Origin of the sequence: Fibrobacter sp. UWR2 (genome assembly GCF_002210285.1) — a bacterium.
Classification (GTDB): Bacteria; Fibrobacterota; Fibrobacteria; order Fibrobacterales; family Fibrobacteraceae; genus Fibrobacter.
This window is the reverse complement of the sequence record NZ_MWQE01000003.1, coordinates 1-57,671: the sequence shown is the minus strand read 5'-3', so window position 1 is coordinate 57,671 and position 57,671 is coordinate 1. Positions and strand designations below refer to the sequence as shown.

General features: G+C 57.0%; 46 protein-coding genes (1 of these 46 running past the window's edge). 7 read left to right on the top strand and 39 right to left on the bottom strand.

Translation table 11 applies throughout. The features are described 5' to 3' along the window. On the top strand, nucleotides 1-393 hold the 3' end of the coding sequence (locus tag B7994_RS06155; RefSeq protein ID WP_088637601.1) for a GSCFA domain-containing protein. The gene continues 597 nt to the left of window position 1, outside the view; only the last 393 of its 990 coding nucleotides appear in the window; its start codon lies off the left edge, out of view; it ends in the stop codon at nucleotides 391-393. Here the strand turns inward: B7994_RS06155 and B7994_RS06150 are convergent. The 15 genes from B7994_RS06150 to B7994_RS06080 all read right to left on the bottom strand — a co-directional run bounded on the left by B7994_RS06150 (nucleotide 380) and on the right by B7994_RS06080 (nucleotide 16,975). Then, entirely contained in the window at nucleotides 380-2,347 is a 1,968-nt protein-coding gene (locus tag B7994_RS06150) for a GTP-binding protein (RefSeq protein WP_088637600.1), read from the bottom strand. The two genes, B7994_RS06155 and B7994_RS06150, sit on opposite strands and share 14 nt — an antisense overlap. Nucleotides 2,348-2,414: 67 nt before the next feature. After that, nucleotides 2,415-3,362, bottom strand: coding sequence for a hypothetical protein (locus tag B7994_RS06145; RefSeq protein ID WP_144063773.1), 948 nt, complete (start codon nucleotides 3,360-3,362; stop codon nucleotides 2,415-2,417). A gap of 109 nt (nucleotides 3,363-3,471) precedes the next feature. Then, the gene (locus tag B7994_RS06140) at nucleotides 3,472-4,128 is read right to left on the bottom strand and encodes a fibrobacter succinogenes major paralogous domain-containing protein (protein WP_158213092.1); all 657 of its coding nucleotides are present in this window, start codon (nucleotides 4,126-4,128) and stop codon (nucleotides 3,472-3,474) included. A 26-nt stretch (nucleotides 4,129-4,154) separates the two neighbouring features. Beyond that, nucleotides 4,155-4,814: a TatD family nuclease-associated radical SAM protein gene (locus B7994_RS06135; protein ID WP_088637597.1), complete on the bottom strand. Its 660-nt coding sequence runs from the start codon at nucleotides 4,812-4,814 to the stop codon at nucleotides 4,155-4,157. Nucleotides 4,815-4,823: 9 nt separating this feature from the next. After that, entirely contained in the window at nucleotides 4,824-5,654 is an 831-nt protein-coding gene (locus tag B7994_RS06130) for a pyridoxamine kinase (protein ID WP_088637596.1), read from the bottom strand. Between the two features lie 23 nt (nucleotides 5,655-5,677). Next, the gene (locus B7994_RS06125) at nucleotides 5,678-6,886 is read right to left on the bottom strand and encodes a cytosine permease (RefSeq protein ID WP_088637595.1); all 1,209 of its coding nucleotides are present in this window, start codon (nucleotides 6,884-6,886) and stop codon (nucleotides 5,678-5,680) included. 138 nt (nucleotides 6,887-7,024) lie between these two features. After that, the gene (locus B7994_RS06120; protein WP_088637594.1) at nucleotides 7,025-7,246 is read right to left on the bottom strand and encodes a hypothetical protein; all 222 of its coding nucleotides are present in this window, start codon (nucleotides 7,244-7,246) and stop codon (nucleotides 7,025-7,027) included. Continuing rightward, nucleotides 7,239-8,624, bottom strand: a complete 1,386-nt coding sequence (locus tag B7994_RS06115) for a DNA methylase (protein ID WP_088637593.1) — start codon at nucleotides 8,622-8,624, stop codon at nucleotides 7,239-7,241. Before B7994_RS06115 ends, B7994_RS06120 begins: the two co-directional genes overlap by 8 nt. Before the next feature lie 22 nt (nucleotides 8,625-8,646). After that, nucleotides 8,647-10,452 (bottom strand): AAA family ATPase, encoded by a 1,806-nt coding sequence (locus tag B7994_RS06110; RefSeq protein WP_158213091.1) that lies wholly within the window; start codon nucleotides 10,450-10,452, stop codon nucleotides 8,647-8,649. Nucleotides 10,453-10,475: 23 nt separating this feature from the next. Continuing rightward, nucleotides 10,476-11,537: a hypothetical protein gene (locus tag B7994_RS06105; RefSeq protein ID WP_233143082.1), complete on the bottom strand. Its 1,062-nt coding sequence runs from the start codon at nucleotides 11,535-11,537 to the stop codon at nucleotides 10,476-10,478. Between the two features lie 68 nt (nucleotides 11,538-11,605). Continuing rightward, the gene (locus tag B7994_RS06100; protein WP_088637591.1) at nucleotides 11,606-12,271 is read right to left on the bottom strand and encodes a hypothetical protein; all 666 of its coding nucleotides are present in this window, start codon (nucleotides 12,269-12,271) and stop codon (nucleotides 11,606-11,608) included. Continuing rightward, nucleotides 12,271-12,963: a tetratricopeptide repeat protein gene (locus B7994_RS06095; RefSeq protein WP_233143080.1), complete on the bottom strand. Its 693-nt coding sequence runs from the start codon at nucleotides 12,961-12,963 to the stop codon at nucleotides 12,271-12,273. The genes B7994_RS06100 and B7994_RS06095 overlap by 1 nt, the downstream gene beginning before the upstream one ends. Nucleotides 12,964-13,052: 89 nt before the next feature. After that, nucleotides 13,053-14,810: a glycosyltransferase family 39 protein gene (locus B7994_RS06090; protein ID WP_088637590.1), complete on the bottom strand. Its 1,758-nt coding sequence runs from the start codon at nucleotides 14,808-14,810 to the stop codon at nucleotides 13,053-13,055. A gap of 16 nt (nucleotides 14,811-14,826) precedes the next feature. After that, nucleotides 14,827-16,473, bottom strand: a complete 1,647-nt coding sequence (locus B7994_RS06085; protein ID WP_088637589.1) for an NAD(P)/FAD-dependent oxidoreductase — start codon at nucleotides 16,471-16,473, stop codon at nucleotides 14,827-14,829. A gap of 40 nt (nucleotides 16,474-16,513) precedes the next feature. Further along, entirely contained in the window at nucleotides 16,514-16,975 is a 462-nt protein-coding gene (locus tag B7994_RS06080) for a GtrA family protein (protein ID WP_088637795.1), read from the bottom strand. Between the two features lie 54 nt (nucleotides 16,976-17,029). Between B7994_RS06080 and B7994_RS06075 the strand changes: the two genes are divergently transcribed. After that, nucleotides 17,030-18,067: an NAD(P)-dependent oxidoreductase gene (locus B7994_RS06075; RefSeq protein ID WP_088637588.1), complete on the top strand. Its 1,038-nt coding sequence runs from the start codon at nucleotides 17,030-17,032 to the stop codon at nucleotides 18,065-18,067. Nucleotides 18,068-18,076: 9 nt separating this feature from the next. Here B7994_RS06075 and B7994_RS06070 read toward each other — a convergent pair whose 3' ends face one another. Further along, nucleotides 18,077-19,276: a M18 family aminopeptidase gene (locus B7994_RS06070; protein WP_088637587.1), complete on the bottom strand. Its 1,200-nt coding sequence runs from the start codon at nucleotides 19,274-19,276 to the stop codon at nucleotides 18,077-18,079. An 82-nt stretch (nucleotides 19,277-19,358) separates the two neighbouring features. On the opposite strand from B7994_RS06070, the gene B7994_RS06065 reads away from it, so the two are divergent. The 3 genes from B7994_RS06065 to B7994_RS06055 all read left to right on the top strand — a co-directional run bounded on the left by B7994_RS06065 (nucleotide 19,359) and on the right by B7994_RS06055 (nucleotide 24,129). Further along, nucleotides 19,359-20,366, top strand: coding sequence for an MlaD family protein (locus B7994_RS06065; RefSeq protein WP_088637586.1), 1,008 nt, complete (start codon nucleotides 19,359-19,361; stop codon nucleotides 20,364-20,366). After that, entirely contained in the window at nucleotides 20,360-21,130 is a 771-nt protein-coding gene (locus B7994_RS06060) for a hypothetical protein (RefSeq protein WP_088637585.1), read from the top strand. Before B7994_RS06065 ends, B7994_RS06060 begins: the two co-directional genes overlap by 7 nt. Before the next feature lie 155 nt (nucleotides 21,131-21,285). Continuing rightward, on the top strand, nucleotides 21,286-24,129 hold the full coding sequence (locus B7994_RS06055) for a T9SS type A sorting domain-containing protein (RefSeq protein ID WP_088637584.1): 2,844 nt from the start codon (nucleotides 21,286-21,288) through the stop codon (nucleotides 24,127-24,129). A 3-nt stretch (nucleotides 24,130-24,132) separates the two neighbouring features. Here B7994_RS06055 and B7994_RS06050 read toward each other — a convergent pair whose 3' ends face one another. The 10 genes from B7994_RS06050 to B7994_RS06005 form a co-directional block, all read right to left on the bottom strand. Next, complete coding sequence (locus B7994_RS06050) at nucleotides 24,133-25,005, bottom strand: hypothetical protein (protein WP_088637583.1); 873 nt, start codon at nucleotides 25,003-25,005, stop codon at nucleotides 24,133-24,135. A gap of 12 nt (nucleotides 25,006-25,017) precedes the next feature. Beyond that, entirely contained in the window at nucleotides 25,018-25,905 is an 888-nt protein-coding gene (gene pyrF / locus B7994_RS06045; RefSeq protein ID WP_088637582.1) for an orotidine-5'-phosphate decarboxylase, read from the bottom strand. Further along, a complete protein-coding gene (locus B7994_RS06040; RefSeq protein ID WP_088637581.1) occupies nucleotides 25,905-27,155 on the bottom strand; it encodes an RNA methyltransferase in 1,251 nt (416 codons plus the stop codon). The genes pyrF and B7994_RS06040 overlap by 1 nt, the downstream gene beginning before the upstream one ends. Further along, nucleotides 27,152-29,023 (bottom strand): 1-deoxy-D-xylulose-5-phosphate synthase, encoded by a 1,872-nt coding sequence (gene dxs, locus B7994_RS06035; RefSeq protein ID WP_088637580.1) that lies wholly within the window; start codon nucleotides 29,021-29,023, stop codon nucleotides 27,152-27,154. The genes B7994_RS06040 and dxs overlap by 4 nt, the downstream gene beginning before the upstream one ends. Beyond that, nucleotides 29,023-29,910 carry a polyprenyl synthetase family protein gene (locus tag B7994_RS06030; RefSeq protein ID WP_088637794.1) on the bottom strand — a complete coding sequence of 296 codons (888 nt, stop codon included), beginning with the start codon at nucleotides 29,908-29,910 and terminating at the stop codon, nucleotides 29,023-29,025. Before B7994_RS06030 ends, dxs begins: the two co-directional genes overlap by 1 nt. 103 nt (nucleotides 29,911-30,013) lie before the next feature. Continuing rightward, nucleotides 30,014-31,672: a hypothetical protein gene (locus B7994_RS06025; protein ID WP_088637579.1), complete on the bottom strand. Its 1,659-nt coding sequence runs from the start codon at nucleotides 31,670-31,672 to the stop codon at nucleotides 30,014-30,016. Continuing rightward, nucleotides 31,669-32,505 (bottom strand): TIGR02147 family protein, encoded by an 837-nt coding sequence (locus B7994_RS06020; RefSeq protein ID WP_088637578.1) that lies wholly within the window; start codon nucleotides 32,503-32,505, stop codon nucleotides 31,669-31,671. The genes B7994_RS06025 and B7994_RS06020 overlap by 4 nt, the downstream gene beginning before the upstream one ends. Before the next feature lie 102 nt (nucleotides 32,506-32,607). After that, complete coding sequence (locus tag B7994_RS06015) at nucleotides 32,608-32,973, bottom strand: hypothetical protein (RefSeq protein WP_144063772.1); 366 nt, start codon at nucleotides 32,971-32,973, stop codon at nucleotides 32,608-32,610. 3 nt (nucleotides 32,974-32,976) lie between these two features. Then, nucleotides 32,977-34,293, bottom strand: a complete 1,317-nt coding sequence (locus tag B7994_RS06010; protein WP_233143079.1) for a GGDEF domain-containing protein — start codon at nucleotides 34,291-34,293, stop codon at nucleotides 32,977-32,979. 67 nt (nucleotides 34,294-34,360) lie between these two features. Beyond that, nucleotides 34,361-35,362 carry a GDSL-type esterase/lipase family protein gene (locus B7994_RS06005; RefSeq protein ID WP_233143078.1) on the bottom strand — a complete coding sequence of 334 codons (1,002 nt, stop codon included), beginning with the start codon at nucleotides 35,360-35,362 and terminating at the stop codon, nucleotides 34,361-34,363. Between the two features lie 153 nt (nucleotides 35,363-35,515). On the opposite strand from B7994_RS06005, the gene B7994_RS06000 reads away from it, so the two are divergent. After that, nucleotides 35,516-36,016 carry a cytochrome c gene (locus tag B7994_RS06000; protein WP_088637574.1) on the top strand — a complete coding sequence of 167 codons (501 nt, stop codon included), beginning with the start codon at nucleotides 35,516-35,518 and terminating at the stop codon, nucleotides 36,014-36,016. A 3-nt stretch (nucleotides 36,017-36,019) separates the two neighbouring features. Here the strand turns inward: B7994_RS06000 and B7994_RS05995 are convergent, their stop codons facing one another. The 13 genes from B7994_RS05995 to B7994_RS05935 all read right to left on the bottom strand — a co-directional run bounded on the left by B7994_RS05995 (nucleotide 36,020) and on the right by B7994_RS05935 (nucleotide 55,230). Beyond that, nucleotides 36,020-37,870, bottom strand: coding sequence for a hypothetical protein (locus B7994_RS05995; protein ID WP_233143076.1), 1,851 nt, complete (start codon nucleotides 37,868-37,870; stop codon nucleotides 36,020-36,022). Between the two features lie 86 nt (nucleotides 37,871-37,956). After that, nucleotides 37,957-40,689, bottom strand: coding sequence for a helicase C-terminal domain-containing protein (locus B7994_RS05990; protein ID WP_088637793.1), 2,733 nt, complete (start codon nucleotides 40,687-40,689; stop codon nucleotides 37,957-37,959). 17 nt (nucleotides 40,690-40,706) lie between these two features. After that, the gene (locus B7994_RS05985; protein ID WP_233143074.1) at nucleotides 40,707-42,491 is read right to left on the bottom strand and encodes an Ig-like domain-containing domain; all 1,785 of its coding nucleotides are present in this window, start codon (nucleotides 42,489-42,491) and stop codon (nucleotides 40,707-40,709) included. 13 nt (nucleotides 42,492-42,504) lie between these two features. Beyond that, nucleotides 42,505-43,905 (bottom strand): signal peptidase I, encoded by a 1,401-nt coding sequence (gene lepB, locus B7994_RS05980; RefSeq protein WP_088637572.1) that lies wholly within the window; start codon nucleotides 43,903-43,905, stop codon nucleotides 42,505-42,507. 13 nt (nucleotides 43,906-43,918) lie between these two features. Further along, complete coding sequence (locus tag B7994_RS05975; protein ID WP_088637571.1) at nucleotides 43,919-44,689, bottom strand: LytTR family DNA-binding domain-containing protein; 771 nt, start codon at nucleotides 44,687-44,689, stop codon at nucleotides 43,919-43,921. Next, nucleotides 44,689-45,144, bottom strand: coding sequence for a copper resistance protein NlpE N-terminal domain-containing protein (locus tag B7994_RS05970; protein WP_088637570.1), 456 nt, complete (start codon nucleotides 45,142-45,144; stop codon nucleotides 44,689-44,691). The genes B7994_RS05975 and B7994_RS05970 overlap by 1 nt, the downstream gene beginning before the upstream one ends. Before the next feature lie 34 nt (nucleotides 45,145-45,178). Continuing rightward, the gene (locus B7994_RS05965; RefSeq protein ID WP_088637569.1) at nucleotides 45,179-46,135 is read right to left on the bottom strand and encodes an SUMF1/EgtB/PvdO family nonheme iron enzyme; all 957 of its coding nucleotides are present in this window, start codon (nucleotides 46,133-46,135) and stop codon (nucleotides 45,179-45,181) included. Then, nucleotides 46,132-49,590, bottom strand: a complete 3,459-nt coding sequence (locus B7994_RS05960; protein WP_088637568.1) for a hypothetical protein — start codon at nucleotides 49,588-49,590, stop codon at nucleotides 46,132-46,134. The genes B7994_RS05965 and B7994_RS05960 overlap by 4 nt, the downstream gene beginning before the upstream one ends. A gap of 20 nt (nucleotides 49,591-49,610) precedes the next feature. Next, a complete protein-coding gene (locus B7994_RS05955) occupies nucleotides 49,611-50,441 on the bottom strand; it encodes a hypothetical protein (protein ID WP_088637567.1) in 831 nt (276 codons plus the stop codon). Nucleotides 50,442-50,447: 6 nt separating this feature from the next. Then, nucleotides 50,448-52,409, bottom strand: coding sequence for a tetratricopeptide repeat protein (locus B7994_RS05950; protein ID WP_088637566.1), 1,962 nt, complete (start codon nucleotides 52,407-52,409; stop codon nucleotides 50,448-50,450). A gap of 4 nt (nucleotides 52,410-52,413) precedes the next feature. Further along, the gene (locus B7994_RS05945) at nucleotides 52,414-53,187 is read right to left on the bottom strand and encodes a PASTA domain-containing protein (protein ID WP_088637565.1); all 774 of its coding nucleotides are present in this window, start codon (nucleotides 53,185-53,187) and stop codon (nucleotides 52,414-52,416) included. A 3-nt stretch (nucleotides 53,188-53,190) separates the two neighbouring features. Next, nucleotides 53,191-53,904: a Crp/Fnr family transcriptional regulator gene (locus B7994_RS05940; protein ID WP_233143073.1), complete on the bottom strand. Its 714-nt coding sequence runs from the start codon at nucleotides 53,902-53,904 to the stop codon at nucleotides 53,191-53,193. 21 nt (nucleotides 53,905-53,925) lie between these two features. Further along, nucleotides 53,926-55,230: an adenylosuccinate synthase gene (locus tag B7994_RS05935; protein WP_088637564.1), complete on the bottom strand. Its 1,305-nt coding sequence runs from the start codon at nucleotides 55,228-55,230 to the stop codon at nucleotides 53,926-53,928. Nucleotides 55,231-56,379: 1,149 nt separating this feature from the next. Between B7994_RS05935 and B7994_RS05925 the strand changes: the two genes are divergently transcribed. Then, on the top strand, nucleotides 56,380-57,240 hold the full coding sequence (locus B7994_RS05925) for a hypothetical protein (RefSeq protein WP_088637562.1): 861 nt from the start codon (nucleotides 56,380-56,382) through the stop codon (nucleotides 57,238-57,240). Nucleotides 57,241-57,671 lie beyond the last annotated feature (431 nt).

The window sequence follows — 57,671 nt, the reverse complement described above, 5'->3', positions numbered from 1 at the left end:
GGGGCGCACAACAACACGCTATCCAAGGCGACTCTGCAACTCGCCGTGAACGAAATCGTAAAACGCGGGTTTGGGACCGCCGTAATTCCGGCAACATACTTCCCGAGTTACGAAATCGTGATGGACGAACTGCGCGACTACCGCTTCTACGATAGCGACATGGTTCACCTGTCCAAGACCGCAGAGGAATACATCTTCGAGCGCATGGTCGATACCTACTGCAACGAAAAGACCCGCGGAAACATCGCGCGCGTTGAAAAGTTTATGAAGATGGCAGGCCACCGGATTGTGGATATGGGCTCCCCTGCAGCAGAAAATTTTTTGCAGAAGATCCACAGCGAGGCAAGTGTCCTGGAATCACAAATTCCCGGACTGGACCTTAAACTGCCGTAGGGCGGTATCCCAGTAGTTTCATGCTATAAAGCGCGGTACCCTTGCTGATGCTACGCACACCCGTCGCGTAGCCGAATATCTTGCGCAGGGGGACATCCGCCTTCAGGAAGTGCGTCTTGCCGTCGCCCGCGATTTCTTTAACCTTGCCATCGCGGGACTGGATATCGCCCGTCACGAGGCCCGCAAAATTCACGGGGCATTCCACCGAAAGTTCCATGACGGGTTCGTGCAGTTGTACATCTGCAGGCTTCACGAGCTTGATAACGGCATCGCTACACGCCTTCTTGATCATGGGGGGTAGCGCCCCTTCGGTCCACGTGAATTCATGGACTTCGAAGCAAACGCCGACAAGCGCGCCCTTACCCAGGACACCTACCTCGGTAGATTCCAGGAGGGCGGAACGCACGCCCGCGAGGATTTCGCGCGGAGCCGTCTCGAGGAATTCGGCAGAAAGCCGGATGTCGTGCGCATCGCCTTCGAGCGGCGTTGCAGACAACTTAATTGAAATCTTATGAGGGCCAAGCTGGAAGGTATTCTCGACGGGCCCTACCGCATGGCAAAGGCGTTCTTGCCAGCGCACCTCAGGGCTGCCGGCCCGCACTTCGCACCCGAATTCGCGCTTGAGGCGCGCGAGCAGCACATCCAGCTGCACCTCCCCTACGGTATGCAGGTACCAGAAACCGCCATCCAGGTCGTGCTGCACACGGAATGACGGGTCCATGCGGGAAAGCGTATTCAGGCTCTTTTCGACATGCGCGTAGTCTTCGGCACCGATGCATTCCACGCGGGTCTGCAGCAAAGGCTTGTAATTATTGCGAATAGACGGTTGGGCATTGTCGCTGGGCGACTCTTCGGCCTGCAACGACGGCGAAGTTCCATCCGTATAAATCACCTGGCCGAGTTCCGTCTCGAACGGAGTACGCATCGCGTAGATGTCACCCGAACGGATTTCGTCGACAGGTTGCAACAGGTTCGCCTTGAGACGCGAGAACTCGAAACCCGCAGGCCAAGCCTTGCGTTCCATGTCGGTATGGCTACGGAAAAGCGAGATTTCGCCCACGCCCTTGAAATGCCGCAGGCGTATCACCTGGCCAAGTTCACCTTCCGCAAACTGGGGCGGTTCGGGCAAGAAGAACGTGAGCGCTGTAATCAGGCTGCGCACGCCGTAGCCTTCCATCGCGGATCCCGCATAGCAAAGCGCATAATCGTCACTCTTCACCAGTTTGCGCAGCCCGCGCAAAAGCATCTTCGGCGGGACCTTTTTGCCTTCCATCGCCAGCTGCAAAATCTCGTCATCAAAACTGCTCGCAAATTCAACAGCCTCGGCATAATGCTTCTTGAGTTCGCGGGAATTGTCCCAGCCGTCTTCTACGTTCCAGACGTCGTCAATTTCTTCGGCTCCCGATTCCGAATGCACGAGCCTGCTCTGGCTCAGCACATCGAGCACGCCCGTCATGCGCCCATCCTGGTATTCAGGGAGCGTCATCAGCACCGGACGCACGCCCAGGACCTCTTCTATGTTGATGAGGGTCTCGTCGAGCGAATAGTCGGGATTGTCGAGCTTGTTCACATACAGGATGGTACGCACACCCGCTTCGCGGAGCTTCTTGTAGGCCGCAATCGTCTGCGTCTCGACACCGCTTGCTGCACTCACCACAAGCACTGCGCCCTCAACCGCCGTAAGCGCCATATCCACTTCGGCACCGAAATCCACGTGCCCCGGCGTATCGATAAAGTTGAACCAGGTGTTCTTCCACTCGAAATGCGCGACACCGCTTTCAATCGTAATGCCACGTTCCTTTTCTTCGGGCATATAGTCCATCGTGGCGAGGCCCTCTTCGACCTTCCCCGGCCTGCGGACTTCGCCCGCCGCAAACAAGATGCGTTCGGAAAGGGTCGTCTTTCCGGCATCGACGTGCGCGAGAATCGCTATGTTGCGGACAGATTGCGGCATACCCTCAAATCTAACAAAAAAGGAATTCCCTTTTGAGGAATTCCCTTTTAAACGTTGTCGTCCGAAATTACTTGCGGATCTTCTTGGACATGCTGGCGAGGAGCTTGGCCATATCCCTGCCGGTCTTCTTTTTCTTTACGCTCTGGCTCTTGTAAAGCGGAGCATTCATGTAGAATTCGTCCATAAGGTCGTCGATACATGCAATGTCGCTCGTGCTGAGGGCATAGCTGTAGTCTTCCATCTTAAACGTGAGGGCCGGATCCTTTTCGGCATCAATCGTGAAGTCGTCATAGGCGGCCTTGCAATCGTCTTCGTAGTAGGCGAAGCGGAGTTTTTCGGTCACGTCGCACTTGATGCCTTCGTAGGAGAGATTGTACGAAACAGACGTGGGCTGGTTGGAGACGAGGGTGATATTGACACCGGCAGCATTGACAGAGTTGCAGCCGTAGGTAACACGATCCCTTTCGTTGATTTCGAGGAAGTTGAGGATCTCGTCGGCAAAGTCGAGGTCGTCGACAAGGCAGTCCGTATTGATGAAGCCGACATTGGTGTAGGTATTTTCACCAACAACAAAGCCGTTGATGCTGTACTTATCAGCCTGGTCAGCCTGGTAGAGCAAGCCGGCCGGATACGGAAGATCCGGATCGGCATCGTAGAACATCTCGATACCGAGGCTATTCACGTACATGTAAACAGAATCGCGTTCATAATAATCGTAGAATGTGAGCGTATATTTGAACTCATAGTCGGGCTTCCAGACCAACTTGAAGTTTTGTTCTTCACAAACAGAAGAATAGACCTTAGCCTGTTCCGAAGAGCTGTTCCAAGTGTATGCCATCACGTCCTTGATGTAGTATTCAGTCGGAAGGTGACGAGTCTTCTGGACATCGCCGACATGGAAATCACTTTCGACTCTGTTTGCTCCACCATTATCGGAAGTCGTATCAGTCACTGTCACTTCGCAAGCGGAGAACATCAAAAGGCTGATACCGAGGATTAAAAGTTTATTTTTCATAAAATCTCCTTATAATATTTGAGGCACAAAATAGAAATTAACGGACTAAAGCGGTTGTCCGCCGCAAAAAAACGTTGTAAAAAACAGCAACTGCCCCCTCCCGTCAGCCCTACTTCACGCAGCGTACCGAAAATCCGAAATTTTTCGCCTTCGAGGTATAACCGAAGGCCATCGACTTGTTCGTCAGGTACCACACGCGGGCTTCACCCTGCCCGATATCTTCCAGCGCGTCATCGGCGCTCCAGAAGAAGGCGAATTTGGCGAGATTGCCATAGGTGGCGTCGTCGAAACGGTTGCCGGCAGGCATGGCACCAAACTTAAGCGTATCGTTGCCGTTGGTATCGCCCTTCCAGCCGTAAGTCGTCTTGAGCAGGTAGCCCGCATTGTAGTCGGCACCGGCGGCATTCCAGAGGTTCTCGAAATCTTCGTGCTTCGGCAGGCGGAAACCGGAGGGGCATGCACTGCGGGCGGCATCCCACGAATAAAGGCGGCCATAGGCCATGCAGTTGTTCTCGTCGTCATCGAGGCAATAGCTACCTTCGGACTTGAAATTCAGGTTGTCGCCGAACCAGGTGCGCTCCCCGATTTTCACAAGGCGGTAAGTCTGCTTATCACGCGGGTCCTTGAACTCGAGATTTTTGGACTTGGCGGACTTAGTTTTTGCGGGCGAAGCCTTCGCCGGTTTAGATTTTGCGCCGGACTTCGCCGCAAACGAGTTCGTGCAGGCAAGCGCCACCGCCAAGCACATCACAATCAAACGCAGCATCGTCATTCTCCGCGCCAGGTTAACATTTAAGATTCAAACGGACGCACTCGTAACGTGACTCCGAGTTCTTCGCACAGCTTGCGACAGATTTCGATTTTTTCTTCGGGCATCACCTTCTCGACGACAGTCATGACCACGTTCTTCACATGAGCCTTCGCAAGCACGGCGAATTCCTTGAGCGCATCGTAAGACTTGATGCCGAACTTGGAACGCGTGAGCGCCAAAAATTCCTCGGCGTCAGGGGCATTCAACGAAATCGAGACGGTATCGAAGCGGCCTTCGAGTTCGGGCGTGATATCCTTGCCGTGAATCAGGTTCGCAAGGCCGTTCGTGTTGAGGCGCACCTTCAAGTTCGGGTACTTCGCCTTGAGCTTGTCAATCACGCTGCACACGTCGTAAAGGCGTTCAAGCGGTTCGCCGTATCCGCAGAAAATCAGTTCGTTGATGACGTTGAGGTCGTACGCGTCAAAAATTTCCATCACCTGGTCGACACTCGGGTCACCGCCCTTGAGCCAAAGCGTATTGCCTTCCATCATCTTCTTCGTCTGGCGCAGGCAAAAAACGCAGTTGCACGGGCAACGGTTCGTCATGTTCACGTAGATGTTCTTGCCGGTAATGTCGCCACTGTTGGCGATATCCAAATAGCCCGCCTGCCCGACGGTCCCAGTTACAGTATAAACTATCATTAGGCCCCCTTAGTCTTCGATGAGGTCGCGAAGGTACATTTCGACGCTCAGGCCCCAGTGATCGGGAACGTTGTTGTCTTCGCAGTAGCGGATGCACTTGGATGCGAATTCGGCGGCCTTCTTTACCGACTCGTAGAAGTCGTGGCCGTTCAGGTACATGCCGGCGATTACCGCGCTAATCACATCGCCCGTTCCGCTGCGGTCGCCACCGATGCGGTCGGCCATCACGATTTTCGCTTCCTCATCCTTGCTATAAACGTAATTCATAATCTGCGTTTTGCTGTAATGGATTCCCGTAACCACAATGTGCTTGGGCCCCTGTCCAGCAAGCGTCTTGCACATGTTCTCGATTTCGGAGAGGGAGAGATTCCCGTCGCGGTAGTCGCAACCTGTGAGCGAGCAGAGTTCGGTGAGGTTCGGCGTCAAGAGGTCGGCGTAATGCACGAGCGCGCGCATCTTTTCGCAAAGTTCCGGCGTATAGGTGGTATAGAGCCTGCCGTAGTCGCCCATCACCGGGTCGACCAGCGTGAACACGCCATTTTTCTTGAACGTCTTGATAAAGTCGATAACGATGTCCACCTGTTCTTCGGAGCCGAGGAACCCCGTGGCGATGGCGTCGAAACTCATGTCCAGATCTTTGTACGTCTGGATGTAGTCGCGCATCTTGGGTGTGTAATCGTCAAAGAAATACTTGGGGAACTGCGTATGCGTGGAAAGTATTGCCGTAGGCACCGCGACCGCCTGGATTTTCATGGCCGAGATGACGGGTGCCATGACGGCGACCGAGCAGCGGCCGAATCCGGTAATGTCGTTGATAAGCGCAATCTTCTTCTGTGGCATAGCAGTCTAAATCTAGAAATTAATTACGAGTTGCGGCTCGACAAGACGAGCACACGGCCATAAGCAAAAGCAACAGACACGATAACGGCAAGGAGCGTGGGCCCGAAGAAAACGGATTCCTGGTGCGCGGCCACCTGATACACAATAAAGCCTGCAAGCCAAGAGAAAAGGTTCCAGAGCCAGAATCCGAAAGATCCGCTGCGTGTATCCGCATCACCCTTCCCGAAGTAGAACGAGACGAGCAATACAGCAGCCATGGGCGCAAATACCGAGGCAATCAAGTACAGGAAACTAATGTAGTGGTCCATGATTCCCGAGATAGCGAGAGCCGCACTCAAAAGGGCTACGACGACGCCCGCAACCTTCGGGTTGATTTTGCCGTAAATCGCCTTCGAGGATTCGCCTGCAGAATTTGCCGCAAGGAAGTTCGTCGTGACGGTAGAGAGCACCACGATGATAATGCCCGGAATCCCGAGGCCTGCAAGGAGGATGGCCTGCGCGATGTTGTTGCCGGCGCCAATGCCAGCAATCTCGATACCGAGAATGTACATCCAGAGGCTCGCGAACGTGTAGGCCGCCGCAGAAACCGCCGTTGCCTTCACCGGATTTTCAACGTCCTTCGTGTAGTCCGAAATCACCGGGAGCCAGGAGATGGGCATGGCGATGGAAATCTCGAAGATGTTCCAGAAACCGAGCAGTGCGGCAGAAGTTGCAGCCCCTGCAGTAAGCGCGCCAGATGCACCGACACCGAACAACTTAACTGTAAGTACGGCAAGCAATATGGCGAGGGCGGCCATCACGACCGTGGTCACGGTCGCGGAGCGCCTGAGCCCCACAAAAACCCAGATGGCAATCAGCACGGCGAGAATCACGCAAGTAATCGGGAAGGAGATGGGCAGGCTCAGGCCCGCTAGTGCTGAAGCGCCCTGCGCATTCAGCACGGCCACCCACGCGAGCAGCTGGAAAACGTTCAGCGCGGCAAAGAACTTAGAGCCGTACTTGCCAAACGAAGAAGCCGTAGTCTCCATCGCGTTCACGCGGACGCGGGCACCGATAAGACCCACGAAGAACAGCAAGATGCCACCCAGCACGTGCCCGAGGATTAGCGGAAGCCAGAGAGATCCCGGCGCAGACGCCGCACCGATTTCGATACCCGCCTCGATTTCGGAAACCGAGATGGCGACACCGAACCAGATAATTCCATTCGAAAAGAGACCTGTACGTTTTTCCATGATGCACCTCCATGAGGTTCTAAAGACGGCGCAAAAATAGAAATGCGGTCCCTGCATTACAAGGCCAGCAACAATACTACTTTCTTATACAGGGTTATAGATTCTGCCTATAACAGTACATTTTCGTCATTTGCAAAATCACGCGCCAAAATCCTGATCGTCAAGAGTAAACTCGTTCTCGACCGCATCCTGCTTGCGTTCCGCGGTCGCATCAAGCGCCTCCGCATGTCCGCGCAACGCAGCGAACGGATGGAAAATCTTTGCACGGTCCGCCACGCTCATGCGCGGATGTTTCATGAGGAAGTTCCAGTCATTCCGCGGGTACGGCAAGTCGATGATGTCCCTGTAGTCGTCACGCACGGTGACCTCCGATTTGCCCGTTACGCTCGATGGTAGTTGCCCCCTCCTGCAAGTCCATGCCCTTCACGATGGCATTCTTGCCAAAACGTTTCTTGATAAGGAGTTCGGCCTTCAGGCGTTTCTTTTCGCGCTGCTGTTTCTGCACATCGGTAAACAGGTCGTACTGCTCGTAACTCGCGTCCACGATGTCCGCCGCCACCAGGTTCAGGCGGCGCACCGTCAGTTCCGGGTTCACGATGCGGTCAAAAAGTTTCATCACGGCTTCCGCCATCACAGCCTGCGAACTCGTATAGTAGCCGATGTTCGCTGTCCCGTGAGCAGGCTTCGGAATTGTCCGTCCATAAAAATCCACCACGGTCTCGCCATGGTAAATTCCCTTATCCACGTTCTCGCGGTCATAACCCACCGTAAGCACCAACGCATTCGTCACCAGGTCATGCGATACCAGCGTCATCGAGACGGTATCTACCATCTCGCGTACCACAAGGCGTGCCTTCTCGAAGCTGTACGGATCCTGCAGAACCTGGCCCTCGCCCGTACTCTGGCTGCGCGGCTTCGCCTTCTTGATGTCGGCAATCGTGCAGGGCTCGTAACCCCAGGCATGGTCAATCAAAATCTCCGCATTCACGCCGAACATCTTGTACAACGCTTCGGGACTTTTGACACTGGCGCGCGCAAGGTCGCCCATCGTGCGGATTCCACGCCCACCATTCAAGTAGCACTTTTCCAAGCGCGCCGCAATCCCGCGCCCCACCTGCCAAAAACTCGTTATCGGCTGGTGCGACCACAGCTGCCTGCGGTAGCTCATCTCGTCAAGTTCCGCGATGCGCACGCCATCTTCGTCGGCATCCACATGCTTCGCCATGATATCCATCGCAATCTTGCACAGGTAAAGGTTCGTGCCGATTCCGCCCGTCGCCGTAATCCCCGTAGTCGTAAAAACATCCTGGATAATCGTCTTTACCAGTTCCCTTGCCGATTTTTTGTACAACTTAAGGTAACGCGTCAAATCCAAGAAGCACTCGTCGATGGAATAGGCATGGATATCCTCGGCGCTCACGTACTTCAGATAAACGTTGTAAACCTTCGTGGAATACTCCACGTACTTCGCCATCTGCGGCTTGGCAATCAGGAATTCGACCTTCTCGCCCGTACGGCGTTCCACCTCGCGCACCTTCTGGTTCACCTCGAAAAGGCGGGCACGTCCCGGAATCCCGTAGGCCTTGAGCGCAGGCGTCACCGCAAGGCAAATCGTCTTCTCGGTGCGGCTTTCGTCGGCCACCACGAGCTTCGCCTTCAGCGGATCCAGGCCCCGGAGGATACATTCCACCGAGGCGAAAAAAGACTTGAGGTCTATGGCAGCATACGTGCGGGCCATACGCGTCCTTGAATTCTCAGGGCTAATGCCGTGGAATAACCTGTTCGAAATCCTGCACAGTAAGGTAGCTCACATCGGCCCTGCTCAAGTCCGGCGAGGCGGCAAGGCGATTCGCCTGCTTCTCGATAACCTTCTCGAACAGGTTGCGTACAAAGCGTCCGTTGCCGAACCGGCTGTCCTTCTCACGCACCGCATCGGCAATACAGCGCTTCATGGTGGCAGAGGCAGCTTCGCCCATCTTGTAATCGTATTTCGAAAGGAACGACCTGAAGATCTGCGCAAGTTCGTCTTCTGTGTAATCGGGGAAGTTAATATACCTGTTGAATCGCGAAGAGAGACCCGGGTTCGAGTTCACGAAGCGCTTGATTTCCTCGGTGTAACCGGCGATGATGACCACCAGTCTCTCGCGGTCGTCTTCCATGCGCTTCAGGAGCGTATCTATCGCTTCTTGACCGTAGTCGTTCTCGGCGCTCCTTGCAAGCGTATAGGCCTCGTCGATAAACAATACGCCGTCCAGGGCCTCGTCGATTACCTTATTCGTCTTGATGGCGGTCTGCCCCATGTAACCGGCAACCAGATCCGCGCGCGTCGCCTCGACCAGGTGGCCCTTCGCGAGCACGCCCAGGTCCTTGAAAATCTCGGCCATGATACGCGCAATCGTCGTCTTGCCCGTTCCGGGATTCCCGGAAAATACCAAGTGGTACGAAGTCGGAGGGACAGAAAGGCCCTTCTTCTTGCGTTCATTCTGTACGCGGATGAAGTTGTAGAACGTGACAACTTCCTTCTTCACCGTCGAAAGTCCAATAAGCGAATCAAGCTTTTTCACCGCCTCGCCATTCGGGACATGATCCTCTTTCCTGGGACGCATGTTCCGGGCGACAGCCTCCTTCAGAGGAGTATTCTTGTAGTTCACCGTGCGCGTAGAGCACTTCACGAACCCCGTACGGCGCGCAGCCGAGCGGTTGTTCCCGATATAGCGTTCCAAATACTGCAACCATTGCACCTCGTCGGGAGTGAGCGCACCGTCGATGTTCGCGAGCGCCGCAGAATAGTCGTACATGAGACGCATGTACTTACGCACCGCATCCGGAGAGTATCCTCCGAAGATGGCAGCAAACAAGAAAAGTTCACCCGTAGATTCGAGCTGAGCATGGTTCATCTCTAGACTCTGGACCAAGGGACCCATCTCGATTTCCTTATCGACAAACGACTGGAGTACAAGGCGGTTCCAGTCCGTAGAAGCCGGAGCATTCGTACGCAGGCGCAACAGCAGCGAAACAAAACCGCACGACTCGAACTCGTCGAGGCTCATCTCGTGCCCGAGTTTTTCAGAAAGGTAGACGACATCCGAAAGGAAAATGGTCGAAAGTTCCTGGAACGTGTCGTTGCCCTCGCCCAATTCAAAATGCTTGCGCAGGATTTCGGCCACACCATCGTAGTGGATGAAGTCCTTGAAGAATGTCGAGATGGCATTCACCGTCGGTGCGAACCTCGTCATGTACTTCGTGAGTTTCGGGTTTATCGTGCCATCCTGCCTCACGGCGACGGCATACTGCGTATCGCCCGCCAGGGAATGTTCCAGCGGAGAAGTCAGCGCCTCTTTCATCAGGTCGGCAACCTGCTGCGCCGTCTCGTTCGAGCGGAAGCGGGTCCATATGTGAAATCCGATGAGTACGACAACAAGGAAAAGCGCGATAAAGAGGAAATACGATGTAGGGCCCAAAACGGCGGTAAGCTTGATGATTGCCATCGAGCCGACCAACATGACAATCATCATGGCGGCGGTTAGTCCCGAAAGCATCGCGCGGTTAGTCTTCTTTCTCGGCATATCTTTTCCAAATGTATAAAAACCTATTCCCGATGTTCGTACAGATACAGGTTCGCCTCGGGTACAGCGAGTTCGGAGCCCTTGATATGCCATTCGTCGTCGTTGCCGGTGCGATACTTCACCACGACGCGGTAGCGGTTGTCCGTCTGCAAGACTCCCTGCGGAACCGTCCAGAAGTTTTCTGTGCCGACGACCATTTCAAGTTCATAAAAATCGTTCGTATCGACCCCGTAAATCGTGATGGACTTGACCATGTCCTTCGGGTTACGCACCTGGACAATGCTCCAGAAAGTGCTTGCGCCTTCCTTGACCCAGAGCGACGTAGAATCGCCCCACACGCCATCGACGCCTTCGCAACTCACGAACTCCCATTCGCCATAGTAACGGCCCACGCGGTCGCCCATGATATCGGCAGCAGGAGCTCCGCCCAGGTCGACACCGCAATTCGCGTCGGGACAGCGGTCGGTAATGCGTACCGTCACACGCTTCCAGCCATCGGGAGTCTTCGCCTTCACGCGAACGCAGCCACCGCAGGCCGCACCGCCATCCCACGGGCCCTTGTCATCACCCGAAGAAACATTCACATGGATAGCCGCGTAATACTGGATATTCGTTTGTCCATAGTTGCAGGCACCACCGAGGCTCGTTTCTTTTGCGGTAATGCTCCCGTAGGTAGTCACGGAACCCTTGCCGCCGTTTTCAGTGAGTTCCGGGTCGGCTGCCGTATAGCTATCGCAGTCGGTGCACTTGCCATCGTCGCCGTCATCTTCGGAAGATTCCGGAGCAGTTTCGCTGCTGCTAGATTCGGGCCCCGTTTCGCTGGAACTGGAAACGTCGCCGGAACTGGATTCGGGAGTATCGCTCGATGCCGGCGTCTCCGAACTCGACGACTCGACCTCGGCGGAACTCGATACCGGTGCGACACTCGAAGACGAACGTTCAGGCGACAGCGCGGAACTCGACAGAGCCTGCTCCGATGAACTTTCCGTAACTGAGGCATCCGTACCGGAACTGGAATCGTCACCGCAGGCGACAAACGCCGCAGTCAAAAGCGCACATAAAAAAACAAGGACATAAAGTCTCATGTAATACAATATAAAAAAGATCCCCGACCAGGTCGGGGATGACATACTGAGGTCGATTTCGGTTGACCTTACCAGTCTTTTGCAGGTCTGGCCTGGCCGCGGACGGGTTTCCACGGCTTGCGTTCACCGTTCTGTTCGTCGAAATCCTTCAGGAGCTGGGCCGCCTCTTCGGGGCTCATCTCGCCCATCTGCACGGGCTGTTCCTGCTCGTCTTCGCCACCATTGCTTTCGCTGGAATTCTCTTCAGGCTGTTGCGGCTCGGGCTGCTGCCCGCCATTGCTGTCGGAACTTTCACCGCCCTGGCTGCTGCTGGACTGGCCGCCGCCCTGCTGGTCTTGATTCTGGTCATCGCCCTGGCTCGAAGAACTCTCGGACCCGCTGGAATTGCCATCGCCGTTCTGGTCCTGGTTCTGCTGGTCCTTATTTTGGTCCTGATTCTGATCTTGGTTCTGATCCTGATTCTGGTCCTGGTTGTTATCCTGGTTCTTGTCGTTCTTCTTGTTCTCGTTCTTCTGTTCGTCCTTGGCCTCTTTAATACGGTCAAGGAGCATTTGCAGCTTCTGGTCGTTCGGGTAGTATTGCAGGCCTTCGTTGCAAGTAATCTCGGCAGAGGGCAAACGGTTTTCGATATACTGGAAGGCGGCATCGCTGTAGTAGGCGCTCGCACTCTTCGGGGCGGCAAACGCTGCGGCAGCAAGAGAAAGCACCGCGACTATAGGCATCATCTTTTTCATCAGATTACCTCCAGGTCGTTGTCGGTGTTGCTAGCGTCAATCTTCGCCTTGGGCTTGCGGCCCGCCTTGATCTCGATGACGTCATCGATACGCTGCACGTGGCCGCTGAGCTGGCCCGCAGTCTCGTCCTCGGCAATCAGGTTCTCGAGCATCTCCTTCGCCTCGGCGTACTTGCCGTCCTTGCAAAGCTGGAGTGCACGCGCCAGGACTTCCTTCGCCTTCTCGGAAAGCGGCGGCTGTTTCTGGTTGTTGTCCTGATCCTGATTCTGGTCCTTGTTCTCTTTCTGCTTGTCGAGTTCTTCCTTCAGCTTGCGCTGGACAATTTCCACGTTCTTCTTCGCATTCTCGAAATTGTTGTCGAGGTCGATGGCCTTCTTCAAGTAAGCAACCGACTCGCGCCACGCGGCAATGCGTTCGCTGCCTTCGGCGGCCTTCTCGCCCATACGGAAATGCGTATTCGCGAGGTTGTAGGCGGCCTTCGCGGCCATCTTCTTATCCGGCATGCGCACGGCGCTCTCGAGTTCCTTCTTGGCTTCGTCGTAGTTGCCGAGCCTGTACTGGCACGTACCGATGTTGTAGAACAGGAGCGGGTTAGCGGGTTCGGCCTCGCGGGCCTTCATATACTTTTCCAGGGCGCCGGCATAGTCGCCCTTGGCAAACAGTTTGTTGCCGTCATTAATCGGGCGCGCCAATAGGGCCGCCGACAATACACATACTAGTAATACAAATAATCGCATATCCAAATCTCTGAACTGAGTATAGAATATACAAAATTGGTTTTCTAGAAACTACCCATCACAAAGAACATCGTCACCACCGAACTAACGGCGAAAACGACGGCTGCCGTGATGCCCAGGACCCTGGATTTTGTCGAAGAACCGGGAGCGGAAATGCCCATAGTCATGAACGGGATAACCGACAGGAGCACGGGTTCGATAAAGCGGAAGTCGTTGCTGCACGAATACGGGTACTTGAAGCGGAGGAAAGCGACCGCGAGCACAAACGCCACAATCTGAGCCGTGAACAGCAGGCTCGTGCGCGAGACCTTCTTTACCCAGAAACCGCGGATTGCGTATGCAAGCAGCACAAAGAAAGACACATTCGTCGCCTGCGCGAACGTGACTCCGGCACCCTGCTTGAACAGCACGAACTCACCGAAAAGCGAAGTCTTCATCAGGTAATTCAGGAAGTACTGCCGTCCAAGTTCGTCGTCCCAGGCATTCGTAAACGGATGACCGATCATCTGCTGCCAGTCGATATAAAGGAAATTCACGATGTTCTTGCCGACGGTAAGCCCGTGGTTAAGGGAATTGGCGTTCCCGACCAGGCCGCCATCACTCATGAGCGTATGGACAAGGTAACCGCCGACAGTCAGAACCATCACGGCAATCGCCGCAAGTTCCGTCTTCTTGAGCCTGAGCCAGCCAACCGGCCCGAAATACCCGAACAGGAGAGCAAGCATGCACACGCCCACAGAAATCGCGCCCGTGCTCTTTGTCCAGATGGCAAGCAGGCTCGCCACCGCGGCCACCAGCAGGCTCCTGCCGTCGCGTTCCTTCACATACTTCACGCTGCCCCAGAGGCACACGATATGGAATACATAGAAGAGCTGGTCGTTCCCGATTCGCGAGCACGAGATAATCATCACCGGCCAGAAGGTCCACAGCAGCGTGGCAATATTCAGGGGAGTCCCGCACAGCCATTTCTGCAGCACGAAGAATCCCATAATCAGTATGATGAACGAGAAGAACAGGCTCACCATCTGGAGCGCCTCATCGCCCGTCATGTTGAGCAGGCCCGCGAATCTCCATGCCGGGGAGACACTCGCGAAGTAGACCGGCGGATGGTAGCATGTCCAGCAGTCGTCGGCATCGGGAATCGACCCTTTCTCCACGATATACTGCACGTAGGCGACATGCCCGTCCACATCGTGTCCGAACTTGCTCGGCGACGGGAGCGATTCCGTAAAGGCGATTCGCAGGGCGATACCGCAAATCAGTATAACCAGGGGTACCGCCGGAACGCGGAGTCTGCGCAGGATGCAGAAGCAAAGCCCGCAGAACACAACCCAGAAAATCACGCTGTACGCAGAATTGGAACTGACAAGCGGATGGCTTATCTCGACATTCAGGCCGCCCGGACCGCCCGTGTTCCTAAGGTCCAGTTCGAAATGGTCCCTGCCGGTACCGTCAAAGAGTTCGTGTCTCAGGAAAAATCCGTTCGAATAGTTGCAGAGGCCATCGATCCCGCCGAGCGGGACTTCCACGCCGTTCACGACAATCTGGCGCACGCAGTCATCGGGAATAATGTGCAGGTCGTAATCGCCATCCGCCGCACGGACATCGAACGCGACCAGGAAGTTCTCCCCCTTCGCCATCTTTTCCATTATCGGGAAGGCGGTCTGCCTTGTCTCCCCACCCTTGGTAATCGTAATATTCTTCCCCACGACGTTATCGGAGGCCGCAAGGAGGCCGAAAACGACCAGGAGTATGCCCAAATACAGTTCCGGAATACGGATTAACTTTCTCAACTTCTTCATCTATGATTCTGTCTGCTTATTTCTGCTTCTTGCCCTCGTGGTATTCCTCTTCGGAATTCACGCTCCAGAGGGCAGTCTTATCGGTAGAATTCTCGCGGATACACTTCACGACTTCCATGGCGGCGAGCATGCTGTGGTCCATATTGTTGTACTTGTGCATGCCGTTGCGGCCCATGAGGAAGAGGTTCTCGACCGGATCCACATATTCGCGGATCTTGTCAAACTCGCCGTAAGTACCGAAGTAGGCGGGATACGCCTTCTTGATGTGGAACACCACGGAATCGCGCACGTCTTCTGGCCTTGCCACGTCAATCTTGTCGAGTTCCTCTATCGCGAACTTGATGAAGTCCTTGTCGGGCATGCGCCACATGTCGTCGCCCTCGGTAGCGAAGTACTCTAGGCCAATCCACACCTTCTCGGGGTCGGCCACCAGGTAGGGGCTCCAGTTGTTAAAGATCTGGATGCGGCCGAGCTTCACGTCGGATTCCTGCACGTAGATCCAGTTGTCGGCCACGAACTTGAGTTTGCTTTCGGGAGTGCCGGGCTTCGCCGGATTCTTGATGAGCAGCTTGTCCAGGAGCAGGCCCACGGTGATGAAGTCACGGTACACGAGGCCATCGGCGACGCGCTTGACCTCGGCGGGCACGGGAGTCTTCTCGTTGTCCATCGCAGAGATCAGTTCCTTGACCGGCATGGTGCTGAGGAAGTAGTCGCAGGGGACCTTTTCGCGCAAGACAACGCCCGTAGAATCCATGCTCTCAACGACAGCGCTCTCGATGCGCATGCCATCGGCAGAACGGTTCACGCCCACGACCTTCGCATTCATGTTGATTTCACCGCCAAGTTCCTGCACCTTCTCGGCGACAGTTTCCCAGAGCTGGCCCGGGCCGAATTTCGGGTAGAGGAACTGCCCGATAAGGCTCGTCTCGGTATCCTTCTGGCGGATGTCCGCACCGTTCGCGGCACCAGCCTCGGCCTTCTTCTTGCCTGCAAAAATCTGCTTGAGCGCATGGATCACCGTCTTGGTAATCGACAATCCCTTGATGCGCTGTCCGCCCCAGTCGGGGCTGATCTTGCTGCACGGCACTCCCCACACCTTCTCGGTATAGTCGCGGAAGAACGTGCGGTAGAGTTCCACGCCGAAGCGGTTGATCATGAAGTCTTCGAGACTCTTTTCCTTGCGGGCAGGCAACAGCTGCACCTTGATGTAGCTCATGCCTATCTTGAACATGCGCCACAGCCCGAGATTGCGGATGGTATCCCCATTCAGCGTGACCGGGTAATCGAAAAGCTTGCGGAGGAAAAGGATGCGGCTGAGGCGGCTACGGCAAAGCATCACGTAGTCCGTCTTCTCGGGGTCGGGGCCGCCGGCCACCAGCGGCACGCTGCGCCCGATGGCGATATCGTCCTTGCTCGCGGAACCCTGCAGCGGGAGAATCCCCTGCCACCAGTCCATCACGGTATCGCTCTTGCTGAAGAACCGGTGCCCGCCGATATCCATGCGGTTGCCGTTATAGCGCGCCGTGCGGGAAATTCCCCCTATGACATCTTCTGCTTCGAATATGACCGGCTTTACGCCTGTCGTACGTAACAATTCCAATGCAGCCGTAAGACCTGCAGGGCCTGCGCCCGCGATTACGGCTATTTTCTGTTTCTCTTCCATATTGATGGAATATAGAAAGATTTTTTCGGGAAAGCCGGATTTAGGCCGTTTTCTTGCCGGACTTGAACAGGATAAACTTTCTCGCGAGGAAATTGTACAGGAGCACGATTATAGCGGCCACCACCTTGGACACCATCTCCTGAATGGCAAGCAGCCCGACGAACACATACATCAGGAATTCGTTGAGTCCCATGCCGACAAGGCTGATCGTCACGAACACCACGACTTCGAGGACGACGTGCTTTTCCATCTTGCGCTTCTCGGTACTGAACACCCAGCCCACGGTCAACAGGTAGTTGACCACGTTGCCCGCCATGAGCCCGATCAGGTTCGAAATCAGGTAGTGGATATCAAAATAGTAGAGCGCGAGCGCGAAGGCACCAAAGTCAACGACAAAAGCAAGGCCACCCGTCACGAAGTAGCGCAGGAACTGGCCCAGCACATTCTGCCTGCCGGGAATCAGCTTTTTTATCTTGCAAACAATGGAATTTTCAGAATCCATGGCGGGAAAGTTAGTAAATTTCATATCAGAATAATTTATCATAGGATTTTAGCAATGTCTTGTTTCTTGATTACTGGCGGCGCCGGATTCTTCGGTTCCATTCTTAAGAAAGAGCTCCTTGAAAAAGGCCACAAGTGCGTAAGTATCGACCTCTGCCCGGACCCCGACAAGCACGAGAATCTCGTGAGCATCCTCGGCGACATCCGCGACAAGGAACAGGTCGAAAAGATTTTCAGCGAGAACCAGTTCGATGCAGTGTTCCACCTGGCTGCCATGCTCGCCCACGACCGCAAGCGCATCAACAACCTCTGGACATCGAACGTCGACGGCACCGAGATTATCGCCGACGCCTGCATCCGCCACAATGTGAACAAGCTCGTATTCACATCGTCGAACTGCCTGTGGGCTAAGAACTTCGATGACCCCGTCACCGAAGACGAGGAACCGAACCCCATCGAGATCTACGGCAAGTCCAAGCTGGAAGGCGAAAAGATCCTCTTCACCCGCAAGGACAAGCTCAACTCCGTCATCTTCCGTTGCCCCACCATCATGGACGAAGGCCGCCTCGGCCTGCTTTCCATCCTGTTCGAGTTCATCGACGAGAACCGTAAACTCTGGATGGTCGGCGACGGCAACAACCGCTACCAGTTCATCTACGCGAAGGACCTCGCAAACGCCTGCGAACTCGCGCTGAACTACCAGGGAACCACGGTCTTCAATATCGGTTCGGACAACGTAAAGACATTCAACGAGGTCTACAGCTACGTCATCAAGCATGGCGAATCGAAATCCAGGCTTGCGCATTTCCCCAAGTGGTTCATTATCCCCTGCATGAAACTCGCAAGCAAGCTCGGCATCTCGCCGCTTGGCCCCTACCAGTACAAGATGATTGCGAGCACGTTCGTGTTCGACACGTCAAAAATCAAGAAGGAACTCGGATTCCAGCCGACAAAGACAAACGAGGAGATGCTCCTGCGCGCCTACGAGTTCTACCACCAGAACCGCAAGGCCATCGAGCACCGCACCAACGTCTCGGCCCACAACGAGTGCGCCAAGATGGGAGTCATTCGCCTGCTCAAGTGGCTCTCGTAGTCAAGAACCTTACGCAAAGAACGTAGACACCAGGGCGATCATGCCTTGGTGGTCTTTTTTTGCAGTCATCTCGCGGATACTGTGCATGCTGAGCATGGGTTCGCCGATGTCGACCGTCGGGATTCCGAGCGCGGCAGAGACGGCGGGGCCCACGGTCGAGCCGCAGGGCATGTCGTTTCGCATCACGAAGGTCTGGTACGCGACACCCGCCCGCCTGCAGAGCAACTTGAACTGGGCATTCGAGAACACGTCGCTCGCATAGCGCTTCTGCGAGTTTGTCTTCAACACGATTCCGCCACCAAGAACCGGAGCATGGTTCTGGTCGTGTTTCTGCACAAAGTTCGGGTGTTCGGCATGCGCCATGTCGATAGAAAGGGCCAAACTGGACGAGAGCGCATCCGCAAGTTCGGCACAGCCAAGAGACGATACCGATTCCAGCACGCTCTTCAGGAAGTTGCCGGCAGCACCTTCACGGGTTTCGGAGCCGATCTCCTCGTTGTTGAAGAAGGCCGCCACCAGGCAATCCTTCTCGGGAACAGGAGCCGCCGTGAGCGCAGTCGCAATCGCATGGCAGCTCGAGAGGTTGTCGAGGCGGCCCGAGAAAATCCATTCGTCATCGAGCCCGCCCACCTGCGCCGGCTGCGCATCGAACAACTGGACGTCGAAATCGAGCAGTTCCGCCCCTTCCGGCAACTCCTTCTTCAGCGCGTCCACGAACTTCACGCCCTCGCGGGCCGTCCAGAGCGCATTCAGGTCCGTCTGCGGGTTCACCTTCAGGCCGTCCTGGTTCACACCGCGGTTCAGGTGGACCGCCAGCTGGGGAATGCGGACAACTTTGTCCGAACGGAACACCTTCGTCTCGACCCTGCCGTCAGCCTCGTACGCCAAAATCCCGGCATATCCCAGGTCACGATCCAGCCAGCTCGTGTAAATCGGGCTACCATATATCTCGGGGTGCAGCGTCTGGATTCCCGCCGCACGGCAGTCCGGATTCGGCGTAATCTTGAGCGCCGGGAAGTCGGTATGGGCAAGCGCAATCCTGAACTTGAAGTCCGCGCAGGCGTTCTTCGGCATACGGACCGCGATGAGCGCACCCCCGCGTTCCCATACCTTCAATCCACCAGCCTTCGACTGCGAGAGCAGCGCCTTTATACCCTCCACCGTGTGGTAAGGCGTCACCGAAAAGTTCAGAAAATCCAAAAAGTCCATAAAAACCTCTCTTTTCAATGCAAAATAAAAAAGACAAAATCGCTTTTGCACATTGAAAATAAATATTTATATATTTCTTAACATGATAATAAAGCCGGTAAAACAGATAAACTGGATGGAAGTTTCAGGCCTCCTGGTCGGCGTGTTCTTCACTATCGCCGTCGTGATTTTCGGCTTTGTCCTCTATACCAAGTTGTTCACCAGCGGCATTATTGGCGTCGAAGAATATAAGCTCCACAGTAACTTTGAAAAAGCGCTCGGTCTGCGCCCGGGTACCCGCGTACAGATCAGCGGCGTAGACGTTGGCCAGATTTCGGACATGGAAATCGAGGCGAACGGCGTTCATATCGAGTTTACCATCCGCAAGCAGTTCCAGAACTGGATTACCGACAGCGCACAGGTTTTCGCCATCCGCGACCAGAACCTGATTTCGGCACGCGTCATCAACATCGACGTGAACCGCGGCAAGGGCCGCGTGCTTGAAGACGGCGACTACCTCCCGCCCGGCAGGGCACAGGACATCGAGACCGTGCTCGAGACCGCCAACGAGCTCCTCGGGCGCGTGAACCTCCTTATCGATGCAGCCGACACGCTCGTAGCGATGACGATGGATACCGGAACCACGGTGGGCGCCCTGTTCGGGTCGCGCGGACTATACGACAACCTGAACCGCCAGCTTATGCGCCTCGACGACATTACCTATGCGGGCAAGTCGGCCATCCACAAGACATCGAACCTACTCGACACGCTGCAGAACAACGTGCCCGGGCTGTTGCGGAAAGTCGACGGCATCACCGACGATGTATCGGGCATGATGACCGAACTCAAGCCGCTACCGGGCAAGGTCGACAAGATCATGGGCAATGTCGACGGCATGATGAGCAACATCGACACGACTATCGGCAAGGTCGACGGGCTCCTGAAGGAAGTGAGCCAGGTTACCTCGGGCCTTACGGACTTCATGGAAACCACGGAACAGACATTGCAGAACGCCGACGACCTCATGACGGGCATTTCCAACGTGTGGATTATCCGCAGAAACATGCCTAACAAGGATTCCGTGCCGTTCATGGTGGAGACGCTATGGTAGTGCGCAAGTTCGGCATAGCAGTTCTGCTCTCGCTTGCAACCGTTGCAAGCGCATCCGAGTCGGGAATACTTTCGTCCCGCGCCCAGCGTTCGCTCGACGCGGGCAAGTTCGCCAAAAGTTACAGCCAGCTGGAACGCGCACTGCTCGCCAGCCGCAAGGAAGCGGACCTGCGCTCCGAAGGCCGCGTGCTCATGGCAATGGCGCAAGTCCGCACGATGAGCCTGGACTTCGAACTCGCCGAGACGCTACTCTCGCAGGTGCGCCCGGAAATCCTGGACAAGAACACCAACCTGATGCTCCTCCGGGGCAAGGCCGCCCTCGCGAATGCGCAAGGCAAATACGACGAGGCATACAAGGTCTGCAGTTCCGCAGACCCCGATTCCGTAGGCAAGTCCGACAAGCCGCTGCAGGCCTCGTTCTACTCCGAGTGCGCCATCGCGCAGACCGCCAAGGGCAGGCACGAAGACGCCGAGGAATCGCTCAAGATGGTCGGTAAGCGCGCAAGCAAGAAGGGCGGGTTCTACGCCTGGACAGCAGCCCGCATGGCAGACCTGCAAGGCAAAGGCGAAGCCGATTCACTCTATCGCGCCGCCGAGGAACTTTCCATCAAGAACAACGTCCCGTACATGACGGCGACAATCCTCTACCAGAGGGCTCAACTGAAAAGCACAAAGGCCGACGAAGCGGCCGACCTGAAGCTCCGTTGCAAGAACGCTTTTGAACTGATGGGACTCCCGAACAACGCGAAGCGCTGCGGGGAATGATTGCGACCCCCGGGATGCTTATTTCGGGGTGTTTCGTATCGTAGAAAACCGCACAACGGCTTTTTCGTGGAAGCTCGCGCGGGCGATACGGTTCCAGGAGACATAATATATATTCCTCATTACGGGGCTTTCCGTCCCGGTTATGTGAGGTGATTATGGGTAACTTTTTCAAACCCGCAGGCGCATTTCTCGCCATCGCGGGTGCATCTATCGCCGTCCACGCAGCGACCGGCGAGGGCGATTTCAGCTGGAGCAACGTGAGCATGGGCGGTGGCGGGTTCGTTAGCGCCGTCATCGCCTCGCCCGTCGAAAAGAACGTGTTCTACGCGCGCACCGACGTGGGCGGCGCATACCGCTGGAACGAAGAAACCAAGCGATGGGAATCCATGATGGACTGGGTCGACGTGAGCGAACTCGGCCTGCTCGGGATCGAGGCCATCGCAGTAGACCCGAAGGACGAAGGCAAGGTGTACATGATGGCGGGCACGAGCTACTTCAGCAACGCCCGCAGCGCTCTCCTGCGTTCTACGGACTACGGCAAGAGCTGGGAAGTGCACTACACCTGGGATTCCACGGGCGCGAAGGGCGGCGTGGTGATGGATTTCGGCGTTCACGGCAACGGCATGGGCCGCGGGAACGGCGAAGCGCTCGCCATCGACCCGAACAATACCGACATCATGTTCTACGGTTCGAGAAGGTCCGGACTCTGGAAATCAAGCGACAACGGTTCCACCTGGAGCCACGTGGATTCCTGGACCGCGGCCGCCGGGAGCGATACCACCTGGAACGGCTCCGGGTTCAGCTTCGTGCAGTTCGCGCCGGGCAGTTCCAGCACGCTCTATGCCGGATTCCTGCGCGAAGGGAGCACGGCAAAATCCACGTTCGAGAACGTGTTCACCTCGACAGACGCGGGCAAGACATGGAAACCGCTCCCGATTCCCGACGCGCTCCGCACAACCGCAGGTGGCGCGAAGGTACGCCTGATGCCGCAGCGCGCGGTCGTCTCGAAGGACGGCGGCACGCTCACCGTCACGTTCGCCGACGGCGCGGGCCCGCATTCCATGGGCTGGGACGAGGGCTGGGGCATGATATACGACGGGTTCGGCCGCGGTGCGGTACTGCAGTGCGATATCGCGACGCTCACCTGGACCGACGTATCGCCGGAAGACTACATCGACGACGGCAACACGGGCGCATCGGAATACGACAACGCCGACTACGCCGACATGGAAAACTACACCTACATTGCACCCTACGGTGGCATATCCATCAATCCGGAAGACCCGAACGAGATGGTCGTCACCACGGAAGGCTACCGCGGCCCGCAATTCTGGTACATCGCTACCGACGGCGAAAACGGCAAGTGGAGCGACCAGTGGGGTTCCAACATCTTCCGCACCACGGACGGCGGCAAGACATGGGTCGCAAGCTTCAAGTACTACTGGATGGAAGGCGGCTACTACCCCACCGTCAAGCAGATGGACGAGAACGGAATCGGCTGGATGCAGGGAGGATCCATCCACTGGTCGGGCAGTGCGGCAATCGACCCGTTCAACCCCAAGCGCGTATTCGTGAGTTCCGGCAACGGCATCTTCCGCTGCGACAACATGGACGACTACGAGGTGATACCTGCGGGAACGTTCGATTCCACGACAAACTACTACTATTCGAGCGACGAGGCGGTCCAGGGCCAGGTATGGCACTTCAACGCACACGGCATCGAGGAGACCGTCCCCTACGAGGTGGTGAGCATTCCCGGAGGCCCGCTAGTTTCCGTCATCGCCGACTATGACGGATTCAGGCACGAGGACATCTCGAAGTTCCCCGCCCACAGGCACCTCACCTCCGTCTCGGGCACCAACACCTCCCTCGGTTCCACGTGGGCACTCGCCTACGCCCCGAAATCGGGAACGCTCGTGAAGGTGAGCGCCACCCGCGCCTACGAAGGGCAGTACAACGACGTGCCCATCGACCCGGTGCAGGTCTCGAAGGATTCCGGGCGCACATGGAGCGTAGCCACCTACGGGAGCCTCGACAAGAACTACAAGGAAGGCACGGTCGCAATTTCTACCGACGGGAGCATCATCGTCTGGGTACCGGGTAACGGAACCACCACCGTTTACCGCCAGGTAAATTCCGGATGGGAAACCGTATCGGGAATCGACAACGCGTCATTCGTCGTGGGCGACCCCGAAAACGCAAACGTGTTCTATGCATACAACCGAACAACGGGAGAATTCTTCAGGAGCGAAGACAAGGGCGGCTCGTTCACGAAGGTGAGCGAACCCGGCAAGAGCAACGACAAGAAATTCCGCGCCATCCCGGGATACGAAGGCGACCTCTGGCTCCCTATCGCCGAAAGGAACGAGACCGGCGACCCCGTGACAGGCAAGCTGCTCCACTCCACCGACGGCGGCAAGAGCTGGACACCCGCAGAGGGCATAGGCTACTGCGAGGCCGTAGGCTACGGGAAGTCTAAGACTGCAGGCGGCTATCCCGTGATCTATGCGTTCGGCAAGGTGGGTGAAACCGTAGGCGTGTTCGGAAGCGACGACGCAGGCAAGACATGGACCCGCGTGAACGACGACGGGCACGAATACGGCGGGCTCGCGAACGGCGAGTTCGTGATGGGCGACATGAATACCTACGGAGTCGTCTACATGAGCACAGCGGGCAGGGGAATCGCGGCACGCGTCCCGAGCGACTGGAACATGGGCTCGAGCGAATCTAGCGGAACGACTGCGATTGCCCGGAAGGCAAAACCCGAAGGATTCGGGAGCGTGAACTACAGGAACGGCAACCTGGAATTCGTGCTGAGCAACGCAAGCATGCGCCTGACCGTATTCGACATGCGCGGGAAAAACGTGTACGACAACACCTTCGCAAAGTCGGGCAGCGTACCCGTAAGGAGCCTCGCGAAATCGAAGGGCACGTACTACGTGAGGGCGACAAGCAACGGCAAGATGCTGTTCAGCACCCGCATTGCAATAACACGGTAAAGATTAATTGGCGGGAGTTTCCGCTGCATTACCCGTGGCACCGTCCACGGGTTTTTCTGTTGTTTCAGCCGCGGGTTCTACTGCGGCGGTTTCTTCTTCCTTCTTCTCCACCTTCTTCAGCGCAAGCAGGTGCGAGTAGGCGTACATCGGCGGTACCTTGCCATCGACAAAGGCCTCGATAGTTTTCTCAATTTCTTTATAGACGGTGGAATCAGGCCCGCTCACAGACCCGTAACCGCCGTACCCGAGAGCGCGGAAAGCCTTGTTGCTGAAACTCTTGCGGAATTTTTTGAACCGCGGCTGCATCACATCGTTCAGAATCATCTCGATAGCCGTTTCCGTCTGCTCCATGTCCAGTTCGAACGAGCGGTACATCATGCGGATATGTTCCGGCATGGTCGTGTCCGTGCTGTTAAAGTAGGGGCGCATCACATCGGCAGCCGCCTGCTTGTCGGGGTAAGGCCCCTTTGCAAGCCGTAGCGCAAGGCTTACGGCAACGCGCCACTTTTCGGGGTACACGCGAACAGCCCTGCGAAGCACCACCAGGTCGGAGGTATCCGGAGCGTCGATGGGCGTAACCCCGCTGATAAAGTAATACGGCGTGTAGAACAGGCTATCAAGTTCCGTACAAAGGTTCGCCACATGCCCGAGGTACGCATACTCCTTGCCGGTAAGGTAGCTCTCGCCCAGTTCGGTAAGTCCCTTGATCCAGAAAAGTCCGGCTACAGAGGCATCGTGCCCGGCGGCGACGTACTTAACCGACGAAGCCTTCGGCAAGAAGGATTCGTCGAAGTTCGTACTGGGTAGCGGCTTTGCGAGGTTAAACGCAAGCGCAATAACCGCAACGGCAAGAACTATGGGAACAAGGAACCGCATCGGCGCCCTTCCTTATACCGCGCAAGCCTCGGCAAGGCGTTCCAGCGCGTCGATACAATCGTTCGCGAAGTTCGCCGGAGTGTTATTGCGCTGCCAGGCAAAGTTAAGCCCGCTGCTGCTATTGAGCACGTGGAACTTGCGCTTGCCACCACCGTTCGCGATAGCGCGGAGAACGGTGGCTGCGTCGCCGCCCTGACCGCCGGGAACGCCCGGAATCGAGACGCCCGGAATGAGGAACGGGATTTCGTGCTTCTTCGCCACCGTGTAGGCGGTAATCTGCTCGAGTTCTTCGGGGTGCGTCGCACCGACGACAGCGCCGAGGTAACCGAGGCTACCGTCCCATTCGATAATCTTGTCGGCAACGGAATAGAATGCCTGCGCATTGTCACGCGGGTCGTCACTGCGGACAACGTTCATGTCCTGGAAATCGTGTGCACCCTTGTTGCTCGTACGGAGCAGCACATATGCACCGTTTTCGGAATTCTCGCGGATGAACGGGCCAACGGAATCAGAACCCATCCAGGGGGAAACCGTCACCGCATCGGCCTTGTACACGTCGTAGGCGGCGTTCGCATACGCGGCACTCGACTTGCCGATATCGCCGCGCTTCGCATCGAGAATCACCGGAATACCGGCACTCCTGTAGGCGGCAATGAGTTCCTGCAACACGAGCATCGCCTGCACGCTCACGCATTCGTAGTAAGCGCTGTTCGGCTTCACCACCGCGGGCGTCACGTTGCGCTTCAGGGCGCATTCCAGAATGTCGAGGTAGAAGCGCTTGATTTTCTCTTCGGCACTGCCTTCGAGCGGAATCAGTTTGAGTACCGGGTCCATACCCAGGCACACCGGGTTCCCGCAGGCAGCGATACGCTGTTCAAGACGCTCGTGAAAGTTCGCCATTACTTGAGTTCCTCCTGAATCTGGGCGGCTTCGTAGCTCAAGATGCCGTGCGCCACAGAAACATTGAGAGATTCGAGTTCACTGCTCATCGGGATCTTCACCGTCTCGTCGGCAAGTTCAATGAAGTACGGGTTCGTGCCTGCACCCTCGTTACCCACGAGGAACGCCATCTTGCGGAGCTTGTGCTTCGGGATGTCGCGCAGCGTCTGCTTTGCATGCAAATCGGTAGCGATGATGGTGTAGCCCTTGCTGCGCAAGAAGTTGATGTGGTCGACCATGTCGATGTCGAATTCAAAAGGCACGCGGAGGAACGTACCCGAGGAACCGCGCACGACCTTCGGGTTGAACGGGCTCACCGTACCGCGGCCGAGCACCATGCCGTTAGAACCAAAGCCGAGGCTCGTGCGGAAAAGCGTACCGAGGTTGCCCGGATCCTGCACGGCATCCACGAGCGTAATCACGCTGCGGCTGGATTCGTACACCGGCTTCGTGTTGGCGATGCGGCAGTGTGCGATAATGCCCTGCGTGGTAACCGTCGAGGAGAGTTGCTTCATCTGGTCTTCGGTGAGCACGTGGATAGTCACGTCGGCCTCGTTGATCTTCTCGATGAGGGCCTCGTTCTCGAAACCTTCTACGATATAGACGGCGATAACGATTTCGCGGTGCTTGGTGATAAGCTCGTCCACCACATGGACGCCTTCACCGAGGAAGCGGCCTTCGCGGTCGCGACCCTTCTCGGTCGTGACGGCGAGGAGTTTCTTGAACCAGGGCGGATTGGCGACGCTGTCTTCGGACTTCTCGACCATGGCGGCGCGAGCTTCGAGCGCGGCCTCGTCAATGTTTTCGTCAACGCGTTCGGACTTCTGTTCCGGGCGCTGGCGGTAGACCGGAGCGCTGTTCTCGGAAGCACCGTCAAAGGCGCGGAACGGACGGTCACCGCGCTTGCCAAAGCGGTCGCCGAAACGGCCACCTTCGCGACGGCCAAACGGGCGGTCGCCAAAGCGGCGCGGGCGGCGTTCGCGGTCAAAGCGGCCTTCGGAATCCTCGTTGCGGCTGCCATCTTCGCGCAAGCCACGCGGGCGGCCATCACGGAAGCGTTCGCCATCGCGACGTCCACCGAACACCGGGCGGTCGCCGAACTTCTTGCCTTCGCCGTCATCCCTACGCGGGCGGCGTTCGTCTTTCTTTTCGCTCACCCCGAACTTGCGGGTAAGAGTGCTTCTCACTGTGCGCTTGTTTTCTTCGCTCATAGTCTTTCCATCAATTGTTTGGCGACAGACTCGCCGTCTATTTTCAAGAGTTTGTACAGATTCTGGATTTCACCCTGTTCCACGAAATGGTCAGGCAGACCAAACCGGAAGAACTTCTTTCCCGTAATCCCCAGGTCGGCCATGAGTTCCATGACCGCAGAGCCATAGCCGCCAATGCGCGTGTTGTCTTCGAGCGTGACGATGACCTTGTGGCTTTCCAAAAGCCCGCGGTAGCATTCCTCGTCAAGCGGCTTGATGATGCGCGCGTCTACAAGCGTAGGGCTGTAGCCGTTCGCCTTCAGGATTTCCGCCGTCTTTTTCAGTTCGTTTGTCATGAACCCGGCACCGAGCAACAAGATATCCTTGCCCTGCTCGATGACCTTCGGAAGTTTCGCATCAAAGGGAGCGTCGCTTGCGGGCGCGAGCGATTCGGCGAGCGCCGTACCGCGCGGGTAACGGATGGCGACGGCCCCCTCCATGTCGATGGAGGCGGTAATCATGTCCCTGAGTTCGTTCTCGTTGCTAGGCGCAAGCACAGTCATGCCCGGCACCGTACGCAAGAACGAAAGGTCGAATGCACCGTGGTGCGTGGGGCCGTCGGCACCGACAAGTCCCGCGCGGTCAAGAACAAAGACCACGTGCAGGTTCTGTAGCGCGACATCGTGCATAATCTGGTCGTAAGCGCGCTGCATGAAGCTTGAATAAATGGCGACCACCGGAACCACGCCGTCGCAGGCAAGGCCCGCAGCAAATGTCACGGCATGTTCTTCCGCAATGCCCACGTCTATCACGCGGTCGGGCAGTTCCTTCGCAACAATATCGAGACCGCAGCCCGTGGGCATGGCGGCCGTGATTCCCATGATACGGTTGTCCTTCTTCGCAAGTTCGAGCAAAGTCTTGCCGAATACACTCGTGAGCGAAGGGTTCGGCTTGCCGGGGGCGAGCGGGAGCCCGCTTTCCGGGTCGAACGGTCCGCATCCATGGAACTTCGAGGGGTTCTTCTCCGCGGCATCGAGCCCGCGGCCCTTCTCGGTCAGCACGTGCACAATGCACGGGCCGGGCTGCGACTTCACGCGTTCGAGAATCATGATAAGTTCATTGATGTCGTGACCGTCGATGGGGCCAAAGTAACGAATGCCCATGTCTTCGAAGAAGGCGCCAGGCTTCACCGCATTCTTCGCGGCGGCTTCCACCTGCAAGAACAAGTCACGGAAACGGCTCCCGAGAATACCGGGCACACGTTTCATCAGGCGGTCCAGGTCCGAACGCATCTTGTTGTAGACCGGGTCCGAAATCACTCGGTTCAGGTACTTGCTGAACCCGCCCACATTGGGCGCAATGCTCATCTTGTTATCGTTCAAGATGATGGTCATGTTCTGCTTCGAGATGCCCGCATTGTTCAGGGCCTCGAAAGCCATACCGCCAGTCATGGAACCGTCACCGATGACGGCCACCACGTTATTCTTGCGGTCGAAATGGTTGCGCGCCACGGCAAAGCCGAGCGCCGCCGAAATAGACGTGGTCGCATGGCCTGCGCCAAAGCAGTCGTACTCGCTCTCGTTCCTCTTGAGGAACCCGGAAATACCGCCCTGCTGGCGAAGTGTACCGAACCGGTCGTAGCGCCCGGTCAAAAGCTTGTGCACATAAGCCTGGTGGCCAACGTCCCACACAATCTTGTCATCGGGGGCATTGTACACATAGTGGAGTGCAAGCGTAAGTTCTACGACACCCAGGCTAGAAGCCAAGTGGCCGCCGTGCTTGGAGACCTGGCCAATGATTGTCTCGCGCACCTGCGAGGCAAGCCGGTTCAGTTCCTGCACGGAACAGTGCTTGATATCCTTTGGAGACTTTACGTCTTTTAAATCCATTACTTAACCCGGGTAATGATAAATGCGGCGATAGCGCGCAGGATAGACGTATCGTACTTGAGGCCGTCGATAGCCTTCAGGGATTCGTCGTAGAGTTCCTTCGCCTTCACGCGTGAATTTTCGAGCCCGACGATAGAGGGGTAAGTCGCCTTGCCCTTCTCGATATCGGAACCGGCGTCCTTGCCCAGTTCCTCGGTCGTGGAGACAATGTCCAGGATGTCGTCGACAATCTGGAACGCAAGCCCGATGGAGCGCCCGTAGTTGCGGATAGCCTCGATGGACTTCTCCTCGGCGCCCGCAAGCATCGCACCCACCTGGAGGGAGGCCTCGATGAGCGCCGCCGTCTTGTGGTAATGGATGTAGTCGACAATCTCGAGATCGACCTTCTTGCCTTCGCACTCGATATCGGTCATCTCGCCGCCGATCATGCCGTAGGTACCCAGCAGGTGGGCAAGAACCTCGATGGCACGCGCGTCGCCCGCACGGCCCATCAGCTCAAAGGCCTGCACGCAGAGTGCATCGCCCGCCATCACGGCAGTCGCCTCGCCAAACTTCTTGTGGCTCGTGAGCTTGCCCCTGCGGTAATCGTCGTTGTCGACACAGGGCAGGTCGTCGTGGATAAGGCTAAAGGTATGGAGCATCTCGAGGGCACTCGTGGCAAGCCAAATCTTGTCGCCCTTTCCACCGAACATGTCGAAGGCGGCCTTCGCAAGGCCGGGACGCAGGCGCTTTCCGCCCGCAAACATGGAATAACGCATGGCTTCGTGCAGGCGACACGGACGGTCGCTTACCGGGGGCAGATGTTCATCAAATTTCGCTTCGGCTTCTTTCGCAATGCGCGCAAGATATTCCTGCGCGACGGCAGATTCTTTTTCAAGATTTTCCATAACCCAAAGATACTTAAATTCGGGTTTACAAACAATGGTGGCGCCGTTCAAATAACAATTAAAAAAGCCCCCGGCGGGGGCTTTTCTGTCTTTTTCGTGTGCTCTAGAACAACGCGCCGTAGAGCGTCACGTCGTCGACATAGAACTCGGAGCCGCCTTCCACGAATATGTGGAACTGCTTGACGCCGCCCTTGACCGCGCTCCATGTGGCAAAGCAAGTCTCCTCGTTGGCGCTGCCCACGCAGAGTTCTGCCGGGTTCACGCTGACGCGCTTCCACTTGGACGAAAGCGAAATCCAGTCAGTAGCCGCCTTCAGGTTTATCGTGGGCGAAACCCAGTTCTCGAGCGAAAGCCTGATGCTGCCATCGCCCTTCGCGTAGAACACGATGGAATCGATTGCGGCGAAGTTCATGTAATGTTCGAACGATGTTCCAATAAGCGCCCAGGCGTAATCGTCGTTGGCCAGCTTGTACTTGCCATGGAACACGTTCGAGCCACGGGAAGAATCATTCTCGATGCCAGCCACCACATTTGCCGTCTTGAACTCGGTGCCCTTCTTGAGGGAATCGATATTCAGGTACCAGCCGTCAGCATCGCCTTCGAAATCCTGCAGGACCATCACGGGGCTCAGGAACTGCGTGCTGTTAGGTTCAGCGGCAGTCTTCCATTCGGCATAGAGCTCTTCCTTCGCGGAATCCGCAGTCACAAAGTAAATGGAGAGCGAATCGCCGGCAGGGACACCCGGCAGCACGTACTCGCCGACATTGTTCGTTTTCACGAGCAGGTCAAGCCCGTAGACGCCGACCCATGCGAAATCGTTACTGCTCAGGAGTGTTACTTTACTCGAAACGGCGGCAGTCGGCACGAGGCGCAAGGTATCCAGGGCAGGCAGCTCGGCGGCAGCGAACACCTTCGAGAAGGCGAAACCTTCCGAGACAACCGTCAGGCGGAAATCGCCCTTCGTGGGCCATTCCATGGCGAACTTGCCCTGGTCATCGGTGCGGATATCGGAATCGACCATCTTGTTCTGCACCGCGTACTTCTCCACCATCGCGCCGGCAGCACGGAGAGCCACAGTCGCGTAGGCAGCGGGAGTGCCGTCTTCCTGGAGCACGACAACCTTGCCGTCATCAGGCGCACGGTAATCCTTCAGCACGGATTCCATGGGTTCGACATACAGGGTCTGCTCACCCAAGTTCGTCTTGTAAGTCTCGTCAACAAAGTAGAGCTGCAGGGAATCCTTCGCGGGGACAGCCGGGAGAGCGAACCAGCCGTTCGCATCCGTCTTCACGAGCACATCGGTTCCGAGCACGCCGACCCACACGGTAGAGGAACCCTCGGGCACATCCACGACACCGGCCACCAGGCCAGTCGCCACGAGGTTCACCGTATCGGGAGCAGTCGCCTTGCCCGGTTCGGCAAAGTCACTGCGGGAAACAATCTTCGTAAACGCCACGCCATCGTGCGCCACCGTGAGGCGGTACTTGCCGTCGGCAGGGATCTTCACGTCGAAGCGGCCCTGTTCGTCGGCATAGGTGTCGGCCACGACAATGGCGTTCTCCTCGACAGCCTTGTCCGCCCTGGAGTCGGCCTTGCGCAAAGCAACAGTCGCATAGGAGGCAGGCCTGCCATCGACAAGGGCAAGTCCATTCGTCGTCTCGCTTCCGGGTCCGCCCACAAGGTCCAACGGGTACTCGTTGGTAGGCGAAGAACAGAACCAGGCCGCAAGCGCAACCGGTATTAGGAGAAGGAACTTTTTCATTTTGCCTTCTCCTGTAGTTTCTTCGCAAAACCAATCGGGAACAGCTGCACGTTCAGCTGGAACACGGTATCGTCGCCGTTGCCTTCCTGCGACATACGCAGGAGTTCGCTACGGAATTCCTTGATCTTCTCGCGGATGAGCGCGATGTCGTCCATATTGAAGGTCATCGTCACGGTGCTGATATCGCGCAGAGGAGGCGCATGGCGCTCCAGCGATTCGCCCGCGAGTCGGATAGTTTCCTTCTGGAATGTACGCACGGCCTCGGAGCGCCAGTTTCCACCAGTGCTCACGAAGGTGTCGTTCACCTTCCAGTACCCGTCCCGATCCTTCGAAATCATGTTTAAATCATACAAAAGTTTTACGGCACTCTTCGCCTCTTCTACCGTAATAGGGGGCGTACAGCTCTCCGCAAGGCCCTCGTAGTCGTCCTTGAACCTGCAAATGCCGATAATCGAGCGTATCGAGTTGCAGTACCAGTGCCTGTAGAACTCCAGTTCCTTCTTCGCAAGCCTCTTGAGGGGGATTCCCTTCAAGATCTGCATCTTCTCGTAATGGTTCAGGGCCTCGGCGTCGGTCTTCGCGCGCCCGAAGCACACGAGCTCCGTCCAGTAGGCCGTCTCCTTCTCGTCGAGTTCGAAGAACTCGGCCATGGGCTTCACGAGCGAAAGCGTCAGGTGGATCTTCCCTTGGGATACGCGGAGCAGGTTACCCGGATCCGCACCGAGCTTCATAGCCATGTATCGCCAAGAAATGACCGTCTTACGCTGTTTGAAGTCATCAAAAGCGTCCCTAATCCATTCGCGATAGTCTGTATATTCAAAGATCGGCTTCACAGATAAAATCCTTATATTTCAACCCGTAAGAACACCCGCAAAGTATTGTGGGCTAACAGATTAAAAATAGAACTCTAACCCCCGAAAAGGTACTGTCGCCAACTAGTCTCCGTTGTGAAATTTTACAACGACTTTTTCTACGTCGGCACAGAGCGCCGTCCAGTGGCACTCGACCGAGTCCTTATATCCCGGATTTTCGCAATTTCCTTGAAATTCAAGGCTTTCGCCCTTGACGTCGTACCTCACCACGTAGTCGAGCGACTCGATTTTCGAGCCCGTGACATGCTTGTCGCGCATCAGGAACGACGTGATTGCAATCACGCAGGCATCCTTCTGCGGGTGGTTTTCCGCCGCCTCGGAGAGGGCGGACCACCCCAACTGGATGGGCTTGAAATCGACCTCGGGCTCCTTGCGGGCACACGACACGAGCAGCATCGCCACCAGGAGTAAAAGAACGAAGGGTTTCATGGCTTAGCGCTGGCGCCGGTAGGTCGCGCTCGTCACGCGGTTGCGCCCGCCTTCCTTGGAGGCATACAGCGCCTTGTCCGCACGCTCGAACAGGCGCTTGGGGTCTTCGCCCTGCACCATCTCGGAAATACCGAAGGAGCAGGTAATCTGCTGCTGCGGAATCAGCTGGGTCTTCTCGATTGCCACGCGAAGCTTCTCGGCCAGGAACTGTGCGTTCTGGATAGGAGTCTCGCCGCAAAGGATAACGAATTCTTCGCCACCCCAGCGCACCAGACTGTCGCTGTTACGGATCTTGCCCTGGATAAGCTTGGTGAGGTTCACGAGCACCTCGTCGCCCACATTGTGGCCGTAGGTGTCGTTCACATACTTGAAATGGTCGATATCGAGCAGCACGAACGAGACCGGACTGCCATTCTTGGTCAGGTTCTCCTGTTCGCGCAGGAGCACGCTACCGAAGCCGGCACGGTTGAGACAACCCGTAAGCGGGTCGGTACGGCTGGACTTCTCGTATTCGCTCTTCTCGATCTCGAGGGCCTCGAGGTACTTCTCGAGTTCCTCCTGCTTCTTGCGGTTGGCGGCGCGTTCGCGGTTGTAGTCGAAGAAGCGGATTACGAGAATAATGAGGAACGTCACGAACCAGAGAGCGACCAGGATGGTCACGAGGTCCAGTTTCGCAATCTTCTTGCCCTTGAAGCAGAACCCGCGGATTTCGAGGGTACCGTAACCAAGCGGAGCATTCGTGCCCGTTTGGATTTCAATGAGCGGGATGTTCGAAAGGTCTACGCGGGCCTTGTGCACGCTAATCTCGTTCTGGGCAACCCACCAGCTGGCCACGCGGAATTCCTGCGGGACGAACACAGCCGGGTAAGTCTCCTCGAGCGGGAAGAACTCGACTTCGTTAAACTTGAGCGAGCCCTCGTCGCCGTCGCGGTAGAACGCCGGGTCGTAGGCGCGGAAGTAGATACGCACCGTACCCTCGCCGCGCGGCTTGACCCACACAAAGATGCTGTCGTACTTCGAGAAGTCACGCCCCTTGATCTTACCGTCCCCCAGCAAAATCTTGACACCGGCATACGGGTAGGCATAGCCTTCCTTGAGTTCGTAGTCGACAATGATAGAGGAATCGGTACGCGTGATGGCCACAGCAGAAGAACCGCCGTCAGCGCTGTCAGTCTCGGCAATTACATACGGGTAATCGGAAAGATTCAAGAAGACAATATCGTCCAATCCGTTCTGGTATGCAAAAAGGGCTATAACCGTCGCAGCCAGCAACACGAATATCAGGATATTCATCCTGAAGAGAGCGTATATTTTTTCCATAATCCTGGACATAAAAAATCTTTTCCTTCCTAATCACCCGAATAAAAAATAACTTATTACGGATAATCTAGCGGGAAAGCCAGCCTCCAAGACGGCCTACAAGGGGCCTTAAAGTGTTCGCAAGCTCCTTTTGGGACATTTCGCTCGGGTGTCCGTGCAGTGCGGTATTCTCAGTGTAAACAAGTTTATACAAAAGGTCGGTATGTCCGGCGGCCACCTGCTCCTTGTAGATCTCCTCGACCACGGGCGTAAGTGCGTCATTCGGCCATGTCTTGGTAGACACGAGCAGGAACTTTACGCCCGGATGGAGCGAACGCAGCCTATCCAGGAGCTTTGCGTAGGCGGCCTTGTACTGCGCGGCATCCGCATACGGGGGTTCGCCCTGGAAATCATTGATCCCCACGAACACGACCACGACCTGCGGGTGGAACTTGTCGAAATCCCAGCGTTCGGTAGCAGGGTCCTGTTCGGGCACACCCATCATCGTGTAGTCGTACAAGGTCTCGAGCGTCCATTCCGGCACGATGTTCGCGTAGTTGCGCACGAGCCCGCGGCCGCTCACCGCATTCACCTGGTAGTCGGCCTTGAACCCTTCGGCCAGCAGGAAGGCATAGCTCTTGGAAGCATTCGTCTTCTCGAACGGGGTGCCGTCCTCGGGGCCTTTCGCCTCGACGCCGTAACCCACCGTAAAGGAATCCCCTATAAACTCGATGCGGCGGTTAGACGATTTCGGCTTCTCAGCAAAGGAGCCCTTCTTGCCGAGGTCGATATCGTAGATGCAGAACTTGCCCGGGTTAGATTCGCTCACCTTGATGAGGCGGTAGGCGTGCGGCTTGTTATCCTTCGGGGTCGCAAGCTTCTGCTTCTTGCGGGCATTCACCGTAAAGTACTTCGACGGCTTGCCGTCTACCTCGAAAAGGAAGCGCGCCTCGCCTTCTATGTCGAAAGTGACCTCGCCGGTAACAGCCTTGAACGCAACCGACACAGCGGGGGCGCTTGCACACAGGCAGGAATCCTGCACAGACCAGCGGCCGTTCAAGTAAAGGGACTCGAGATCACTAGAAAGCATGGGGGTTCCTCCAAATACGGTGGCAGCCAATGCAAGGACAGCCGAAAATAAAATGCTTGTTCTCATAGGCAACAAGGTAGAAAGTTCTGGTGCAGGCTCGTCGACATACGGGGACACAGGCCGTTCAGACCGCACGTTTTTTATATTCTGACCATGCAGGTGCGCAAAACGACGCTTATCGCAGGGATCCTCGCCGCCCTCTACGGGGCGGCTATCGGTATTGCCGCAGATACTCCCCCGACAGGGAAGGTCGCGCGCCCGGCTAAAGACTCTACTAAAGATGCCGCGCAGGCAGTAGATGCGCCGGAACCGGGGTCGCCGGGAGATACGCTCACCCGCGAAGACAAGCGCATGGCCTACCTTGTGTACAAGCTGCTCGACAAGAACGGCAAAATCAAGGGAGCAAACCTCAAGCGCGGTGCAAAACTCTTTTACCAGAACTGCAGGCCGTGCCATGGCGAAGACGGCCACCGCATAAACTTCAACCCTATGGGCAACCCCGCCTTTATCGGGCAGCGGGCGCGCGAAGACATGCCCACGTTCTGGTACCAGATGAACTTCGGCGACGAAGACCGCCGCATGGAATCCTATTACGACGAGATTACGCTCGACGAGATGAAGGACATCGCGGGCTACGCGCAGACGTTGCCTTAAAAACTACGCTTCCTTGCGGAGCACCTTGATTTCCTGGATAAACGAAAGCTGCAGCGGGGCAACCCCTTCGCAGTCCTTCTCCTGGATATCCACGTTGAGCGGCGCCTTGGCCAAGTGCAGCGCATGCACGGAGAACATGATCTCGCGTTCCTTCTCGGCGCGCTTCGCCGGGTCCCTGACCTTTGCGGCAAGGTACACGCCCGTAGTCTTCGCGTAGCGCAGCACATACACCAGGTCCGACGTATCGAGTTTCTGGTACACATCGCTGTACTTCGTAGACTTGAGCGCCGACTGGAGCGTCGCCTCGTCCACTTCGTTCTTCAGTTCGTAATCCGGAGAACCTGCCTCGGGCCATGCGATGGTGAAATCCTTGCGCCATTCGTCGGTCGGGGCCTTGTCGCGAATTTTCGCAGAGCGGTCCACGAACGGGCAGTAGCCGAAGCTCTCGAGAATTTCAAAGGCCAGATGTTCCTTCTCGGGCACGAGCACAAAGCCATACCCCGGGATATATTCCTCGGTGCATTCCGTGAACTGCGAAAAGCGGGAAAGTTCCGTCAAAATCTTCAGGTCGTCAATTTTTAACAAACGAACAGTACGCACCTTCGCCCCGTAGAACGAGGAATTCCATTCGCGGAAGGTCGAAAGCACATTCTCGGGCGGTTTGATCCAGCCGAACACCTGTTCCATCTCGGATTCGGGAATGCCGCTCTTGAGGCCGGCCAGGTAGGTATCCTTGTCGAAGTTGAAGCACAGGAACGTCTCGTCGTTCTTGACGCGTGCAAGGCAGGCGACGGTAAACAGGAGCTGCGGCGAAGTGGAGGCCGATACCACGAGGTCGAAGTTCGGCAGCATGGATACCTGGCCCTCGTACTGCGGGAACACAGAAGTAGTCGTCCATTCACGGCCGGCATCGCTCAGCATCACGGCAGAAACCTTGCCGGACTGGAACTGGAACTTCACGAGCCCGAGCAGCCACAGTTCGCGCAGCGGGCGCGGCAGGTATTCCCAGGCCAGGTGGCGGTTCGATTCCAGAATGCGGTAAGACGGGTCCATCACCCAGAACATGTAGGCGGCATCGGACACGCCGCGGGCATCGGTGATGCACTTGAGCATTTGTCTGCAATGCGCGCTGTCGTTGCGGAAGCGTTCCTCGACCCACCATGTCAAAACGTACTGGTGCAGGCGGAACGCGCTCGTCTTCAGGAACTCGTACGCCTTCTCGGAGGGGTACAGGAGAGAATTTTCCTGTTCGAGCCAGCCCTTCTGCGTAAGGAAACTGAAAATCAGCGAGAGCTCGTTCTCGGCGGCCTTTGCAGAGATCTTGGATGCCGTCACGAAGGCGGCCGTGCAGATCTGGTAGCTGCGGCGGTGGAGCGTACCGTTCGTATTGATGCGCAGTTCACCGCGCTTGGCCAGCGAGAGCACGAGGCACACATGCCAGTCCAGCAGGCAGCCGTATTCCGTAAACGTCTTGGACGCATCGACGGATTCCTGCGGTTCGATTTCAAAGCAGTGCGCGAAGTCGGCAAAGCCGAGGTAGACGGCAGTACCGGACGCCTGCGAACGCCACAGCAAAAATTCGCGGCACATCTCAAGCAAGAAGGACCTAAGTTCCTTGTTCTTGCTCACGGGTACGGTAAGGCGCAGTTCGTTGTACGTGAGTCCACGCGAACCGCTATGGTACAAAAGGTTCATGCAGCGGCGCTGCCACGGTTCCATCTTTTCGAAACGGGATACGGCGCGGGCCTTGTCCGAGAAAAAGGACATCACTTCGGATTGGATCAAGGCATTGTTCAGGAGGCCTTTCTTGCCGTACGCCTTCGCATGCACATCGCGAAGGAGGGGCTTAGACATGCCATCAAAAAAACTGAATAAATCTAACATCGTCCACCTAGTAAATTGGACGGGCAAATATAGAAATTTTTTCCGATGTGTCGCTGCTACACGAACTTCTTCACGTCGTCGACGGTGTTGGCGACAACCTGCTTCATGTTCCAGATGCGGGAGAACGTCTTGCCGTAGGGCTCGTTCACGATACGGTTATCGAGAATGAGGACCTTGCCGCTATCCGTCTCGGAACGCAGCAGGCGACCAAGGCCCTGGCGCAGTTCCATGAACGCCTCGGGAATGTAGTAGGTCTTGAACACGTTCTCGCCCTTCGACTTCATCTCGGCAGAAACTCCGGCGACAAGCGGGTCAGAGGGGTTCGGGAACGGAAGCTTGGTTACCACGAGCAGCTTGAGCGCATCGCCCGGGAAGTCGACACCTTCCCACAGGCTCTGGCAGCCGAGCAAGCAGGCACCGCGCGACTTGCGGAACATGGCGATGAGGCCATCGAGCGCGCCGTCCACGTGCTGGCACAAAAGCAGTTTGCCCTTCGCGGCAAAAGCGGGGGCAAGTGCAGCCTGCGCCTTCATCATCGTCGCGACGTTCGTGAAGAGAACCATCGTGTTCTCTTCGATGGCGGGGAGCACCTCGACAAGCGTATTGTTCAGTTCGGTCACGTATTCCGGGAGCGAGGGCTTGGGCAAGTAGCGGGTCACCATCACGGAGCGACGGTCGCCGCTCGTCGCACTCTCGGGGAACACCTTCAGGTAGGGGCGCTTGCGTTCAAACGAGCCCATCCCCATGCGGTCCACAAAGTACGTGAGGTCGCCCTGCACGGCGAGCGTCGCAGACACGAACGTCGCGGACTTTACCCACGGGTAGAATTTCTCTTTCCAGATATCGCCGGAGTGCAGCGGGTACGCATGCATCTTGAGCGTGTGCGGGTTAAACGGTTCTTCCATGTAGAACACCCAGCCGCTACGGCCCGCCTTCACCAGGAACTCAAAATCCGTGATAAATCGGTTCAGTTCTTCCATGCGGCCAGAAAGGTCCTTCAGCAGGCCTTCCAGCGGGCTGATGCCAGCAAGGAACGAGACGACGGAATTCGCACGACTGCGGGCAATTTCGAACTGGTCGAGCACCGGCTTCGGGTCTGCATCGTATTCCGCAAGGATTCCGTTCGAATACGTGAGGCTATCCTTCGCGAGTTTCTGCTTCGAAAGCTTCTTGCCTATCTTCATGAAGAACCGGTGCAGCGCCTTCTCGGTTTCGGAGATATCCGTAACGAGTTGCATGCATTCCGTGCGCGGGGCCTCGTCTTCTTCCGGGATGCGCGTAAATATTTCGCTAAGCAGGCCGCCATGGCCGTCCTTCGCCGGCAAGAGCGTCTTGGCCACGTTCCTGAAACCGAAGAACGATACCGTGCGGCCAAAGCTCTGGTTGCTCGTTCCGGGAAGGCGGTGCGCTTCGTCGAACACCACGTGTTCATACGTCGGGAGCAGCGCAAAATCAAGCGACAAGTCGGCAAGGAACAGCGCGTGGTTCACCAGCAGCAGGTTTGCCTCTACCGCAGCACGCTTGGCGCAGAGCGCGGGGCACTTCGCATAGAACGGGCACTTGTCGCCTTCGCAGGTCGAAGCGCTGCTCGAAAGTTTAGACCAGAGCACACGATTGCGGCTGTGGCTGAACGAAGAACTCTCGTTGATATCGCCCTTCTGGGTGGAAAGCGCCCACGGGATAATCGCCATGAAGGAATCGCGCTCTTCGGGCGCAAGCAGCGTGCGCGGCGCCTTCAGGACTTCAACAAACTTGCGGAAGCAGATGTAGTTGTCGCGCCCCTTCAAAATGGCAGGTTTAAGCTTGTCGCCGTAAAGCGACTTCACCTGCGGGATATCGTGGTTCCAGAGCTGTTCCTGCAGCGCGCGAGTCGCCGTACTGATAATTACGCGTTCGCCATCGGCAGCCTTGTTCGCCGCGGCCACGAGGTACGCAAGCGACTTGCCCGAACCGGTCGGCGCCTCGATAACGCTCAGGCCACCCTTGTGGATATTGCGTTCCACGCAAGATGCAAATTCCTGCTGGTTCCTGCGCGGGGTATAGTTCTCGACCACCTGCGAAAGCAGTCCGCCTTCCTTGAAGAATTCATCGACGCGGGGCATTCTCGAGCGGGCAAGCGCACCGGAGGGGGCTGCCTTCTCGGGCATCGCGAACGTGGGCACCGGCAATTCTGCGGGCTTGTCGCCAGCCGCCTTTTTACTGGCGCCAAAGAGCATTTCCCAGTCGGAGCCTTCGGCAACGCGGGTCAGCGCAGCAAGCAGCCACGCATCCATCTTCGCGATCTTTTCATAGGACATCACGAACAGCTTTCCGCAGGCCTCGGCGTCCGGGAGGGCGCGGTGGGCGCGGCTGCGCTCGATGTTCAGTTCCTGCGTGAGCGTATCCAGGCGGTGGTTCGGCACATCCTGGAAGGCAATTCTAGACAAAGTAAGTGAATCCCAGACGGCATGTTCAAACGGGATGCCGACCTTTTCCATCGTATTCTTGAGGAACTTGGAATCAAACGTGGCATTGTGCGCCACAATCGGCAGGTCACCGATAAACGAACAAATCTTACCTGCGACACTCGCGAAGTCCGGGGCATCGGCGATATCCGCATTGGTAATGCCCGTGAGGCTCTCGATAAACGGGCGCAACACGGCAGAACCGGGCTTGACAAGGTAATCCACGTTCTCTGTCGCCACGCCGTTCTCGAACCGGACGAGGGCGACTTCGATGATTTCGTCCTTGTCAAATTCAAGACCCGTGGTTTCCAGGTCTACCGCGACAAATGCAGGTATCTTTTCCATAGCAACATCCTCAAAAATCATGGCAACGCGGGCAAATCCGGCAACAGCTTTTCCAACACGTTTTCACCGTTGGAAACGCGGACCGTATCGTTGGGCGCACGCCAGGGCCTACCAAACTTGAACGGAGAGAGTGAGCCGCCATCCGGCGTATTCCGGCCCTCTTCCGCATAGTAATAATCAATAAAGTACTTGCCTTCCATCAGGTTGTCGAAGGCGAATCTCCCGTCCGTGTCGCACTTGGTAAAGTACGGGCGTTTCGTATCGATAGAGAGCAGGCGTACCGTCACGCCCGGGTTCGCACGCACAAGTTTCCCCTTGAGCGAGGCAAGCTTGATCTTGGGAACCGTCTCGAATCGCAGCAGCCTGTTGTACTTCGTCGTGATAACCGTATCGCGCACGCCGTTACTATCGGCCTTCGCGAGAGTCGTATCCTTGTACCCTTCCAAGAAATCAATCGTCGCATCGGTGGGCCAGGGCTCCGCACGCACTGCCATGTAGCGGATAGGGTCGATGCGCTTCATGGTAACCGCGGTCGTATCCTTGTTCAGCACCACATGGTACGTGTTCACGAGCGAATCCACGGGCTTGTTGAAGGCGATGACCAGCGTATCGCCCGGGAAAACGGACTTCGCCATGGACAGGAGCTTGGTGCTGGCAATCGCGGGCGCAAGCGTATCGGCGGGCTTGTCGACCCAGCTCCACTCCACCTCGGCATGCGCCGAATCGAGTGCCCTAGAAAGTGAATCCTTCGCGGCCTTGCAGGCAAACTTGTAAGTAAGTTCCGGCTTGGGGATAGAATCAAAGTAGAACTGCGGCTTTTTACCGGAGGCGGCCATGTAGATGTAGTGCGGGTGCACCGTGCTCCCGTCGGGGTATGTGAGCCAGCAGTTCGCGGTATCGGCGAATGCGGAATCAAAGAACACCGACCGCGAGAAATTCGCCTCGAGCACGCGGGCAAACGGCTGCGACACCGATTCCAGTTCCAGCGCCGACGTATCGTGGTCGGTCAGCGGCACCCACAGCGTGTCGGTGCTCTCCTCGGTAAGCACGAGGTCGTTCGTCCATACGCCCGCGAGCTCGTTCGCGGGCTCAATCTTCTGGTTACCGTTCTCGTCCACGAACGCCACCACACGGTAGCGTCCGGGCTTGAGTCCGGTCAGCGTGAAGTTACCTGCACTGTCCGCGCGGGTCACGAACAGCGGCGGCTCCTTCGCAAGCATCGGGAGGCTATCCAGCTGCTTGGTCACCGTATCGCGGTATTTTTCCAGGTAGCGGCGGCCTTCGCGCTCGGGCCCCATCAAAAAGAGCCCGATACTCGGGAAAGTCTTCTTGCGGGCCATCGAGTCGTTCACCAGAACGCGGCCCGTAATCGTGAGGGAATCGATATGGTCGCCCGTCGAGAACACCACATGGAACGGCTTGGCAAGCGCGTTGCCGTGCAGGTCCTTGATGCCGCCTGCAAACGTGACCGTGTAGGTAGTTCCCGAATCGAGCAGCGCCCTCGATGTAAGTTCCATCGTACGGCCGCTCACGGTGAATTTCATCTTCCCGTCCACCGGCGGCGAAATCGAGACGGCGCCGCGCGGGACCGACGCATTGATCCATTCGTCGAACTCCAGCTTCACGTAGAGTTCCTCGGGATGGTTCGTCGTGTTCGGCGCGGGGTATACGGCGGCAACGCGGGGCGGAAGCTTGTCTTCAGGCCCGCCGCCCGGTGCAACCTGCGTCGCGCATGCCAGCAGAGCGATGCAGGCAAGCACCGGAGCAAGCAACAGGGCGAAAGCAGGGTAACGCAACTTCATTACAGACTAACCGTTAAATCAAAGGGATAAACTTGCCAATGCGCGACCAGCGAATACGGAAAGGAATGCGCCACCAGGTAAATGGATTGCCAAAACTGAACGCCTGGTCGTCGTTTTCGAACGAGAAGTAAATAACCGACGCCTTCGCGCGGATATTCCTGAGCGTCACAAAGCCCCAGTAGCGGCTATCCGCAGAATTGTCGCGGTTGTCGCCCATCATAAAGAACAGCGGAGTCTTGATTACATAGCTGTCGATAGGCTTGCCATCCACCAGAATCCTGCGGCGAATCTCGAGGCGCGGCTGCGACTGCGCGACCTGCGCTGTATCTGCCTGTAAGGATGCCTGCGCAGTATCCACCGGCGTAGCAGAGGCACTATCCACAGCAGCGGCGCTATCGACAACTGCCGGAGCATTGAGCATCGCGACATTGCCTTCAAGGTCACGCAGAATAGAACCTTCGAACCCGACATAGCTCACCTGGCGCGTAAAGCCGCCCTTTGCATGCGGGTCAAGCAGCGGCAGGAACCCAATCTTCGCCAGTTCGCGGAAGTACGAGAAACTCATCGCACCGCTCACGGTATCGCCCTGCGTAAGCCTCTTCTGGACAACCGTCCTGTTGCGCGTGAACATCGCGTTCAGGAGCATGCCGCGTTCACTTTCCACCGGCACCTTGAAGTCACTGAATTCAAAGTTGTTGTCTTCCACGCCATCGCGCAAGAGCGAAATTTCCATCTCTACATGGCTATCCGGATTCTCCTGCAAAATAATGGAACGCAACCACCAGAGTTTTTCGAGCGGCATCGTGTCTATCGCAAACGTATCGCCTACACTCGGCACCACGAACGTTTCGCGCTCGTCCCTCGGCGAAGACTTCGTGCGGAATGTAGCCGTCCACTGCCCACGCCCCGGGATAGTATCCTGCTTTACACCGTTAATGTAAAGGCGGCCTTCGTGAATAGCGACCGTATCACCGCTCACTGCAACGCAGCGCTTAATGTAGTCCTTCGGGCCGTCCGCATAGTGCACCAAGTGCGGCTGGCCATCTTCGGGTTCGTGGTCCCAGTAGAAGTTTCCGAACATCAGCGCGTTAAACAGGTGCGTGTAGCGCGCAGGATTATTGTCGGGGTATTCAGGTTCCCCCGGGTAACGGAATATCACCACATCGCCGGGCTTCGGTTCAGTATAGCCGGGGAAATGCTGGTTCGTAAACGGTATCGGCGAACCATAGGTAAACTTGAGCCCCAGCAAAAAGTCGCCGGTATGCAAGGACTTTTCCATAGACTCACTCGGAATCTGGAACGCCTGTATCACATACTGGATAACGATAAGTGCAAGCACGATGGGGACAATGATTTCCCGCGATAATGCCTTGAGAAATTTGCCAATCGAAAACTTTTTCGGTTTGTCTTCCATATAAATTCCAGAATTACAGATTGCGGACACTCTTCACGAAGTTCCTGCTCACCAGGATCTGCGTATGGTCCTTGTCGCGCAGCACCACGTTCAGGCGGCTCATGTCCGTCTTGCGGATTTCGGCGATGTAGTCGATAGCCACGAGGTGAGCCCTGTGCACGCGCACGAACTGACGCGGGTCAAGTTTCTTCTCGAGGTCCACGAGCGGAGTATCGATAATGTACTGGTTCGTGGGAGTGTAGACGGTCGTGTACTTCTCCTCGCTGTGGAACCGGATAATCTCGTCCACGTTCACGAGCAGTATGCGGTCACCGATCTTCACCTGGATGCGCTGCAGGTACTGGTCTCCCATCGCCATGAGAGAGCGGAACTTGTCCCACGAGAAATCCGCGGGCATCTGCTGGCTCTCCACCACGGCGGGCAGGCGCTTGCGCAGCTTTTCCATCGTAGCGTCAAGGCGTTCGGGGTCCACCGGCTTCAGCAGGTAATCCACCGTGTTCTCCTCGAAGGCGCGGAGCGCGAAGTTCTCGTGCGCGGTCGTGAACACGATAAGCGGCATCGCATCTTCGTCGATGTTCTTGAGCACCTCGAACGCATCCATGTCGGGCATCTGGATATCCAGGAACACCACGTCGGGGACGAGGTCGTTTATCTTCGAAATCGCCTGGTTGCCCGAGGCTGCCTCGTCAAGAATCTCGAGGTCTTCGGTATACTTTTCCAATAGCGAGCGGAGGCGCATGCGCGCAAGCGGCTCGTCGTCAATAATCAAAGTCCTAGCCTGCATTATTTCTTCTCTCCTTCAGTCTTCGGTTTGTTGATAATCCTGATCAGGTCGGCGGGCAAGCCGTTCTCGTCCTTGTATACCGTGCCCGCGCCGGTCAATAGCGAGAGGGCGCCGGAATTGCCCGGAGCGAAATTCCATTTCGCTCCGTTGCCCAGTTCTACAGAAATCACGTTCGCATTCTGCGTGTACCTGCCCTGCAGCGTATCGGTCTTCGCCGTATCCGTAAGCACGGTCTCGATCACCGAAACGGTACTGTCCTCGGCAAGTTCCATGCGCACCATGCGTACCTTGCAGTTATCGCACGGGAGGCGGCCCGAATACAGGCCGGCAAGGCCCTTAGGGAGTTCCACCTTGGGTAAGTCCGGCAAGGGAGCCGGTTTCTCGTTTTCGCAGCCAGCAAGCATGGACAGCGAAAATAGGCCCGCAAGAAGGCCCGTAAAAAAGAGTTTCTTCATATAAACGACAATCTAAAAAATTTCGCGGGCGGTCCTAGAACCCTTTCGAGTATACCACGCGAAATCCGAGTGTCATAGCAGTGTAGAGCGGGTCCTTCTTCGCACGGACATCCGGAGCGCAGTCCTTGATGGGGTCACTCCAGCCTCCCCCGCGCACAACGCGGGCAGTTCCCTTCGATGCACCCGTATAATTGTCCATATCCTTTGTCGGGAACGTACCGTACCAGTCGTTCACCCATTCGGCGGCGTTGCCCGCCATGTCGTAAAGTCCGTAGGGATTCGGGGGGTAGCTCGCCACCTCAACCGGGCCCGTAGTTTGTCCGTAATACACGTAGTCCGAGGCTACTTCGTTGCCCCAGTAGTACTTGGAACTTGAACCGCCATGCGCAGCGATTTCCCACTCGATTTCTGTAGGCAGGCGGAAGGCCTCGACGCCGTAGTCAATCTCGACATCCTTCAAGAAGTTCTCGCTACCCACGGACGAATAGGTGTACGCCGTATCGAAGCCCATCATCTTCGAGAGTTCGTTGCAAAAAAGCACCGCATCAAACCAGGAGACATTCACCACGGGGTAGTCGTCACCCTTTTGCGGCTGCTCGGGCATGCCGCCCATCGCCGCCACAAAGGCCTCCTGCGTGACTTCGGTACTGGCAACAGCATATCTGTCGAAAGTGAACTTGACGGCATTTATCTCCACCCTGCCGGAGTCAAATTCAAGCCACTCGAACATCTTGTAAACCGTGGAGTCGCGATCCACATCGTCTACAACTTCACTGCTGGAGGATTCATTTTCCGCAGATTCGCTGTTCGAAGATTCCACGCCCGAAGACTTGCTGTCGGAAGACTGCGCGGAACTCGACAAGTGCTTGCCGCCATGCGATACAGGTTCCACCGAGACGGGGTCGCCATCCACAGTGCAGGCAGCGAGCGCAAACAGGAGCGAGGCGAACACACCCGCAAGTGTTAGTTTATGTGTAGCACCATAAATCATTTGACAACACCCACGCGGTAGAGTTTCTGCTTCGTCTTTCCGTCCTTGAACTTCACCTTCAGGCGTGCAGTGTACACGGCAGAACCGAGATTCTTCAGGTCGAGCGGTGCAAACTCGTTGCGCCCGCGGGTAATAATGCCATCATCCATTTTCGTCTTGTACACGCAAAGGCCCGTAATGTCATAGAATTCCAGCTCGGCCTTAAACGCCACGGAACCAATCGTGAATCGCGCCTTCGCATTGCCGCCGCGCACCGGGTTCGGGTAGATAAAGAACTCGCTTATCTCGTCCTTCTCGGTTTCCTTTTCCACGTCGTCAAGGAGCGATGCGTCAAAATAGCCGGTGCGCTCGTTACCGCCGGCAGGGAGCGCCCACGCCGCGGGGGCACTTGCCGCATCTGCCGAAGCCTTGTGCAGGCGATAGGCGGAAAGGCTACTGCGATGCAGGGCGTACAGTTCCGGCCCCGCAGACTTCTTGCCCGGAACGGCGTCCGCTACAAATACGCTCATCGGCTGCAGGGACTTGAGCGAATCCACATACTCAAAACTGCCGGCCGCAAGCGGGAAACCGTCCTTCACTTCCGTTCCCTTGCCGGTGTACGCATACACGAGACCGTCGTTGCTCGGCACCAGAATCTCGGGCGTCTTGTCACCGTTCACATCGACAAGCACCGGGTCGCTGAAGAATCCGAATATCGGCGACCCTCGGGAAATCTTCACCGGGAAGCCCGCAATCGGCAGGCCCGAACGGTCAATCGCATACACCAGGTTATCACCCAGGAAAACAACTTCAGGGTAGCCGTCACCGTTTATGTCGCCAATCGCGATGCCGGAAGTTTCATCCTCAAGGCCGCTCGTGCCCGCGGCACCGCGCTTGTATTCCTTCGACCAGCGCATGGCATCCGTGGAGTACGACTTCGTATAGCCCCTGAGCGCGACATCGGCAACCGTCCCGCGGCTACCCACGACAATTGCGTCCACGTCGCCGTCACGGTCCAGGTCGGTGCAGGCTACGCGCCATGTTTCGCCGTCCTTGCCGTTCAACTTCTTGTTCATTCCGTGCATCGGAATAACGAGGCGTCCATCCGCCGTCACATAGGCAAATCGCGCAGACCCGTCAGCATCATTGTTCCCGCAGTAGGCCATGTCCGTGACATTTTTCACGTCGTTATCGGCCACCGTAACGCGTACGCCTGCCGACGCGCCGTCCTCGAATTCCGCGGCATTGACCTTCCTGTCGCCGCTCTTTTCGGCAAAATAGACATACCCGTCATAGACAAGCGGGCCCGCCGTAGCCGAATCCACCGGGTAAGATTTCTGCACCGGGATACCGCCAATAAACGAAGTCTTCACGAGCTTGTTCGCATGCAGGCTGTAGACGTTTTTGCCGTCGCTTGCAAGGCCCACCAGCGGGCCATAGCTTGCAGCCACGCGGTACAGCGGCACTTCGCGTTCCGCGACGTCGCGGGTCAGCGACTTCTGCACTATCGCGGTATCGGCAACGAAAAGCGTATCGCCCATCGCGTTGAACGCCTGCAACGTACCGTCCTCGGCACCCACCACTAGAATCTTCTCGCCCTCGTTTTCGGGGTCGTCCACGAACACCGCGCCACGCACCGCCGAATTCAGGCCCACATTGCGCGGGAACTGCCCGCCTTCAATGCTGCCGTCGTCAATGCTTATCGTCACGCGGATGCTCAATGCGGCATAGTTCACCACGCTGTCGCCCTGGAATGCATTCGCGGTCTTCTCTTCGCGGGCATCCTTCGGCACGTCCACCTTTATCTTGATTCCGGTGTAGCCGCCCTGCGATGTTTTTGTATTCGCGTAGCCGGTAGAACCGATTTCCGTGACAGTCTTGTACTTCTGCTTCGAGCCCTCGGCCGGCATACGCTTGTGCGGCAGCAGGTCCGTACCGCTTCCGTAGTCGTATGTATCTTCGCCGAGCGCATTCTTGAACGTCTTGCCGATGGAAAGCACGCCGTCGGCCTCCACCATCGCGACACCGAACTGGTGGTCACGCAGTGTATCGCCGCCCCAGAAGTTCGCCACGCCGTATTTCAATGTCTCGCGCAGGTACCAGTCGTTCACGCGCCACACCACGATGCCGCTCGCCGGTAGCCCCGCATCGTAGGAATCGAGCCCGACAATCAGGCCCTTCGCCTTTCTCCCGTTCCATTTGCACTTGCCCTTCACGCACACGCTGTCCTCGAACACGAGGTTCAGGCTATCCACGGGCACTGTGCGAATGGTCGTGTCGGAATCCGCTCCGGCGCTTCCAAGAACCACGTCGATCGTCCCTTCCTTGTTCCAGCTGCGCTGGCGGTTCTCGATCAGCAGGTACTCGCTCGCACTGAGCGACACCTTCACAATTTCCGTCCCCTTGCCCGTACCCGCGGCCGCGATATCCACCGTCACGGGCTTACCCGCAACAGGGCGAACTTCCTTCACGTTGCTCCAGCCCATGTACGCGCGTTCCCACGCCGCAGGCATCGATGGCATGAACCCGTTGCCCGCATTATAACCCGCAAAGTCCATCACGTCGAAGTAACCGAGGCGGCTGATTCCCTTCACCACGTCGTGGGTATTCGGGAGTCCGAGTTCGCGGCCAATCTGATTCACCATGATTCCGTTCACGCCCCAGTTGAGGCCATCCTGCGAGGCAGTCTCGCTCACCACCATCACCGAGCGCAGCGTATCGGTAGTACCGCCCGGAATGTAGATGCCCGTAGTCGCGGTATCGCCCTCGCTCGTAATGCCCGTCACGGCCTTCGCGGACTTGCTCTTCGCGGAATCAGCCATCAGGTACTGCCAGTCGTCACCCGCGATATAGACATCTATGAAGTCACCCGGAGTGTCGGCACCCTTCGTGCCCATGCTGCCACCGTCCAAAAGGCGGCTCGCGCCCGCGTGTATAATCATGTAGGCACGCTTCACGTTAGGGTTTTTAGAGAGCGGAATGCGGAACGGGCCCTCCGCAGAGGAATCCTTCGCCGCAGCGGCAATCGCGTCGTACACGAACGTGAGGTAGTCACGGCTACGTGCCTCGTCGAATTCGGCAGTCTTCTCGCCCTTCTTTTTGCCCGTGCGGTTGTAGTCGATAATCTGCTTGTCGAGCGTGTACGCCGTGGAACCCGAGGAGGGGTCCGGGAAAATGCGTGCATCGATGACGACGTTCCCGCCACTCACCGTGCTGTAGTAGTTCTTCGCGAACTCGAAATGCTTGAGCCAGTACCCGGCAGTACCTCTGCGGCCCGGAGGGTCGAGGCTGTAGGTGCTCTTATCCTTCTTCTCGATATCGAAAAGCCCGACGCCCGTCGTGAGCGAGTTATCGGTCTTCTCTTCCTGGAACTGGATGCGGAGCGCAAATACCTGCAGCGTATCTACGGCAAAAGACATCGGCGCAAGCGACAGGCATAAGAGCAGGGCAAAAAAAACTCGGGACAAGATCTTCATACAGCCTCAATCTACAAAAATCATTCCATCACGGACTTGTAACTCGCGGGCACCTTGAGGCGCCATGTTCCCGAACCGAACGATTTTCCGTGGGTCACCTTCTTCAGGCGCATCTCCAGGAACATCTTTCCATCCCGTTCGAACACGATTTTTCCGGCGAGGGGCCTGCCTTCGAGTTCCTTGTAGTCCAAGAACTTCAGCATTTCGGGCTTTCCATCCCTCCCCTTCTTCGAGATCCATTCCACGCGCCCGTCACGTACCGCATACGTCAGGCGCATCCCGACCGGGTCGGTCGCCTCTACAATCTTCAAGCCCGCAGAATCGAGTTCCGACACGGGTTTCGCCCCCTCGGGCACGTATTCTCCGTTAAAGAATCCTGCCACCTGATGGATATTTACCATCGGGATGCTCGACGCATTGAAAAGCCCCACCATGTAGCCGCGGCCCTTCATGTAGAGTTTCTCCGTCGGGAAAACCATGGTCCAGCCCTCGTCAGTCCAGAGCATCGAGGCGACTCCGATTCCCAGCGGGCCCGTGAACTCCATGCGGTAGCGCAACCGCGGCACCGAGAACAGCACGGCGTCCAGGTTATGTTCCTTCCCGTTGTCGTCCACAATCGTGACCGCCATCTTCGCGCGCAGGCTGTCGAGCTTTACTTCGGGCGCGCACGCCTCGCCGGCATTCGCCGAGCCAGCATCTGCCGAGCCATCTGCCGAGCCATCTACTGCGCCGGCCGCGCATTTTGCCGTCGGTTCAGTCGCGGGCTTCTTGCCGGCACAGCCGCTCAACAGACAAACTAAAACGAGGCACAAGCCCCATATTCCCGCAGATGTAATGCCAGGTAAACGCATCGCGGCCTACTTCTTCCCTTTCAGGAATTCCAGCGCCGCCGGGTGCTTGGGGCTGAGTTTCAAAAGCTTGCGGTATGTCTCCGCCGCCTCGGCCTGCTTGCCGGCAGCCACCTGAATTGCACCCAGGTGCTCCAGGTACTCGTCGTCGTCCTTGAACTTTTCGGGATTCACCTGCATTATCACTTCGAGCGCCTCGTCAAAGCGCCCCAGGCGGTAGAGTCCCCAGGCCTTGGAATCTATGATCGCGTCGGGCTTGTCGCCCTTTATCGAGTCGAGCGCCTTCACCACAAGCGAATAGCCGTATTCCACCTCGGCCCTGTTCCTGTTCAGGTTGATGAGCGTATAGCCGTAGTAGTTCGCCACCTCGGAGTAGCTGAGTTTCGGCTGCAGGTTCGGCGACTTGAGAATTGTCTCGAACATCGCGAACATCTCGTCTATCCGGCCCAGGCGTTCCAGGTTCCGCGCCATCGAGAAGCGGAGCACGACGTCGTCGGGTTCCTCGGCCAACACGCTTTCCCAGAACAGTTCCGCCTTCGTGCGGGCCTCGCGTGCGGCCGCGCGGTTCAGGGAATCCCTCAGAGTTTCCTTCGGTTTGCCCATAACGAACGAATTGATTATGCCCGTAAAGGTTCCCTTCTCCTCGAGGTCACGGGCCTGCATCATGAGCACGTCGGCATAGGCACGCTGGAACCTGCGGTACTTCAGCATCGCCTGCGCCTTGAGTTTCTTCATCAGCACGGAGTCGGCAATCCCTTCCATCGGGCGCCAGTTGATCCACACGCCTAGCATGGAATCGAGGAGCGCATACGACTTTCCGTATTCCTTCGCGGTCCCGAGCGCAAGCGCGAGGAAAACCTTGCCCTCGCCCATCAGCAGGGAATCCGCCTGTTCCGCATAGCGCACGCCGTCCTTGTTCTGCCCGCGGCTAAAGGCAATCGCCGAAAGCGTGCGGCACGCGTGCGCGCCCGCCTCCTTGTCGTTCACGAGCTTCAGGTGAGCATCTTCGAGGTGCACCTTCGCGCTGTCGACCTCGTGCAGCATGTACTCGTTGAGCCCCAGGTGGTACACGAGTTCAGGGACGCGGACACTGTCCTTATAGTACTTCTTCTTGAGGAAGGCGAGCATTTCCTCTTTCGGGGCGTTCGCGTAAGTCAGCAATGCAAGTTCAATAATCTTCCCGTCGTCCTCGAGCGAGCTCGTGATGGTATCGGCAATCGCGCGCACTTCCGCAAAGCGCTTCTGGATTACCATCACCTGCACCATCTTCGCGAGCTTTTCCTTGTCGCCAGTAGCATCGTGCGCACGACCGAAGAGTTCGACCAGCGCGGAATCCTTCCCGAGTTCAACAAGCAGGTTCACCTGGCGGCCAAAAAGCGACTGGATGTAGTTTGTCTGCGGGAGCAGCAGGTCGTACACGCGTACGAGTTCCTTCTTGTCCTGCACGGCCTCGAGGAACAGGCTGTAGTCGTACAGCATGCGCATGTCCTGGTACTTCGAGGAATCAAGCGCGAGCAAAAAATACTTGCGGGCGGAGTCGGCGGCACTCTCCTTCAAAAAGACATGCGCCATCGTCTCGAACTGGCCGGCGGTGCGCTTGCCAGGCAACTTGTTCGCCTGCTTCGCGATAGACGCCGCAACGGAATCCGCCCCCACGGCGAGCATCTTCTGCGCCACCCTGAACGAGAGGTAGCGGCTGCGCGGGTCATAGCGCCAGGCCAGCATCCACATGGAATCCGCCTCGTGCTGGAGCCCACGCATCTCGAGGTCCAGCGCCTGGATAAACGCGGCATGTGCAGTATCGAGGTTGCCCGGAGCGATTCCGTGGAACTCGTCCTCTTCGCCCGCGGCAACAGCCGGGGCTTCGGCCGGAGCGTTATCTTCAGTCTTTTTCACGGGAGCCGAGCTGCACGCCACAAGGGCGAACGCAGTACAGAGCAGTACGGCTGGCAGCTTGGCAGAGAACTTCATAGGTTTAATCCACTATCACGAAGTCGATCTTGGAATCCGGCTTGAGGTAGTCGCCTTCCTTGGGCGCCGTCTCGAGCACCGTTCCCGAAAGTTCGCCGTTCTGGCCCTTCACGCGCTTGACCTTGCCCACGCGGAATCCGAGCGCCTCGAGTTTCGGGTAAACGTTATCCATCATCTCGCCTTCGAACGAAGGCAGCATTACCTTGCCCGTAGTGGCGCCAGCCGAGATCACGACCTTCACCGTGTCGCCGAGGCGCACCTTGTTGCCGGCCATCGGGTCGGTACGGATAACCACGCCGCGCGGGATGCTCGCGTGAGCGCCCTTCACGATTTCGCCACGTACAAGGCCTGCACGCGTAAGCGAGATTTCGGCCTGCTTCTGACTCTTGCCGCGCAGGTCAGGGATTTCCACCTCGCGGATACCGAGACTCTTCGTGAGCTTCACCGTGCGGCCGAGCTTGGCGACACGGCCGGCGGCAGGCATCTGCACCAGCACCATGCCCTCGGGCACCTGCGAATTGTAGCGGCCCTCTTCGAGCCATTCGTACTTGAATCCGGCGGAATCGAGTTTCTTTTCGGCAACCTCCGGCGGCAAGCCTTCGAGCGTAGGCACGACGCCCGTGCTCGTCAAGGAGCCAGCGAGAATGGGCATCACGATCTTGTCTACGGCGAATGCGAGTAAAATAACAAGAATGACCCAGGCCACGAACGCCTTTACCAGCGAAGAGGTCTTGAGCCACGTAAGGAATTTGTTTATAAACGACTTTATTTTCGCCACGGTCTAGCCCTTGGTAGCCTTCTCTTGCAGCGCGCTCTCGTCGAAGATGACGATGTCCTTGCCGGTCATGGCAATCGCGTTCGTCTTCACCAGCAGGGAGCAGATGCGACTCACGGTTTCGCGCGTGGTGCCCGACATGTCGGCCAGCTGCTGCTGAGTGGGGCGGTTGTGGATGACCGTCACCATGCTGCCGTTGTCGGTGTGGATGCGCACGCCGCGTTCTTCCATGAGGTTGAGGAGGGTGCCGGCCACGCGCCCGCTCACGGACATCGTGGAGAGCGAGCCAATCTGGCGGTTCGCCTTGCGCAGGCGCTTGCTGAGTTCGCTCAACAGGCCCATCGCAATCTCCGGGGACTGGCGGATGAGCTTGAGGAATGATTCACGGTGGATGATGAGCATCTGCGCGTCGGTCACGGTGCGCACCGAGGCGGACCTCGGTTCGCCGTCGATGAGCGACATTTCGCCGAAGAAGTCACCACGTTCCAGGAAACTGAGGATGGTCTCGCGCCCATCGACGCCGGTCATGTAGACCTGCACCGAGCCCGACGCAATCAGGTACAGAGCCTGCACCGAGTCGTCGCCCTCGAGCACAACCGTCTCGTCGCGGTTGAATTTTTGGGAAACCACCAGGTCGGCGAGCATCCCAATCTGTTCTTCGCTCAGTTCCGAAAAGAGCTCAACGCCCTTCAGCAGTCCGAGAATAGTTGCGTCCACCATGTTGCTCACTCCTTGTGAAAGTTAAAGACCCAACCCCTTGGCGAGGCCGGAATCGATGACAATACTCTGATCGCGCTTAGCGCCAATAGAAATCATACCAATTTTCACATCAACAAGTTCAGCCATGCGCTGTAAATACTTCTTTGCATTCTCCGGAAGCTCGTCGTAGGTGCGGCACTTGGTGGTATCGCACTTCCAGCCCGGCATTTCCTCGTAGACCGGCACGCAACGTCCGACCTTCGAAAGCTGGTTCGGGATAAGGTCGAGCTTCTCGCCGTCGCACTCGTAGTGGGTGCAAATCTTCACCGTGTCGAATGTGTCGAGCACGTCGAGCTTGGTGATGGCGAGGTGAGTGAGGCCGTTCACCACGGTCGCCTTGCGGACGACCGGAGCGTCGAACCAGCCGCAGCGGCGGTTGCGGCCCGTCGTGGCGCCGTATTCGTTACCAATCTTGCGGAGCGTGTCGCCCGTCTCGTCCAGGAGTTCCGTGGGGAAGGGGCCGTTGCCCACGCGGGTCGTATAGGCCTTGACCACGCCCCAGACCTCGTCCAGCACGGTGGGACCGACGCCCGAACCGCAGCTCGCGTAGCCCGAGACAGTGTTGCTCGAGGTCACGAACGGGTAGGTGCCCTGGTCCACGTCGAGGATGGTGCCCTGCGCGCCCTCGAACACCAGGCGCTTGCCGGCCTTCACGGACTTGTACAGGAACTCGCTCACGTCGCGCACGAACGGCTTGATCTTCTGGCCGAGCTCGAGGTATTCCTTGATGACCACTTCGGGGTCGATCGCCGGGACGTCGTACATCACGGTAAATTCTTCGTTGTGGACCTTGGCCATCGCCTCGACGCGGGGGCGCAGTTCGCGCTCGTCCATGAGGTCGCCCACGCGCACGCCGATGCGGTTGACCTTGTCGCTGTAGCAGGGGCCGATGCCGCGGCCGGTGGTGCCGATGGCGGCCTTGCCGGCCTTCTTTTCTTTCGCCTTGTCGAGCGTGGAGTGGTACGGGAGCACCACGTGGGCGTTGTTCGCGATAAAGAGGCGGCCTTCGGGGTTGATGCCCTTCGTGTGGAGGTCCGCAATTTCCGCGAGGGTCTGAATCGGGTCGAGAACGACACCGTTACCGATGACACAAATCTTGTCCTTGTGCATGATGCCCGACGGGATCAGGTGGAACACGAACTTCTGGTCGCCCACCTCCACGGTATGGCCCGCATTGGCGCCGCCCTGGAAACGCACGATGATATCTGCGTCCAGAGTCAAGAAATCCACCACCTTGGCCTTACCCTCGTCACCCCACTGGGAACCGATTACAACACGATTTGCCATATATCCTTCATTTTTTTGTGACCCGGCAGGCGAAACCCCGAGAGGCGGCCCGCAGGTCGATTATTTGTTAAAACACGAAATTGCAGCACAGGGACCTTCCCTGCACCCTTTTTCGCCATAAAGATAAAAAAGTGGCCCTAGATTGGCGGCGGGCGGCGCCAATGCGGGCGAAAAAAGCGGGCTTGCAGCGGAGGGATGTGCGTTTATGACGGCTGGATGCGCAATTGCGGCGGCGAGATGCATGATTGTGGCAGGGAGATGCGCATTTACAGCGGCAAGATGCTTATTTGTGGTGGCGAGATGTATGATTGTGGCAGGGAGATGCGCTTTTACAGCGGCAAGATGCTTATTTGTGGTGGCGAGATGTGCCGCGAGCGGGGTGCAGGCTTGTCGCAGGGGCAAATGCCGCCTTGTAGCGGGGAGGATGCTGCTTTGTGGTGGCGAGGATGCTGCTTTGTGGTGGCGAGTGCACGGCGGGCGGCGGCTTTCACTGCGCGATTACATACTTTTTGGCGCCCCCCTGCACTTTAGACCGTAAAATTTGGCAAATTACATACAAATTAAACGCTAAAAATGGAGGGGGTTACGGACTAAATACCGACCCCCCGCGTTTTAGTCCGTAATTTTTTGCAAATTTCAGACAAACTAGCGACGGCAGTCGGCATTTTTTACGGACTAAATCATGACCCCCTCCACTTTAGTCCGTAAAGCATCGCCAAAAAGCGACCCCGCAGGCCATCAACAGCCAAAATTTTACGGACTAAAATACCACCCCCCCTGCATTTAGTCTGTCGCCGCGACAAAAAACAGCCTAAAATCAGCCTAAAACCGGCAGAATCCCGCCGAATCAACAAAAATCCAGCTTTAAACTGCTTTTTCAATAGCACTAGCGCCCGCCCGACTCTCGCCCCATATACAACAACAACAAACCGAGCCACACCCCCCCCCGCAACCACCCATCGTCAGCCTCAATGCTAGCCTACACCTTGTCCACCTGCAAAACACCCGCTGCGACCGCCCCAATTTTTTTTCGAAAAAACTGGTCTCTGACGAATCGTTTTTCGTATATTACCAGCACATGAGCGTTGATACATTGCTTAATAGCAGTATCAGCGCTTTTTTTATTGCTTTTTTCCAGATGGAGGTTCAATGGCAAAGAAAAAGAACAACAACGACAAGCACGACGTCCTCATCCAGGCGGCGACGGACCGCTGTCTTAAACTCAAGGCGCTTCTTGCGGGCATCCCTCAGGCAGCAAAACAGGCAGGCGGCCAAAAGCTGCGCGTCGGCATGAATCACGGTCGCCCGCAATACTACATCGTGAGCGATGGTCGCAGGGCGGCGCGCGGAAAAAACGAGCCCGCCAACGGGCGGTATCTGCCAAAAGCAGAAATCCAGAAGGCAAAGGCACTCGCCCAGCGCGACTACAACAGCGATGCGGCGGCCGTTCTCAAGAAGTCAATCGGGGCTATCGAGCGATTCCTCGCCGAGTTTCACCCCGGAGCGCTTGACAAGGCCTTCACCGGATTGCATCCAGGCCGCCGCATGCTCGTTGCGCCCTTGCGAGAACCCGACGCAGACTTCATCGCCAACTGGCAACGCCTCCCCTACACCGGCCGGGCCTTTGAAATCAATGCGCCGGAATTCATCACGAGCAAGGGCGAGCGCGTCCGCTCCAAGTCCGAGATCATCATCGCGGACGCGCTGAGTCGCGCTGGGATTCCCTACCGGTACGAATACCCCACGAACGTAAAGGGGTGGGGAACGCTCTACCCGGACTTCACCTGCCTCGACACGCGCACTCGCGAGGAAATCATCTGGGAGCATTTCGGCCTGATGCACGACCGCGACTACGCCGAGAAGGCAGTGCAAAAGATTGCGCTTTATGCCGCAAGCGGCTACACCCTCGGGAAGAATTTCATCGCCACGTTCGAGACTAATGTATCGCCACTTTCTGTCAAGCAGGTGCAGGAGTACATCAACACGCTGTTCAAGCCGCGGGCAAAATAACGCGGACGCGATGATTCTGCAGGGGCAATGATACTGCGGGTCCGGAATGCGGGGGCAATGTGACTGCAGTCGCGGCAGGCGGGAGCATTGATACTGCGGGCTCGGCAGGCGGGAGCAATGATACTGCGGGCTCGGCAGGCGGGAGCAGTTGCAGGCGGCGACGTGACTGCTGGGCGGCAATGTGGCGGGGGTCGGCGCGCGCCCTTTACGGACTAAAAGAGGACCCCCTGCTCTTTAGTCCGTAAAATTCAGCAGATTACATACAAATTAAAGGCAAAAATTCAGTCGCATTACGGACTAAATACCGACCCCCCGCGTTTTAGTCCGTAATTTTGTGCAAATTTCATACAAACTAGCGCCGGCAGTCGGCATTTTTTACGGACTAAATCATGACCCCCTCCACTTTAGTCCGTAAAGCATCGCCAAAAAGC

What these genes read in the sequence shown, in the direction of transcription:
- B7994_RS06150 (WP_088637600.1), bottom strand. Translation starts at nt 2,347, where the DNA reads ATGCCGCAATCTGTCCGCAACATAGCGATTCTCGCGCACGTCGATGCC.
- B7994_RS06145 (WP_144063773.1), bottom strand. Translation starts at nt 3,362, where the DNA reads ATGAAAAATAAACTTTTAATCCTCGGTATCAGCCTTTTGATGTTCTCC.
- B7994_RS06140 (WP_158213092.1), bottom strand. Translation starts at nt 4,128, where the DNA reads ATGCTGCGTTTGATTGTGATGTGCTTGGCGGTGGCGCTTGCCTGCACG.
- B7994_RS06135 (WP_088637597.1), bottom strand. Translation starts at nt 4,814, where the DNA reads ATGATAGTTTATACTGTAACTGGGACCGTCGGGCAGGCGGGCTATTTG.
- B7994_RS06130 (WP_088637596.1), bottom strand. Translation starts at nt 5,654, where the DNA reads ATGCCACAGAAGAAGATTGCGCTTATCAACGACATTACCGGATTCGGC.
- B7994_RS06125 (WP_088637595.1), bottom strand. Translation starts at nt 6,886, where the DNA reads ATGGAAAAACGTACAGGTCTCTTTTCGAATGGAATTATCTGGTTCGGT.
- B7994_RS06115 (WP_088637593.1), bottom strand. Translation starts at nt 8,624, where the DNA reads ATGGCCCGCACGTATGCTGCCATAGACCTCAAGTCTTTTTTCGCCTCG.
- B7994_RS06110 (WP_158213091.1), bottom strand. Translation starts at nt 10,452, where the DNA reads ATGCCGAGAAAGAAGACTAACCGCGCGATGCTTTCGGGACTAACCGCC.
- B7994_RS06105 (WP_233143082.1), bottom strand. Translation starts at nt 11,537, where the DNA reads ATGAGACTTTATGTCCTTGTTTTTTTATGTGCGCTTTTGACTGCGGCG.
- B7994_RS06100 (WP_088637591.1), bottom strand. Translation starts at nt 12,271, where the DNA reads ATGAAAAAGATGATGCCTATAGTCGCGGTGCTTTCTCTTGCTGCCGCA.
- B7994_RS06090 (WP_088637590.1), bottom strand. Translation starts at nt 14,810, where the DNA reads ATGAAGAAGTTGAGAAAGTTAATCCGTATTCCGGAACTGTATTTGGGC.
- B7994_RS06085 (WP_088637589.1), bottom strand. Translation starts at nt 16,473, where the DNA reads ATGGAAGAGAAACAGAAAATAGCCGTAATCGCGGGCGCAGGCCCTGCA.
- B7994_RS06080 (WP_088637795.1), bottom strand. Translation starts at nt 16,975, where the DNA reads ATGGATTCTGAAAATTCCATTGTTTGCAAGATAAAAAAGCTGATTCCC.
- B7994_RS06075 (WP_088637588.1), top strand. Translation starts at nt 17,030, where the DNA reads ATGTCTTGTTTCTTGATTACTGGCGGCGCCGGATTCTTCGGTTCCATT.
- B7994_RS06070 (WP_088637587.1), bottom strand. Translation starts at nt 19,276, where the DNA reads ATGGACTTTTTGGATTTTCTGAACTTTTCGGTGACGCCTTACCACACG.
- B7994_RS06065 (WP_088637586.1), top strand. Translation starts at nt 19,359, where the DNA reads ATGATAATAAAGCCGGTAAAACAGATAAACTGGATGGAAGTTTCAGGC.
- B7994_RS06060 (WP_088637585.1), top strand. Translation starts at nt 20,360, where the DNA reads ATGGTAGTGCGCAAGTTCGGCATAGCAGTTCTGCTCTCGCTTGCAACC.
- B7994_RS06055 (WP_088637584.1), top strand. Translation starts at nt 21,286, where the DNA reads ATGGGTAACTTTTTCAAACCCGCAGGCGCATTTCTCGCCATCGCGGGT.
- B7994_RS06050 (WP_088637583.1), bottom strand. Translation starts at nt 25,005, where the DNA reads ATGCGGTTCCTTGTTCCCATAGTTCTTGCCGTTGCGGTTATTGCGCTT.
- pyrF (WP_088637582.1), bottom strand. Translation starts at nt 25,905, where the DNA reads ATGGCGAACTTTCACGAGCGTCTTGAACAGCGTATCGCTGCCTGCGGG.
- B7994_RS06040 (WP_088637581.1), bottom strand. Translation starts at nt 27,155, where the DNA reads ATGAGCGAAGAAAACAAGCGCACAGTGAGAAGCACTCTTACCCGCAAG.
- dxs (WP_088637580.1), bottom strand. Translation starts at nt 29,023, where the DNA reads ATGGATTTAAAAGACGTAAAGTCTCCAAAGGATATCAAGCACTGTTCC.
- B7994_RS06030 (WP_088637794.1), bottom strand. Translation starts at nt 29,910, where the DNA reads ATGGAAAATCTTGAAAAAGAATCTGCCGTCGCGCAGGAATATCTTGCG.
- B7994_RS06025 (WP_088637579.1), bottom strand. Translation starts at nt 31,672, where the DNA reads ATGAAAAAGTTCCTTCTCCTAATACCGGTTGCGCTTGCGGCCTGGTTC.
- B7994_RS06015 (WP_144063772.1), bottom strand. Translation starts at nt 32,973, where the DNA reads ATGAAACCCTTCGTTCTTTTACTCCTGGTGGCGATGCTGCTCGTGTCG.
- B7994_RS06010 (WP_233143079.1), bottom strand. Translation starts at nt 34,293, where the DNA reads ATGGAAAAAATATACGCTCTCTTCAGGATGAATATCCTGATATTCGTG.
- B7994_RS06005 (WP_233143078.1), bottom strand. Translation starts at nt 35,362, where the DNA reads ATGCTTTCTAGTGATCTCGAGTCCCTTTACTTGAACGGCCGCTGGTCT.
- B7994_RS06000 (WP_088637574.1), top strand. Translation starts at nt 35,516, where the DNA reads ATGCAGGTGCGCAAAACGACGCTTATCGCAGGGATCCTCGCCGCCCTC.
- B7994_RS05995 (WP_233143076.1), bottom strand. Translation starts at nt 37,870, where the DNA reads ATGTCTAAGCCCCTCCTTCGCGATGTGCATGCGAAGGCGTACGGCAAG.
- B7994_RS05990 (WP_088637793.1), bottom strand. Translation starts at nt 40,689, where the DNA reads ATGGAAAAGATACCTGCATTTGTCGCGGTAGACCTGGAAACCACGGGT.
- B7994_RS05985 (WP_233143074.1), bottom strand. Translation starts at nt 42,491, where the DNA reads ATGAAGTTGCGTTACCCTGCTTTCGCCCTGTTGCTTGCTCCGGTGCTT.
- lepB (WP_088637572.1), bottom strand. Translation starts at nt 43,905, where the DNA reads ATGGAAGACAAACCGAAAAAGTTTTCGATTGGCAAATTTCTCAAGGCA.
- B7994_RS05975 (WP_088637571.1), bottom strand. Translation starts at nt 44,689, where the DNA reads ATGCAGGCTAGGACTTTGATTATTGACGACGAGCCGCTTGCGCGCATG.
- B7994_RS05970 (WP_088637570.1), bottom strand. Translation starts at nt 45,144, where the DNA reads ATGAAGAAACTCTTTTTTACGGGCCTTCTTGCGGGCCTATTTTCGCTG.
- B7994_RS05965 (WP_088637569.1), bottom strand. Translation starts at nt 46,135, where the DNA reads ATGATTTATGGTGCTACACATAAACTAACACTTGCGGGTGTGTTCGCC.
- B7994_RS05960 (WP_088637568.1), bottom strand. Translation starts at nt 49,590, where the DNA reads ATGAAGATCTTGTCCCGAGTTTTTTTTGCCCTGCTCTTATGCCTGTCG.
- B7994_RS05955 (WP_088637567.1), bottom strand. Translation starts at nt 50,441, where the DNA reads ATGCGTTTACCTGGCATTACATCTGCGGGAATATGGGGCTTGTGCCTC.
- B7994_RS05950 (WP_088637566.1), bottom strand. Translation starts at nt 52,409, where the DNA reads ATGAAGTTCTCTGCCAAGCTGCCAGCCGTACTGCTCTGTACTGCGTTC.
- B7994_RS05940 (WP_233143073.1), bottom strand. Translation starts at nt 53,904, where the DNA reads ATGGTGGACGCAACTATTCTCGGACTGCTGAAGGGCGTTGAGCTCTTT.
- B7994_RS05935 (WP_088637564.1), bottom strand. Translation starts at nt 55,230, where the DNA reads ATGGCAAATCGTGTTGTAATCGGTTCCCAGTGGGGTGACGAGGGTAAG.
- B7994_RS05925 (WP_088637562.1), top strand. Translation starts at nt 56,380, where the DNA reads ATGGCAAAGAAAAAGAACAACAACGACAAGCACGACGTCCTCATCCAG.